General features: G+C 48.7%; 40 protein-coding genes, 2 tRNA genes and 1 pseudogene (1 of these 43 running past the window's edge). 22 read left to right on the forward strand and 21 right to left on the reverse strand.

Annotated elements, in window-relative coordinates; all coding sequences use genetic code 11:
* The first annotated feature begins 7 nt into the window (after positions 1-7).
* A tRNA-Lys gene (locus tag QL234_RS28930) sits at positions 8-83 on the forward strand.
* A gap of 310 nt (positions 84-393) precedes the next feature.
* Here QL234_RS28930 and QL234_RS28935 read toward each other — a convergent pair.
* Positions 394-657, reverse strand: coding sequence for a SymE family type I addiction module toxin (locus QL234_RS28935; RefSeq protein WP_281561215.1), 264 nt, complete (start codon positions 655-657; stop codon positions 394-396).
* Positions 658-1,077: 420 nt separating this feature from the next.
* Here QL234_RS28935 and nadA point away from each other — a divergent pair, with 420 nt between their 5' ends.
* From nadA to QL234_RS28950, 3 genes are all read left to right on the forward strand, one after another.
* Positions 1,078-2,136, forward strand: a complete 1,059-nt coding sequence (gene nadA, locus QL234_RS28940) for a quinolinate synthase NadA (RefSeq protein ID WP_281561216.1) — start codon at positions 1,078-1,080, stop codon at positions 2,134-2,136.
* Between the two features lie 143 nt (positions 2,137-2,279).
* A tRNA-Ser gene (locus QL234_RS28945) sits at positions 2,280-2,367 on the forward strand.
* Positions 2,368-2,474: 107 nt separating this feature from the next.
* Positions 2,475-2,852, forward strand: coding sequence for a DUF1294 domain-containing protein (locus QL234_RS28950; RefSeq protein ID WP_281561217.1), 378 nt, complete (start codon positions 2,475-2,477; stop codon positions 2,850-2,852).
* 168 nt (positions 2,853-3,020) lie between these two features.
* On the opposite strand, the gene QL234_RS28955 is transcribed toward QL234_RS28950, so the two are convergent.
* The 8 genes from QL234_RS28955 to QL234_RS28990 form a co-directional block, all read right to left on the reverse strand.
* A complete protein-coding gene (locus QL234_RS28955; protein ID WP_281561218.1) occupies positions 3,021-3,359 on the reverse strand; it encodes a hypothetical protein in 339 nt (112 codons plus the stop codon).
* A gap of 235 nt (positions 3,360-3,594) precedes the next feature.
* Positions 3,595-3,858, reverse strand: coding sequence for a RebB family R body protein (locus QL234_RS28960; protein ID WP_281561219.1), 264 nt, complete (start codon positions 3,856-3,858; stop codon positions 3,595-3,597).
* Between the two features lie 194 nt (positions 3,859-4,052).
* Positions 4,053-4,880, reverse strand: a complete 828-nt coding sequence (locus QL234_RS28965) for a thioredoxin domain-containing protein (RefSeq protein ID WP_281561220.1) — start codon at positions 4,878-4,880, stop codon at positions 4,053-4,055.
* Positions 4,881-4,882: 2 nt separating this feature from the next.
* Complete coding sequence (locus QL234_RS28970; protein ID WP_281561221.1) at positions 4,883-14,626, reverse strand: Ig-like domain-containing protein; 9,744 nt, start codon at positions 14,624-14,626, stop codon at positions 4,883-4,885.
* Positions 14,627-14,710: 84 nt separating this feature from the next.
* Positions 14,711-15,256: a hypothetical protein gene (locus tag QL234_RS28975; RefSeq protein WP_281561222.1), complete on the reverse strand. Its 546-nt coding sequence runs from the start codon at positions 15,254-15,256 to the stop codon at positions 14,711-14,713.
* A gap of 53 nt (positions 15,257-15,309) precedes the next feature.
* Positions 15,310-19,557, reverse strand: a complete 4,248-nt coding sequence (locus tag QL234_RS28980) for a hypothetical protein (protein WP_281561223.1) — start codon at positions 19,555-19,557, stop codon at positions 15,310-15,312.
* A 695-nt stretch (positions 19,558-20,252) separates the two neighbouring features.
* Positions 20,253-20,780 carry a PEP-CTERM sorting domain-containing protein gene (locus QL234_RS28985; RefSeq protein ID WP_281561224.1) on the reverse strand — a complete coding sequence of 176 codons (528 nt, stop codon included), beginning with the start codon at positions 20,778-20,780 and terminating at the stop codon, positions 20,253-20,255.
* A gap of 326 nt (positions 20,781-21,106) precedes the next feature.
* Entirely contained in the window at positions 21,107-22,378 is a 1,272-nt protein-coding gene (locus QL234_RS28990) for an acyltransferase family protein (protein WP_281561225.1), read from the reverse strand.
* 184 nt (positions 22,379-22,562) lie between these two features.
* Here QL234_RS28990 and QL234_RS28995 point away from each other — a divergent pair, with 184 nt between their 5' ends.
* Together QL234_RS28995 and QL234_RS29000 are read left to right on the forward strand one after the other, a co-directional pair.
* Positions 22,563-23,429, forward strand: a complete 867-nt coding sequence (locus tag QL234_RS28995) for a LytTR family DNA-binding domain-containing protein (protein ID WP_281561226.1) — start codon at positions 22,563-22,565, stop codon at positions 23,427-23,429.
* A gap of 269 nt (positions 23,430-23,698) precedes the next feature.
* Entirely contained in the window at positions 23,699-24,160 is a 462-nt protein-coding gene (locus QL234_RS29000; RefSeq protein WP_281561227.1) for a DUF1456 family protein, read from the forward strand.
* An 81-nt stretch (positions 24,161-24,241) separates the two neighbouring features.
* Here the strand turns inward: QL234_RS29000 and QL234_RS29005 are convergent, their stop codons facing one another.
* Both QL234_RS29005 and QL234_RS29010 read right to left on the reverse strand, forming a co-directional pair.
* Entirely contained in the window at positions 24,242-25,096 is an 855-nt protein-coding gene (locus QL234_RS29005) for a PA4780 family RIO1-like protein kinase (protein WP_281561228.1), read from the reverse strand.
* Positions 25,097-25,444: 348 nt separating this feature from the next.
* On the reverse strand, positions 25,445-26,032 hold the full coding sequence (locus QL234_RS29010; protein ID WP_281561229.1) for a CPBP family intramembrane glutamic endopeptidase: 588 nt from the start codon (positions 26,030-26,032) through the stop codon (positions 25,445-25,447).
* A 104-nt stretch (positions 26,033-26,136) separates the two neighbouring features.
* Here QL234_RS29010 and QL234_RS29015 point away from each other — a divergent pair, with 104 nt between their 5' ends.
* Entirely contained in the window at positions 26,137-26,391 is a 255-nt protein-coding gene (locus QL234_RS29015) for a hypothetical protein (protein WP_281561230.1), read from the forward strand.
* Between the two features lie 206 nt (positions 26,392-26,597).
* Positions 26,598-27,074, forward strand: coding sequence for an HPP family protein (locus tag QL234_RS29020; RefSeq protein WP_281561231.1), 477 nt, complete (start codon positions 26,598-26,600; stop codon positions 27,072-27,074).
* Between the two features lie 139 nt (positions 27,075-27,213).
* Here the strand turns inward: QL234_RS29020 and QL234_RS29025 are convergent, their stop codons facing one another.
* A complete protein-coding gene (locus tag QL234_RS29025) occupies positions 27,214-27,441 on the reverse strand; it encodes a helix-turn-helix transcriptional regulator (protein ID WP_281561232.1) in 228 nt (75 codons plus the stop codon).
* A 450-nt stretch (positions 27,442-27,891) separates the two neighbouring features.
* On the opposite strand from QL234_RS29025, the gene QL234_RS29030 reads away from it, so the two are divergent.
* Positions 27,892-29,463, forward strand: coding sequence for a PAS domain-containing methyl-accepting chemotaxis protein (locus QL234_RS29030; protein ID WP_281561233.1), 1,572 nt, complete (start codon positions 27,892-27,894; stop codon positions 29,461-29,463).
* Positions 29,464-29,692: 229 nt separating this feature from the next.
* On the opposite strand, the gene QL234_RS29035 is transcribed toward QL234_RS29030, so the two are convergent.
* On the reverse strand, positions 29,693-31,447 hold the full coding sequence (locus QL234_RS29035) for a S8 family serine peptidase (RefSeq protein WP_281561234.1): 1,755 nt from the start codon (positions 31,445-31,447) through the stop codon (positions 29,693-29,695).
* Positions 31,448-32,239: 792 nt separating this feature from the next.
* Between QL234_RS29035 and QL234_RS29040 the strand changes: the two genes are divergently transcribed.
* From QL234_RS29040 to QL234_RS29050, 3 genes are all read left to right on the forward strand, one after another.
* Complete coding sequence (locus tag QL234_RS29040; RefSeq protein WP_281561235.1) at positions 32,240-32,935, forward strand: HupE/UreJ family protein; 696 nt, start codon at positions 32,240-32,242, stop codon at positions 32,933-32,935.
* A gap of 127 nt (positions 32,936-33,062) precedes the next feature.
* Positions 33,063-33,587 carry a hypothetical protein gene (locus tag QL234_RS29045; protein ID WP_281561236.1) on the forward strand — a complete coding sequence of 175 codons (525 nt, stop codon included), beginning with the start codon at positions 33,063-33,065 and terminating at the stop codon, positions 33,585-33,587.
* A gap of 254 nt (positions 33,588-33,841) precedes the next feature.
* Positions 33,842-35,962: a dihydrofolate reductase gene (locus QL234_RS29050; RefSeq protein WP_281561237.1), complete on the forward strand. Its 2,121-nt coding sequence runs from the start codon at positions 33,842-33,844 to the stop codon at positions 35,960-35,962.
* Between the two features lie 184 nt (positions 35,963-36,146).
* Here the strand turns inward: QL234_RS29050 and nrdD are convergent, their stop codons facing one another.
* Complete coding sequence (gene nrdD / locus QL234_RS29055) at positions 36,147-37,928, reverse strand: anaerobic ribonucleoside-triphosphate reductase (RefSeq protein ID WP_281561238.1); 1,782 nt, start codon at positions 37,926-37,928, stop codon at positions 36,147-36,149.
* Positions 37,915-38,466: an anaerobic ribonucleoside-triphosphate reductase activating protein gene (gene nrdG / locus QL234_RS29060; RefSeq protein ID WP_281561239.1), complete on the reverse strand. Its 552-nt coding sequence runs from the start codon at positions 38,464-38,466 to the stop codon at positions 37,915-37,917. Before nrdG ends, nrdD begins: the two co-directional genes overlap by 14 nt.
* A 441-nt stretch (positions 38,467-38,907) precedes the next feature.
* Here nrdG and QL234_RS29065 point away from each other — a divergent pair, with 441 nt between their 5' ends.
* Positions 38,908-40,371, forward strand: coding sequence for a hypothetical protein (locus QL234_RS29065; protein ID WP_281561240.1), 1,464 nt, complete (start codon positions 38,908-38,910; stop codon positions 40,369-40,371).
* 62 nt (positions 40,372-40,433) lie between these two features.
* Here QL234_RS29065 and QL234_RS29070 read toward each other — a convergent pair whose 3' ends face one another.
* Positions 40,434-40,865 (reverse strand): hypothetical protein, encoded by a 432-nt coding sequence (locus tag QL234_RS29070; protein ID WP_281561241.1) that lies wholly within the window; start codon positions 40,863-40,865, stop codon positions 40,434-40,436.
* Between the two features lie 182 nt (positions 40,866-41,047).
* Here QL234_RS29070 and QL234_RS29075 point away from each other — a divergent pair, with 182 nt between their 5' ends.
* Positions 41,048-41,257 carry a dodecin gene (locus tag QL234_RS29075; protein ID WP_044835537.1) on the forward strand — a complete coding sequence of 70 codons (210 nt, stop codon included), beginning with the start codon at positions 41,048-41,050 and terminating at the stop codon, positions 41,255-41,257.
* A 93-nt stretch (positions 41,258-41,350) separates the two neighbouring features.
* On the opposite strand, the gene QL234_RS29080 is transcribed toward QL234_RS29075, so the two are convergent.
* The 3 genes from QL234_RS29080 to QL234_RS29090 all read right to left on the reverse strand — a co-directional run bounded on the left by QL234_RS29080 (position 41,351) and on the right by QL234_RS29090 (position 42,559).
* The gene (locus QL234_RS29080) at positions 41,351-41,572 is read right to left on the reverse strand and encodes a hypothetical protein (RefSeq protein WP_044835538.1); all 222 of its coding nucleotides are present in this window, start codon (positions 41,570-41,572) and stop codon (positions 41,351-41,353) included.
* Between the two features lie 174 nt (positions 41,573-41,746).
* Positions 41,747-42,238, reverse strand: coding sequence for a cyclic nucleotide-binding domain-containing protein (locus tag QL234_RS29085; RefSeq protein WP_281561242.1), 492 nt, complete (start codon positions 42,236-42,238; stop codon positions 41,747-41,749).
* Between the two features lie 84 nt (positions 42,239-42,322).
* Complete coding sequence (locus QL234_RS29090) at positions 42,323-42,559, reverse strand: hypothetical protein (RefSeq protein ID WP_281561243.1); 237 nt, start codon at positions 42,557-42,559, stop codon at positions 42,323-42,325.
* 99 nt (positions 42,560-42,658) lie between these two features.
* On the opposite strand from QL234_RS29090, the pseudogene QL234_RS29095 reads away from it, so the two are divergent.
* From QL234_RS29095 to QL234_RS29105, 3 genes and pseudogenes are all read left to right on the forward strand, one after another.
* Positions 42,659-43,078: pseudogene (locus QL234_RS29095) on the forward strand (NADAR family protein); the annotation flags it as partial.
* Positions 43,070-43,750 (forward strand): GTP cyclohydrolase II, encoded by a 681-nt coding sequence (ribA, locus tag QL234_RS29100; protein ID WP_281561277.1) that lies wholly within the window; start codon positions 43,070-43,072, stop codon positions 43,748-43,750. The pseudogene QL234_RS29095 and the gene ribA, both read left to right, overlap by 9 nt.
* 193 nt (positions 43,751-43,943) lie before the next feature.
* Positions 43,944-45,248: an inosine/guanosine kinase gene (locus QL234_RS29105; protein ID WP_281561244.1), complete on the forward strand. Its 1,305-nt coding sequence runs from the start codon at positions 43,944-43,946 to the stop codon at positions 45,246-45,248.
* A gap of 69 nt (positions 45,249-45,317) precedes the next feature.
* Here the strand turns inward: QL234_RS29105 and QL234_RS29110 are convergent, their stop codons facing one another.
* Both QL234_RS29110 and QL234_RS29115 read right to left on the reverse strand, forming a co-directional pair.
* A complete protein-coding gene (locus QL234_RS29110; RefSeq protein WP_281561245.1) occupies positions 45,318-45,758 on the reverse strand; it encodes a hypothetical protein in 441 nt (146 codons plus the stop codon).
* A 153-nt stretch (positions 45,759-45,911) separates the two neighbouring features.
* Positions 45,912-46,280: a ribosome recycling factor family protein gene (locus QL234_RS29115; RefSeq protein ID WP_281561246.1), complete on the reverse strand. Its 369-nt coding sequence runs from the start codon at positions 46,278-46,280 to the stop codon at positions 45,912-45,914.
* Between the two features lie 447 nt (positions 46,281-46,727).
* On the opposite strand from QL234_RS29115, the gene QL234_RS29120 reads away from it, so the two are divergent.
* The 5 genes from QL234_RS29120 to QL234_RS29140 form a co-directional block, all read left to right on the forward strand.
* Positions 46,728-47,222 (forward strand): hypothetical protein, encoded by a 495-nt coding sequence (locus QL234_RS29120; protein ID WP_281561247.1) that lies wholly within the window; start codon positions 46,728-46,730, stop codon positions 47,220-47,222.
* Positions 47,222-49,606 carry a S8 family peptidase gene (locus tag QL234_RS29125; RefSeq protein ID WP_281561248.1) on the forward strand — a complete coding sequence of 795 codons (2,385 nt, stop codon included), beginning with the start codon at positions 47,222-47,224 and terminating at the stop codon, positions 49,604-49,606. Before QL234_RS29120 ends, QL234_RS29125 begins: the two co-directional genes overlap by 1 nt.
* Positions 49,607-50,082: 476 nt before the next feature.
* Positions 50,083-52,581 (forward strand): S8 family peptidase, encoded by a 2,499-nt coding sequence (locus QL234_RS29130; RefSeq protein WP_281561249.1) that lies wholly within the window; start codon positions 50,083-50,085, stop codon positions 52,579-52,581.
* 537 nt (positions 52,582-53,118) lie between these two features.
* On the forward strand, positions 53,119-55,362 hold the full coding sequence (locus QL234_RS29135; protein ID WP_281561250.1) for a S8 family peptidase: 2,244 nt from the start codon (positions 53,119-53,121) through the stop codon (positions 55,360-55,362).
* Between the two features lie 5 nt (positions 55,363-55,367).
* Positions 55,368-57,671, forward strand: partial view of a S8 family serine peptidase gene (locus QL234_RS29140; protein ID WP_281561251.1) — the 5' portion only. The gene runs 114 nt beyond the window's last position; the window shows 2,304 of its 2,418 coding nt (coding positions 1-2,304); the start codon lies at positions 55,368-55,370; the stop codon falls past the right edge of the window.

Genomic DNA, 57,671 nt, shown 5'->3' on the forward strand with positions numbered 1-57,671 from the left:
TTTATGTGGGTCGTTAGCTCAGTTGGTAGAGCAGTTGGCTTTTAACCAATTTGTCGAAGGTTCAAATCCTTCACGACCCACCACGTCTTCTTATTCCCTTTTAAATATCTGAATTAAGCGATTTTCTAACCTTCTTAACATAGATTATCTCTGAAGATGCAAGCCTTTCATAAACCACCACTGCATTTACCTTTTGGGTTTTTCTCCTTTTCTGCAATAGCCAAAAATTTAGAGAGTACTTGAAGCCTTATGGCCTGTCTCCTAATCATGCTTAACTTTATTGGGGGGATGAAAAACAGGTAATCATTCCGGGCTTTAGATGCGGATAAAGCTGCAGCACCTGACTTGAGATGCAGCAGCTTTAATGCTTGCAGGTGTTTATAGGTCGCCAGCTTAATTGACTTGTTTAGGTTTGATGAGTATCTCCTCCGTGTTTATCACAATACTGACCTTACGGCCGATAGCAAAACCGGCCTGCCTGAGCCATTTCCCCCTGAGCACAATACAAGGCTCAAGGTTTACCGGGACATAGTTAATGCCGATGCCGCGGGTTTTGGCTGCCGACTCGCAGATAGTTTCCAGCACGGTAAACTGCCGATAAATGGGATAATTTACTTTTGCCGGGGCGGGGTCTGACGTATGATTATAATCAGCCATGACGTACTCCTTGGGAAGTTCGTTGTGGTTAGCGACCTCTGGGTGGTGTGAACACTCAGGGGTTGCGACTTTAGTTACGGCTTTAGTGCCGCAGGTGGTAACAAAGGGAACAGCTATTGTTGCCACCTTTAACTAAAGACTGCGTGGCTGGGTAAATCAACACCGGGCAGGGCTCTTTTTAAAGGGAATAATGCTGGAGATGTCCGTTAAAATTTACAGTGTTGGCTTGCAGCTGATTTGTGTAGAAGAGACAACCTTTCGCCACCTGGATGCTGGTGCTGTTTGATATATCAAACCCTAGAGTCTAATTACTTTTAGTTATTATGCTATCCCCTTAATTTTCCAGAACTTTACTTAGTACACTTTACCCTTGCTTTATCGTATAATTGCCCTGTTTTTAAAGCATTAACGAGATTTGTAATGACGCAAGCCAATTTAGCCGTGGAATTTGATTTTCAATATCCTGCCAAACCTAAGCCCTTAACTAGCGAAGAAAAAGCACAATATAAAGAAGAAATCAAACAACTGCTAAAAGAGAAAAATGCCGTATTAGTGGCACACTACTACACCGACCCTGAAATTCAGGCGTTAGCGGAAGAAACCGGTGGTTGTGTTGCCGACTCATTAGAAATGGCACGATTTGGTAATCAACATCCTGCCGATACCCTGATTGTTGCCGGTGTGAAATTTATGGGGGAAACCGCAAAAATCCTTACACCGGAAAAAACTGTTTTAATGCCTGAGCTGGAAGCGACCTGTTCATTAGACTTAGGTTGCCCGATTGAAGAGTTCTCTGCCTTTTGTGACCAGCACCCGGATCATACCGTAGTCGTGTATGCCAATACCTCGGCAGCGGTAAAAGCCCGTGCCGACTGGGTCGTAACCTCAAGTATCGCCCTTGAAATTGTCGATATGCTGGAAAGCGAAGGCAAACCGATCATCTGGGGCCCGGATCGTCACCTGGGTTCATACATAGAAAAACAAACAGGCGCCGAAATGCTGATGTGGCAGGGCGCTTGTATTGTGCATGACGAGTTTAAAGCCAAAGCGTTAAGAGACTTAAAAGTACAGTACCCGGACGCTGCCGTTCTGGTTCACCCGGAATCTCCGGCAAATGTTGTTGAAATTGCCGATGCCGTAGGCTCAACCAGTCAGCTGATCAAAGCCAGCCAGGAAATGGATAACGAAACCTTTATCGTCGCCACTGATAAGGGCATCTTCTATAAAATGGAACAGGCCAGCCCGCATAAAAAATTCATTGAAGCGCCAACCGGCGGCAACGGTGCCACCTGTCGCAGCTGTGCCTTATGCCCCTGGATGGCAATGAACGGCTTAGCTTCGATTAAAGCGGCATTAGAAAGCCCGGCAGGCCGTGAAATCAATGTTGACCCGGCGCTGGCAGAAAAAGCTTTGATCCCGCTGCACCGCATGCTTAATTTTGCCGCAGAGAATAAACTGAAAGTAAAAGGCAACGCGTAAATTTTCGCTAATAAGCCTAATTTATCAGCAAACAGTTAGTTTTTTTGATAAAAAGTTAAAAATAGCCTTGCACCCGCAAGGCTTTTTTCCTACCATAGCGCAGCTTTCAGCGAACGAGCAAATTCAGCTAAAAGTAACAATCTGGTGAGGTGTCCGAGTGGCCGAAGGAGCACGCCTGGAAAGTGTGTATACCGCAAGGTATCGAGGGTTCGAATCCCTCCCTCACCGCCATATTTAAAACGAAAAGCCCTGCAATCGCAGGGCTTTTTGCTATCTGCAGACTTATTTCTTAAGAGTCTGTTAGGGTTAACAGCTCACTTTCCAAAAGAGGTAATAATATGCGTTTGTTTTCTATCTATTTCGCATGTCTCTTTTTAATCTCGATTACTATTGCCTGCTACTTAGCCTACCTGCCTATAGCGCTAATAATAAGTTATTGGTTGCTAAGTCTCTGCACTTTTGCCATATACGCAATTGATAAATCAAAGGCCAGGAAAGGAGAATGGCGCGTTAAAGAAAAACACCTGCACTTGTTGGCTTTAATTGGTGGCTGGCCAGGCGCAATGATTGCTCAGCAGCTGTTACGACATAAATCCAAGAAATTATCTTTTCGCCTGGTGTTGGCACTAACTGTATTGGTAAATATCAGTGCTTTTATTTGGTTTAGTCCCCAGGTAAAAGAACTGTTAAACGAATTAGCTAAATTGTTTTATTAGCAGAGTTAATCTTGTCGCAATGTTTGACTTATAAGATTAGAAATGCAGATTTATTCACATTTAAGTGCCTAATTCTTATCTGATTGTTAAGGTCTAAAATAAAGAAAGTGTTAGCCGGGGCGTTTTTTTAATTAGCCTTTGGGTATGCCTGGGGGCTAATGTCCCATTTTATAAAAGGTGATCAAAACTACCTTTCTGAAAAGCGGACTCTACGTAATAGAGGATTTTTTCATATATCCCCATCTGTACGTCGTCAAATTTAAGCTCGTGTTCCTCATTAAATTTAGGATGCTCATCATCATAATACGGATACATCAGCCTGGCTTTTTTCTTTTCAATAACGGCTAAATCAATGAGAGCTTCAGCTTCCTCTTGACTGAGAAATATCGGTGGTTTTGCCTTTGTATCAGGAAAAGCATCTTTTAAAATTTGATAGCCTTCTTTATGGACTATTTGAGCGATGTCTTCGACAAGCTCAATTGGCATTAATACTTCACGTTTAATCATAAACTTACCTTCCTCGATAGCGCACCAGAGAATTTTTCTATTATCTTGCCTTGCCTGTCAATTTTGACATTATAAGGTTTCCTTATCGCTGCAGGTTTGTAAGTAATACGGTAAGGTTCAAGCACAGACATTCATTTCAGGGTGTAGAGAAACGGTTGAGCTTGGTATTCTTACCTGGCTTGAGTCTGTTTCTCTATTAGCTCCGTGTTGTGTGCTTGGGGCTGCTGATATCCGGTCATTGATTTCTTTGGGAATTAATCGCATCAACTATTTTATTGGTTGAAAAGAGTTTCGTAATGCCTAGGGTTGAAGCCGCCTGGTTGGTGACATTTGCTTGCTGTTGGGCATATACCGCGTTGGCGGCGGCCATGGCTACAGAGTTACCTATGGTTTGATATAAACTGCCCATGGCCATAGCCGGGGCTTCTGCCACTACTTTTGTATTAGTGGTCGTTACTGTATCAATAACGGCTCCATTAATTGTTTCTGGTTGCGACATTTGGCTTCTTCCCTGATGTAGTTAGCTTAATATGAGTATTGTTGGGTAAGTAAAGGCTGTAAAGCTAGCTTATTCAATTCCCCCCTTGCTAACAGGGGGAAACTGAAAGGTGAAAGGCATTAAGTTAATGAGAAAACTCTGCTTATTTTGACTGGTTTTGAGAGTATTCGTTAACTTGAGCCGTGAGTTTTCCGTTAAGGGGCTGCCATAATTGAATCAATAACCGTTGAAAAGGTTTGATAGCCCTGAGCGCCGACGATCAGGCGGCCATTGACCAGTTTGTCCCCTTCGATGCGGCCGATAAAAAAGCTCGGTGTGCCGCTGATGCCGAGGGAGGCTGCCAGTCCCTGATCTTCACTGACTTCTTCTATGTGGCGTTTATCGCTGCTGCACAGTTTAAATTGCTCCAGGTCGAGCTTTAATTCGCCTGCCAGTTCCTGATAGCGTTGGGGGCTTAACTCGCGGATATTGCTGAACAGGCTGTCACGCATTTGCCAGTAAGCGCCTTGTGCCAGGGCACAGTTGGCGGCCACAGCTGCGCCTTGTGCCTGGGGATGAAAGTCGAGCGGGAAGTCCCGGGCGATATAACGGACTTTGCCGGTTTTGATGTAATTTTTCTTGATGGCGGGGAAGGTTTGATCGGCAAAACGTTTGCAGTAGGGGCATTGAAAGTCGGAGAACTCGACAATGGCGATAGTGGCATCCTCACTGCCCAGTAAGGGGTCATTACCGTCTAAATCCAATGCCAGCTGGGCGGGCAGGGGCTTGGCCACCGGCTCCGGGGTATCCATGGCGATTTTATGAATATCGGTGACCGCCTGGCGAATGGCGGCCACTTCCCGCTTTAATTGCTTTAAATCGTCCCGCATCGCCAGGATAGCTGCATTGGCCTCCTGGCTTTGCTGTTGCTGTGCCTGCTTTTGTTGTTGCGCCAAACTCGTGTTGGTTTTGCTGCATGCCGTTAAGGTGACTACTAGTGTTAGCACTATTATTAGCAATAAAGGGAGTTTGGTGCTGTTCATATTTAAGGCTCCGTGGTGAAGTTACTGGGCACTGAGGTGCCGCTAAATGAATTATTAGCCAAATCCCGCAATCCCGAAAGTGTCCGCACCCGATAGCTGGTATTATTGACCAGATCTTCATCGGGGGTGAAGGTCACCGTCATCTGGTCGGCGCTAAGACTGTAGCTGCCGCTGACCGCGGTGCAGCAGGGGGAAGTGCGCTCGATAAAGAAATTGCCGGGTAAGGTCAGGGCGTTGATCGGCTCACTAAATACGGCTACCGAGGTGGTGCCGACCGGGACATTGCTGCTGGAATTAACCGGGGTAATGGATATCAGGGTTGGCCTGGTGGTATCTGTGTTTGTTCCTGTGGTAAAGCTTGAGCTGACCGGTGCGGCAAGCACATTGGTCGCCAGATCTTCCACGCCGCTGATATCTATCGTATGCAGCTCAGAGCCGGTTAAATCGCTCATAGGTGTCAGGGTTACCCTGCGGTTACCGTTGCTTAAGCTTCTAGTGACGGCGACCAGGCCACTGGTATCACTTAAGGTAATCCCCGCCAGACTTTCATTGCGGATGGCTTCATCAAATTCCACCATCACCTGGCTATTGACCGATACCCCGGAAAAACCGTCTGTCGGGCTGATGCCGGTCACCACCGGCGCTGTGTTGTCTTCTGCGTCGCTGGTGGTAAAGTTAGCCGGTACCGAGGTGCTGCCATAGGTATTATTGGCCAGATCACGTACCCCGGTGAGCAAGCGGATACGGTAGCTGTGGGAAGTATCTAAGTTGCTGTCAGGGGTAAAGGTGGCGCTGAGGCGGTTACTGGCCACCTGTACCGTGCCGGCAACGGCGGGACAGCAGGGATTGGTACTTTCTATAAAGAAGCTGCTGGTGGTTACGGATAAGGGATTGACCCGCTCGGTGAAGGTGACTTGTGCTACCAGGTTGGTGGGGACATTGGTGGCATTGTTAAACGGATCTACCGATGCCAATAACGGCCGGCTAAAGTCAACGCTATCTTGTGTGGTAAACAAGCTGACAACCGGTGCGGCGATAACATTATCGGCCAGGTCTTTTACGCCGTCTATGGTCAGGGTATGAAGCTCATTGGCATTTAACGGGTTGCGCGGGGTAATAATTAAGTTGCGGTTACCGTTGCTTAAGGCAAACAAGAGATCGATATCGCCTGTACTGTCGCTCAAGGTGATACCGGTCAGGCCATCGCTTTGCACCGGCTCGTCAAAATGCACTTCCATTACTGCATTAATCGGCACGTCGGTTAAGTTATTATCCGGGCTGATCGCCACCACAGTCGGCGCGGTTAAGTCTTCAACCGCGCTGGTGGTAAAGCTGGTGGTTGGCATAAAGAAGCTGTTACCGGCATAGTCTGTGGGTACAGCTCCTGAGCGGAATACGCTATGGCTGGTGTTTAAGTTCAAACCGCTGTCGGGTACAAACATCATGGTACGGGCATCACCACTGAGGCTTTGGCTAAAGGGCAGGTTGGTGAAGGTGGTATTTTCCCGGAGCACTGCGCCGATATGGGCAAAAATGGCCGGATCGAGCGGTTCGTTAACCTCCATTTCAATCACGGCATTGACCGGTACATCGACGGAGCCGCTGACCGGGGTATTGCGTACGAATACCGGTGATACGGTATCGGGCTGTACTCCCGTGGTAAAGGAGGTGGTTTGGCTGCTGACAATATTGCCTGCCAGATCTTCCACGCCGCTGACGGTTAAGTCATAAGCCGTGTTGGCACTTAGCGGATTGTGGGGCACGACAGAGACCAGGAACTGGCCGTCGCTAAAGCTTTGGCTGGAGATACTGCAGGAGATGGCGCCGCCGCTGCCGTCATTGATCTCTATGTTACTGTCGCCTAGGGCGGTCATATTAATTGCTTCATCAAACAAGACCCGGATAAGGGCATTGATGGGAATATCAACACTGCCATCAGGCGGTGAGACCGAAACTATACCCGGTGCGCTGTTATCTTCGCCGGTGCCGGTGGCGAAGAAGCGGGTAAAGTTACCAAAGGTTGGTTGCTGACCGTCGAGATCCCTCAACCCGTTAAATAAGCGGTAGAAGTAGTTGGTACTGTCACTGAGGTTGGCGTCCGGGGTGATGCGGATAATTCTGTCCCCGACCAGGGTGACGGTTGTGGCAACGAGATCGGCACTGCCGAAGTTTTCCCTGATTTCAACATTGGTATTATTGACTGTTGACGGGTCTAGCGCTTGGTTGAACTTAATATCAAACCGGCTGTTGACCAGGACATTATTGGTGCTTTGCTGGAACAGACTCTCATTAATGACCGCAGGGGCGATATTGGCATCAGCCAGTTCGGTGCGGAAAGAGCCCTGGTAATTGTTTAAGGCATTACCGCTGGTATCCTGGGCGCTTGGGTCAAGGAATATCTGGATCAGGGCGTTGTCGCTCCAGGGCGTATCCGGGGTAAAGGTAATGCTGCGGCCATCGCCGGTGATATCTGTGGTGCCGCTTACCAGGACGCCGTTTTGGGTGACATTTAAGGCATCGTTTATGGTCAGTTCATCCATGGGTTCGTTAATAAACAGGGTGAAATTGTTGTCAACCGGGACATTGCTGGCGCCATTATTGGGTCTTTGGCCAACCACTGAAGGCCTGCCGGTATCCAGTGCCGGTGCGGTGGTAAATTCCGAGCTGAAGTTGGCCAGGGCATTGCCCGACAGATCGCTGATACCGTCGGTGAGCATCAGGGTGATCAGGCTGTTGGCCGGTAAACTGTCATTGACGAACAGGGTGCGGTTATCGCTGGATAAACTGCGGGACGGGAATAAGCGGCTGCCGTTGGCGAAAAATTCCACGGTATTGCTGTTGACTGTATTCGGGCGCAGAGACTCGGAGAAAGTGATCACAACCGGGTTGTTGACTAAGCTGACGTCGGTGGCGCCGTCTGGCGGGGTGATCACTTGTACCGTTGGTGCCGTGGTATCCTGGAGCCCGGCGGGATCTATGGTGAAACTGGTCGGTACGCTGGTGCTGGCATAGGTATTGCCCGCCAGATCTTGCACGCTGTTAAACATTCTTAACCTGTAGGTTTGTCCGGCAACCAGCGGGTTTAACGGGGTAAAGCTGATGGTCTGGTCATTGTTGGACAGGCTCAGGCTGCCGGCGATACGGGCGGTACCTCCCGAGGTTTGCTCAACAAAAACACTGCCCGAGGTAACCGTGAGCGGGTTGACCCTTTCGCTTAACGTTGCGGAGATCACCGCATTACTGGCGACAGTAGCGGCACCATTAACCGGGGAAGTGGAAACCAGGGTCGGACGGGTCGTGTCGGCATTGCTGTTGGTGACTTCAAAATTGCTGCTAAAGGCGCCGCTGGTATTACCCGCCAGATCGGTTAAACCGCTGACATCAATCTGGTAGTTACCAATGGCCAGCAGTGCTGACGGGGTAAAGAAGATAGTGCGGCGGTCACTGCTTAAGCTGATAGTGCCGTCAAGTGGTACGCCGCCTGTGCTGACGACTATGGCATCGTCTGCTAAGTCCACCAGGGTTACGGCTTCATTGAGACGCACCGAGATCACGGCATTGGCGGGCACATTGCTGATGCCGTCGGTCAAGCTGTTACCGATAAAATCAGGTGCGCTGTTGTCTTCACCGTCACCGGTAATGAAATTTGCCGGTACCGAGGTACTGGAGTAGGTATTATCGGCAAAGTCACGTGCTCCGCTGAACATGCGGATGCGGTAATTGGTTCTCGGTTTAAGCGGCTCGTCCGGGGTAAAGGAGGCATGGAGCAAGTCGGCGGAGACGGCTACCGTGCCGGTGACTTTTGGACAACAGGGTGAAGTCTGCTCAATAAAGAAAGTGTCGCTGTTAACGGATAACGGATTGAGGCGCTCGTTAAAGGAGATATGGGCCACCATATTGGTGGGTACATTGGTGCTGCTGTTGACCGGATCGGCAACCACTAAGGCCGGCCTGAAGAAATCAACGCCGTCTTCCGTGGTGAAGCTGGAGGTGACCGGGCCGGTGAGCAGGTTGTTGCTCAGGTCTTCTATATTGGCGATGCTGACGGTATGTAAGCTGTTTTCGGTCAGCAGGTTCTGCGGCACTAAAGTGACGGTACGGTTGCCGTTGCTAAATTGTTTGCTGACGGTCAGTGTGCCGCCGCTGTCGCTGAGGGTGATGCCCTCCAGGCTGGAGGTGCGTATCGGTTCATCAAAGTCTATTTGTACCCGGGCGTTTCTGGCAATGTCAGCCAGGCCATCTGACGGACTGATACCGGCCATCTGGGGCGCGGTGGTATCGGGATCAAATGAAGTGGTAAAGCTAAAGGTCCAGTTAAAGAGCTGGTTGTTGGCATAATCTGTCATGGTATTGCCGGAGCGGAATACGCTGTGGCTGCGGTTGACCAGCAGCGGATTATCCGGGGCGACGGTAACTTTACGGGCATCGCTGCTTAAACTGCTGGTGACGGCCAAGTTCTGGAAGGTGGTGTTATCCCGTAATGTGGTACCGGCATGTTGGAACCTGGCCGGATCCAGGGCTTCGCTGACTTCAAAGTCGACCACGGAATTGACGGCAACATTGGTCGCGCCGTTAAAGGGGTTAGTGCGCACCAGGGCCGGTGATACCGTATCCGGCTGTATGCCTGTGGTAAAGGAGGTGGTTTGTACGCTGATGCTGTTACCCACCAGATCTGTAATGCCGTCCAGGGTTAACTGGTGAACCGTGTTTTCTTTGAGCGGCGCATGGGGCACGATCAAAATTTCCTGTTGGCCGTCAGTAAAGTTCTGGCTGGAGATGGTACAGGCGATGGCATTGCCTGAGCCGTCATTAAGCTGCACGTTAGTGTCATTAACTGAGCTTAAGTCGGTCAGCTCATCGACAAGCAGGCGGATCACGGCATTGGTGGGGATGTCTATCGCGGCATCCGGCGGTGATACTGCCAGTACATTCGGCGCGGTATTATCGCCGCCTGAGCCTGTTCTGAAGAAGCGGGTAAAGTTGCCGAAGTTGGGGGTCTGGCCGTCGAGGTCACGCAACCCCGGGAGTAAGCGGTAGAAATAGTTGGTACCTGTGGCAAGCGCTGCATTTGGGGTGATACGTATGGTATCGCCGCCAAGCAGGCTGACGGTCGCGCTGATCAGGCCTCCGCCGCTGAAGTTTTCCTGTATAAAGGCATTGGTGCTGTTAACGGTTGTCGGATCGAGAGCTTCGCTAAATTCAATATCAAAAAAGCTGTTGGTTAAGAGCTCATTGGTGTTTTGCTGGAACAGGGATTCGCGGATCACAAACGGGCTGTCGCTGCTGCCGTCTGCCTGGGTCCTGAATGATCCCTGGTAGTTAAAGATGCTATTGCCTGAGGTATCTTTGGCATTGGTGTCTAAAAAGACCTGGATCAGGGCATTTGGCTGCCAATCGGCATCCGGGGTAAATTCGATATTACGGCCATCACCGGTAATGGCTATGGTACCGGGTACGGCGTCGCCGTTTTGTGAAATATGCAGGGCGCCGGGCAGGGTGGTGATGTCCATAGGCTCGTTGGTAAAGAGCACCAGGCTTAAATCGGTGGCGACATTACTGGCGCCGTTACCAGGGCGCTGGCTAAACACCGAAGGCCTGCCGGTATCGGTCGGTGCGACCGTGGAGAATTCGCTGGTAAAGTTGTCCATGGCATTGCCGGCAAGATCGGTGACGTCATCGGTAATGATCACGGTTATGGTGCTGTTGCCGGGTAAGTTATCCCGCAGGGTCACGGTACGGTTGTCACTGGAGCGGGAAATAGACGGGAACAGCCGGATACTGTTGGCATAGAGCTCCATGGTTGAGCTGTTAACCGTACCCGGATTTAACGACTCGGTAAAGGTGACCACCACGGAAGTATTGATCACCCCGATATCGCTGGCGCCGTTATTGGGAGTGATCAGCTGTACCTGAGGTTTAGTGGTATCGGCTGGTTCGCCGCCCCCTATGGTAAAGTTACTTGGCACCGAGCTGCCGGAGAAGGCGTTGCCGGAAAGATCCTGGATGCTGTTAAAGGTGCGGATGCGGTAAGTGAATCCCGGCAGTAGCGGCGTCAATGGAGTAAAGGTGGCGGTCAAGCCGTCGGCTGAAAGGCTTAAATCTCCGGCAATACGTACCGTGCCGCCTGTGGTTTTTTCAACAAAGAAATTGCCGCTGTTGAGGGTCAGCGGATTGATACGCTCGGAGAAAGTAACCGACATGCTGGCATCGGCGGCCACTGAACTGCTGCCGTTAACAGGGGAAACCGAACTGGCGGTTGGCCGGGTGTTATCTACCGTATCCAGTGCGGTAAAGCTGCTGTTAAAGGCTATGCCGGTATTACCGGCGATATCCGTCAGGCCGGTTAAGTTTAACTCGTACAACCCGGCGGCCAGCGGTGCATCCGGGGTAAAGATAATGGTTCTGCGATCACTGCTCAGGCTGACGGTGCCCGGTATGTCGGAGCCGCCCAGGGACAAGGTCATGCTGTCTGTTGGCAGGTTCACCAGGTTAACGGGTTCGGATAACCTTATCTGGATCCTGGCATTGGCGGGCACGCCGGTTAAGCCGTCTTCAAGGCTGAGGTTGTCTACTATCGGGGCGTTATTGTCTTCCCCCGCGCCGGTACTAAAGTTTGTCGGTACCGAAGTGCCGGTATAAAGGTTATTGGCGAGATCCCGGGCGCCGGTATTTAACCTGACCCGGTATGAGGTCAGGGGCTCAAGCGGGTTATCCGGGGTCAGGGTAGCACTTAACCTGTCGTTTGCCACCACTATGGTACTGGTCACCGGGAAGCAGCAGGGATTGGTTTTTTCAATAAAGAAGCTGCTGCTATTTAAGGTTAAGTCGTTAAACCTTTCGTTAAAGGTGATCCTGGCGGCCATATTGGTGGGCACATCCGAGCGGTTATTGACCGGATCTGCCTGGGTAAAGCTTGGCCTGACGACATCGCCGACATCATCGGTATCAAAACTGAAACTGATGGGGTTGTCTATCGGGTTACCCACCAGATCGGTGAGACCTGTGCTGACATTGACGGTATGCGTGGTATTGGGGGCCAGGGCACTGGCCGAGGTAAAGCTGATGCGGCGGTTGGCATCTTCCAGGGCGATAGAGCCGTCTACTGTGCCTCCCGGCGTGGTCACTATGACCCCGCGTACGGCATCGACGATATTCATGGGTTCGTCGAACTGCAGTTGGATCAGGGCATTGACGGGAATGGTCGAATCAAAGTTTTTCGGACTGCTGGCGATAAAGTTGGGCCGCTCGCTGTCCTGGACAAAGGCGGTGGTAAAGGAGAAGTTATGCTGGAACTGCAAGGCATTGCCGGACACATCCTGGGTATTGGTGGTCACAAAAACGCTGTGGCTGCGGCCGATGGCAAAGGTGCTGTCGGGCACGAAGGACGCCACCCGACCGTCGGGATCCACCTGTATCATCCCGGGAACGTTGCTAAAGGTGATGTTATCCCGGACGATGATATTGGCCGGGATCAGGGTGGCCGGATCCATAGGTTCGCTAAATTCCATGGTAAAGGGGGCATTGACCGGCACATTCGAGCTGCTGCTGAGCGGGCTGGTGCGGATAACCGTCGGACGGATATCATCGACAAATTCTGCCGTGGTAAAGCTGCTGTTGAAGCTGCCCACCATCAGGTTTCCGGCAATATCCCGTATGCCTTGTACTTCAACGGCTAAAGTGGTCAGGCCCGGCAGCTGCTCATCCGGGGTAAAGGTGACCGACAATAAATCGTTGGATAAACTCAGCTCGCCTGTGATCGGAACACCATTGGTGAGGCTGATCACGCCGTCGGTAATGGACGTGTCCAGCAGTTGTTCATTAAAACGCACCACGATTACTGAGTTGGTGGGCACATCGGAGGCGGTATCTAACGGCGTGATCTGGGAGACCGCTGGCGGCACGGTATCATTGTTAAAGGGATCTGTACCCAGCTGTGATTCTTCCAGGTTGGTGAGGCCGTCATTATCCGGGTCGTCCAGGGCATCGTTGGGATCTGTGGGGTCTAGGCCAAACTGGGATTCATAACCGTCATCCATGCCGTCGCCGTCGGTATCGGCGCGCAGCGGATCGGTAATATGACCGTCTGCCCCCGGCAGCACTTCTTCACCGTCGAGCAAGCCGTCACCGTCGGTATCCGGATTAAGTGGGTCGGTGTTTTCCAGCACTTCTTCACTGTTGGGCAGGCCGTCGTTGTCACTGTCTTCACTGCCGTCAGGGATACCGTTAAAGTTAGTGTCGGCGCGCAGCGGATCCAACCCCAGGGCAAGTTCGACGCCGTCGGGCAAGAGGTCATTGTCGCTGTCGGGGTCGAGCATATTGATAATACCGTCGCCGTCGCTGTCCGAGGTCGGGTTGACTTCAGAGCCGTCGAGCAGGCCGTCACCGTCGGTATCCGATAATAGCGGGTTTGACCCTAAGGTACCTTCCTGGGCATCATCGAGGCCGTCGCCGTCGGTATCGTTAAGGAAGATACTGGTACCTAAGTTAAATTCCTCGGTATTGTTCAGGCCGTCGAGATCAAAGTCGAGCAGGGCGTCGCCGTCGTCATTTAAATCTAAGCCTATGCCGCCGGGGCGGGATAAGATCTGGAATTCCGACAGTCCCGGGGTATTGCTTTCATCGTCTGTGGCGGTAAAACGTATCCGGCGGATCATATCGACATCGAGCGGCACGGCCAAGTCACGGCTGGGCGCCGGCAGTAAAACTTCGCCTGAGTTAAAAACTTCATTATCGGCGACATCAAAGGCCTGGATGCGGCCGGCAAAAAAGTCGAAACCCACCGGGTTGGTGCGGTTGCCGAGCAGGCGTACCTGGGCGACATCGACATCGTCCGGCAGTAAAACCTCAATAAAGGGGGCGCTGCGTTTGTTGGCGGCATCGCCGACACTGGTAAACCAGGAAGTGAAAATATTGCCGTCTATGGCGCGATCCGGCACATTGCCACCGGAGAAGCTGCTGGCATCGACGGTGACGCCGGGCAAGCGGGATAAATTGGCGCCGCCGGGGTTGACTGCATTAAGGCTTTCAAAGTCATCCGGCAGGCCGTCATCATCCGCATCCAGGGTCAGGTTTACGGTGAGCTGGATAGTGGCGATAACCCCTTCGTGGGTGGCGGTGACCAGTAGCGTGCCACTGGAAACGGCGTTAATGAAGCCGTCGTCGCTGACGGTGGCAATGGCGGGGTTTGATACCAGATAAAAGGTGCCGGTATCTGCCAGGGTGATGTCAATCTCGGTACCGTCGGGTAAGGTGCCGGTGGTGACCAACTGGACGCCGTTGGCTTCCGGTGTGAGTTCCAGTGCCGGGGAGCTGATCTCGATAGAGACAGGTACGGGGTCATCGTCGGCAAAGGAGATTTCATCAAACAGGGTTTCACCGTTGGGGTTGCCCAGCACAAAGGGTGACTGGCCGTTATCGACGCTGCCGTCGGCGCGGTCGCAAACTACCCGTACCCGGAAAGCCCCCTGTGGCACGGGGACATTGGGAATAATAAAGGTACCGTCGGCATTGACCTGGGTCTGGCGGTTTAAAATGGTGGCGATACAGTCTTCATTGAGTATCGGCCCGGCATCCGGGATGTCGATGATTTCCGGCGGGCCCGGCAGTTCATCGTCATCTTTATTTTCGTTGGCATAGGGCAGTGATGTAAAGCTAAAACAAGTTAACAAAAACACCGCAGGGAGGTATTGCCGCAAGGTATCGAGAAATCCCTTGCTTGTAGTCTGAGAAAATCGTCCGGTCTTCATTTGTTTACGACCTCCACATCTAGTTTAACTTGCTAAAATCTTGTCTTGCTAGACAGTTAACTTGTTAAAATGCTGTTAAACGTTTTACTTCAATTCAGCTATGACTAACTGCTGGGCCTGTTCAGACCAGATTAGTCGATTTTTATTTCTTGAAAACCATAGGCTTAATCGACCATGGTCTTCGAGGATCCTTTTCGATAACTGGGTATTTTTTTGCAGTATCTTTTTCAGGCTTGCCATATATTGTTTATTGGCATCATTGTCCGGTAGAAAGCCCGGCTCTAAAAATGCCACGATTTTTGCCACCGCCATGGTATAACCCTTGTTCCGTTTTCCGGCATTGTCCGCCTCCGTTTTCGGCAGCTGAAAATAGATTTTTCGATCCCTTTCCTGAATTTCCCCGAGCAGTGTGCCGTTGGTGACGCTTTCGTTGGTAACTTTTTCCATCATCTTGTAATACCAATATTGCTCACCATCAAAATCATAACGGTTGGCTTTGGAAAACTTGTGTTGCTCGGCCGGTTCTTCTGCCTCTGCTTTATGCATATGTTTGCCCGTGGTTAATCCCGCACCGGCATTGGCAAACAAGGCCGGTAACAGCAGCAACATTACCCATCCTTTTAATTTCATTTTTTCATCCTTTTTCTGTTCTTATGATTCGTCACGTAACACTACCACATGTGTTATTTACAGGCCGATGCTTTACCGACTTTAGAGCCTGTGGTGGGGAAGCAGGATGCTTCACAGCCATAGGCCTTGTCGGTATTGGGATCGACACAGGTTTTACAATCGGCCCCGACGGTACAGGCAATTTCCCCGAGCACGGTGCCGTCGGCTTTACATTTGCGATGACGATGGCCGCCGGCGGCATGCACGAGTTCATGCAAGGTGCTGGAGGAGAGATCATCGCATTTAGAGGCATCAAGCGCCGCTTTACCTAAGGTTAGGGTATTGGATCCCGGTGCGGCGCCGCCGCAGTTGGGATTGGTGGCACTGCACTTGATTTTAAAGTTTTTGTCCTTGAGGAAATCGGTCATTTTCTTCTTCAGTGGATCTTTAACACAGCTGGAGAAGGCCTTGTCACCGGCGGTTTTTAAGGCATCCAGCAGTTTTTTGACATTAAAGCCGTCTTTGTCTTTACAGGTGCCGTTATCGCACACCCCTTTACAGGAATCGTCCACCGAGTAGGTGACGCCGTTGGACTTGGTTTCCTGAGAGCCGTCGGCACAGGCCTGGCCGTTTTTCGAGGTATCGGCGACACAGGCATTGTTTTCACATTTCTGGCAAGGGCCACATTTGGCGGCGCAGGTGGTCGGCGGTTGCGGCTGACCACAGCCGCCCCAGCCGGCGCGGGTAATGCCAAAACCTGGGTCTGAGATGATGACAGAAGCGTCTTCCGATACCGTGCCTTTACCGACATTGATAAACTCGTTCAGCGCATGGTCAAACTGGAAGATGTCGATCACCCGGCCCGGGGGCAGGCCATCGTTGGGAATGCTGATCCTGGCCGGCGGATCAAAGATGACCCCGGCGGGCTGCACCGTCCAGGCTGGCGGCATAAAGAAGGTGCCACTTGGCGGCGGCATAGGTACTTTATCCAGGTGCACCTGGCTGATGGTGACCTGTCCTGTGCTACTGCCGTTGGGGAAAGTGGCGGAGTTGGCAAAGACGGTCAGTTCCAGTCCGGCAACCCCTACCATTTGCAGGGTGACATCTTCATCGCCACCGACCAGTTTGGAGTCCTGGGTTTGGATCGGCGGCAGGATAATGGGCATGCCGAGATCGTTTTGCTGGCCAGCGACGGTTACCGTTTCAAAATGCAGCGCCGGGAACGTTTCCGGACGCGGACTGCCTGAGGGGTCTATTTCCAGATCGATTTTGCCCGTAGGCACATTTTCAAGCAGGAAGAAGCCTTCATCATTGGTGACCCCGGTTGCCGGGCTGTTGGGGATAAATACCACGGCGCCGGGGATGGCGGTCAAACCGCTGTCGAGTACCACGCCGGAGAAGGTGGTTTCTTCCGGGTTGCCCGGTGACAGGCCTGAGGAGGTAAAGGTCGCGGGCAAGCCGGTCAGGCCGGGGAACGTGGCATTGACGACATTGTTATTGATGCCGGGTTCCAGTCCTAAGGTTAACACTGCCCGGGCAACACCGTCATTGCCGGTTTGCTTGACGATAGTGTCGCTGCCGTCGAGATTACCGCCGCCCTTAGTGACCTGGAAGGTGATCTGTATACCCTGAATGGGGTTGCCGCCCCTGTCCACCACCAGGGCTTCAAGAGGATTGGGCAGCGGGCTGCTCACCAGGCCGCGCTGGTTGTCGCCGCTGGTCATTAAGATCTTATCCGCCGGGCGGGTCAGGGCGGTGGCGCAAAACTCCACTTCACCGACTACGCCGACGGCGGAAGCTATCACCCGGTTGTTACCTTCCCCTGCGGTATCGCCCAAGGTGAAGAACACCTGGGCCTTGCCGGAGCCGTCGGTGGGTACCTGAATGATACGTTGTAGCTCGGCGGAGGCATCCGGAGCAACGCCGCCGTTGTTGCGGCTGACTTCAAATTTCACCAAACGTCCGGTTACCGGATTGCCTAAACTGTCGAGTACCTGGGCGATAAGGGGCTGTGATAGCTGGGTAGTCACTTCGCTGGCCTGGCCGCTGCCGGAGAACTGGCTCATACGGGCGCCGGCAGGCTGGGTGAAGGTCACCTCGATTTGGTGGCTGCCCTGGTTGCCTACCTGGTCGGTGGCAACCGCTTCTATGGTATTAGGGCCGTTTACCAGGGGCACGGCGGTGGCTAAAAAGTTACCGGCTGAGACTGTGGCTTCAATGCCGTTGATAAACACGCTGGCATTGACGGCGCCGTTGACTATGTCATTGACCTGGCCGGTGACATCTATGGTGTCGTTGACCGAGACCAGGCCGTCGGAGGGGGAGGTGATCTGCACGATCGGGGCGATATTATCCCGGGTGATATCCACCGAGTCGGTGGCGGTGCGTCCCGAAGCTTTGGTGCCGACTGCCACCAACATGTTTTTGCCTTCACGCAGGGGCACCAGGGCGGAGAACTGGCCGTCGGTGATACTGGCGTCTACGCCATTGACGGTCACGGTTTGTGCATTGTCGCTGACATCGCCTTCGACATTGATTTGTGCAAGGTCAGTGATCAAACGGTCTAAGGGCTCGTTAATATCGATGGTGACCGGCTCGACATCCACCAGTACCGTTACCTGGTCACTGGTACTGTTGCCGGCCAGGTCGCTGATCTGCGCTGCTATGGTGACATCGCCGTCCGGCAACGGCGCAGTCAGGCTGCAAAAGGCATCTGTGGTATCGGCATTACAATCCGGGGAAATGGCTTCGCCGTTGACGCTGATGAGCAAAGAGCCTTCGTTGATACCGACATTGTCGTCGTAGATGATTTCCAGCTCCGGGGTGTTATCGATTAACAGCGCGCCGTCTGTCGGCGCCAAGATGCTGATGGTCGGCGGCGTGATATCTCCCAGGGATAAATCCAGGGTGACCTCTATGCTGTCGGAGTTGCTGTTGCCCGAGGTGTCGGTGGCGACTGCCGTTAACGTATTGCTGCCTTCATCCAGCGGTATGCTGGCGATAAAATTGCTGCCGTCAAAACTGGTGGGCAGACCATTGATGGTGACGGTTTCCAGGGCAACATCATCGTCGGCGGCAATGGAGACATCCACCGGGCTTTCTGCCAGCACCTCGCCGTCTGTCGGGGAGAGGATTTGCACCGAAGGCGCGGTTAAATCCAGTGCCACCAGCTCTATGTCTATGGTATCGGAATTAGAGTTGCCGGAAGTATCTGTGGCCACTGCCGTCAGGCTGTTGTTACCGGGTTCTATCGGCACGCTGGCAAAAAAGTTGCTGCCGTCAAAGCTGGCCGGTACGCCGTTAACGGTAACGGTATCAAGGGCGACATCATCGCTTGCTTCCACCAGAACGCTGACCGGACTTTCATTGACGATATCACCGTCCAGCGGCGAGAGAATGTTGACCGAGGGCGCGGTTAAATCCAGTGCCACCAGCTCAATATCTATGGTATCTGAGTTGCTGTTGCCCGAGGTATCGGTGGCCACGGCCGTCAGGCTGTTGGTGCCGGGAACGATGGCCACACTGGCGATAAAGTTACTGCCGTCAAAGCTTGCCGGTGTGCCGTTGACGGTGACGGTATCTAAGGCGACATCGTCACTGGCGGCCACCACCACGCTGACCGGACTCTCATTGACGGTATCGCCGTTTAACGGGGAGAGGATCTCCACCGAGGGCGCGGTTAAATCGAGCGCCACCAGCTCAATATCTATGGTGTCCGAGCTGGAGTTGCCTGAGGTGTCTGTGGCCACCGCCGTTAAGCTGTTGAGTCCGGAGCTCAGGGGAACATCGGCGCTAAAGTTGCTGCCGTCAAAGCTTGCCGGGATGCCGTTGACGGTAACGGTATCCAGGGCAACATTATCGCTTGCCGCCACCAGCACCTGCACCGGAGAGTTATTGACGATATCGCCGTCTTGCGGCGATAAAATGGCGACAGCCGGGGGCAGGATATCCACTTCCTCAAAGGCGATATCAAATTGCAGATCGTCCGGATTAAAGGGGGCGCTGCGGTTTTGGCGAAAGGAAAAAGTGTCTGTGGTGGTTAAACTGCCGGGGGATAACATCTCGTCCACCAATACCTGGTTATCGGTGATCACTGTATTGGGCGATGTACTGGAGACGGTAATGACGATATTGGTAAAGGCACCGCCGGTATTGGAGATATCTAAGGTGTTGATATATTCGATTTCCACCCGGGAAACACGGGAAGAGCTGACGACATTTCTGTCGTCGATAACAATATCGGCAAAGGCTGCGGGGAGCCAACAAGCGAATAGGTAAAAGCTTATAAGGCTAATGCGATGTAAAGCTTGCCTGATATTCATAACATTCCCCCTTGGCCGATGGACACAGATCCATGGATCTGTAACCGTTCGGTTGAAACTGACTGAGTGATCATTTTTCAAATCATTCTCAAAAATGAGCGTATGTCATCAAATGCTGGACTAAAGCTGGATCATGTGAAGAGTTGTTTGGAAACGATACAACACTGATATATTGCAGAGTCAGCAGCTTATTCCACCAACTTTCGCTGGCGGGTTCATTATTGCTGACAAGAAAGTCGTCAGTGAGTACATCAAGTAAATCAAATACAACAAAGCTGGTTTCAGGTGCCCAGAGGTAGCGTATCAACGGCTCCCGGTGTGCACCGGCTTCCCTGCATCTAATTTTGGTAAAAAAGAATAGTTAACAGATTTTGAAAATTCAAGACGGAAAAGGCGTCAATTTCTGTCAGAATTTTTTACTCCGGCAAAGCTTGTTGTAATGATTGAAAAATCATTTTTACAGCCGGGGGATAATTATTTTTTGGGGCGAACATTGCATTACTTTGGCAAGATTTTAAAGTTATTGTCTTAAGCTGTTGAATGATAATGATGAATTTAATGGTGGTATCGAACTGTTAACAACCGCTGCTAAGGAGGGGGATTGCTGGCGGCAAAAAGAAAAGCACTGAAAATATGGACCCTATATTAAGGGGCCATATTTTCAGGGGGAACACTATTATTCAGCTTTGTTGACTTTATTTTCGCCGTCTTACACCGAGCAGACCCAGGGCCAGTAAGCCTAAGGTGGCGGGAGCAGGCACGGGTAATTCGGTTATCGAAGTAAAGATCACTTCACCGCTGTCGAGCAGGTCAAAAGTAAAGGGATCTAAGATCTCAAAAGGCATGGCCGGCGGCAGGTCAAGCCCGAGATAATCAAACTCAATCATAAAGCCGGATAACATATTGCCGGGAATAACCCCGACCGCAAGTGCCAGTGCATCGTAGAAGCCGTCGTCGGGCAGGCCGATATCCGGTTGAATAACTAAAGGATCCCAGTCAGGCGGCGCGCCTGTGGCAGCAAGGTTTTCAAACAGGCTAAAATCAAAATAGATACTGAATTCTTCAATATCAAAGGGTAAGGTGTTATTGGTGATTTTATAACTTCCTTGCCAGGTATTGGCGTCCAGTTGCACTAAGTCTGAGGTGATCAGCGTAGCGTGTGTGGAAAAGGAGCTAGTTAAGAATAGCGCGGCAATCAGGGTGTAAAGCTTTATTTTATACATCGGGATGTTGTCCTCTTAGCCGGGATCTATTTAAACTTATTATCTTTAAATGGATCATCCCTTACCCAACGGACAGGTTTCATGTCTTGCGTAAAAATAAATCACAGAAAGTAGCAGTTAGGGATTTAAGTAAAGTTCACTTTTATTGATAATTCAAATTAATAAAAACGGGTTTTGACGTAGCTGTTTGCTTTGTTGCCAGGGGACTGGTTTTACGGGAAACTAAACCAGGATTTATGGCAAGCTCTTGATTTTACAAGGTGATTGACCGGGTTGTTCTCCTGTAAAATCAAGGGCGATGGTCTGCTGAGCTACAGCGGGAGTGCTTAGTTAAGCGCGTTTTTTTCTGTCGCTGCTGCCGGGGAACTCAAAGGGGGGCGACTGGTTTTGCTGTTCACCTTTAAGCCAAACATAAAGCGTGTCAGCGTAAAACGTTTAATGACTTCATAACCGATAAAGCAGCCGGCAAAGGTCATCAGGATCAGCAGCAGCGGCTCAAGCACAGGCCCTAAGGCAAATTTGGCCAGGTAGGCGGCAAAAATAATGATCAGGGTTTGATGCAAGATATACCAGGGTAAAACGGCTTGATTCATATAGGTTAACAGCGGATGCTTCCTGTTGAGGTAAGCACCGGCATAACCGATAACGGCCAGCAGCCAAAAGACCTTATTGGCGCACCAGATAAACTGGATGACCACCTGGGTTAACAGCGAACCATTGATATAGTCGATGTCAAAGCCCAGGGCGCGGTTATAGCGGACAATCACCAGCAGGTAGTTGCAAATAGCCAGTATCAACCAGGTTTTCCGATAGTGGATAATGCTTTGCCAGACAGACGGTGCTTTTGCCAGCATATAACCAAACAGGAAAACGGTAAAATAAAGGGCATGATTGTACCAGTCATTTACCAAGGCATTGGTGGACGGGTAAAGGGGCTCTATTACCAGACCATAGAAAATAAACAGGCTTACCGGTATCAAGACTAAAGCCGGCGGGGAAACCTTGTTGATGCGCGAGAAGTTTATCCGCCTTAATAGCGGTTTTAATACCAGGTAAATCAGGGTGTAATGCCATAAATAGCCAAGGTACCATAAGTGATTCCAGGTTAATAACCCCAGAGGACTATGCTGGTGATCGGCAAACATGGCGGTACCGGCATCAATATAAAAGCGAAAAAAGCGGAAATAATCACCGCTAAATCCTTCTTTTTGTATCAGTTCAAAATACAACTGGGGAGGCACAATCAAATACATGCCGATCACTAAGGGGATAAAGATACGGACAAAGCGGGTTTTTAATAAAGCCCGGTTAGTGATTTTTGGCTCAAGCAATGCCAGGGCGGTGCCGGAAATCAAAAAAAGCAGCGGCATACGCCATTGGTTTACCAGGAGCATGATGTTTTGCAAAAACTCACTTTGGTAAGTGCTTTTAATATGCCAGTCCCATCCGAATACATAAAACTGACCTATGTGGTAAAAAATTAATATGAGAAAGGCCAGGGATCTGAGCCAGTCGATGTCGTAACGTCTGTCGTTGATGGCGGTTTGGGTTTTCGGCAGATTTCCCGGATGTTGTGCGGGAGAGTTTTCGGTTATCATATTGGCCTCTGATGGTGTGTCCTTGAGTCTTTTTCATGTTCGCTTTAACATGATTTTATAAGGCCAGCGTAGCGATTTTGCTGAAGACAAAAAAGTCAAAAAGGCTTAAATAACAAGGGATAGGGATAAGCGGTGGTATCCGGGGATAAAAATGTTTACTGGTGAGCCTTCAATAAAGAACGAAATGATGACTTTATTAACCGAGATTGAAAAACGACCGCAATTTTATGAATTGTGCTTCCTGATAGGCTATCTGTTTATCAACAATACCATCAATGCCACTTCTATTCTTATGGAGGCCGGGCGGGAAATGCAGGGCATAGACTTCCCTCTCTGGCAACCTTTTGTACTTGAATATACCAGTGCCGTCAGTTTTATTTTACTCTTGCCCTTATTAATGCTTTTTTTAAAAAAAGTGCCGCTGACCTGGTTAAAGTTGAAAAACAATATTGGCTGGCATGTATTGGCTTCGGTGGCCTTTTCCCTGATGCATGTCGGCCTGATGGTTTTTTTGCGCAAGCTGATCTTTCTCAGTCAGGACATGCAATATCAATTTGGCGAGTTGCCGATAGAGCTGATATACGAATACCGTAAAGATGCCTGGAGCTATGTCTTTTTTGTGATGGTGATCTATTGTTTTCGCTTTGTTATCAGCCGCCTTATCGGCGAAGCCCGCCTGGTGCCCGATGGAGAAGAGGTGAGTGAAGAAAATAGCAAAGCGCAGGAATGTGATCGCCTGCTGGTGAAAAAACTGGGTAAAGAATTTATTATCAAGGTAGAAGATATCGAGTGGCTGGAGTCATGCGGCAACTATGTTAATTTGCATATCAAGGACAGGGTTTATCCGTTGCGTTCCACTTTAAGCGGCCTGATTGAGCAGATATCGGAGAAAGGTTTTTGCCGTATTCACCGCTCATATGGCGTCAATCTCGATGCCGTCGACTCTATCAGCCCCCAACCGAGCGGTGATTGCGAAGTTATGCTGAAAAACGGTAAGCAGTTAAACTTATCCCGCCGTTACCGGGATGAATTTAAAGTCAGGTTAAGTTAGTGAGGCTGAGCAATTGTCATACGCCTAAATGCGTCTGAATTTATATTTGCATGACTTACCTTTGGCCGGTGAACGAGAAGATGTTGCCTTTGGACCGGTAAAAAGGAAAGGTAATGACGTCTTAATCTTTGCAAATTCCTTAAAGTGGGCAGAGCGATTGATTCTCCCTTGTTGAGGCTTTATTGATAAGCCTAAAGTCTGCTAAAATTGCCGCCATTATCAGGCAGTCGTCAAAATGACCAGGCTGCAATTTTATTCAGGAAACATCTGTGACCAATAACGACGTACTTCGCCGCATCCGCTATATCTTCAATTATAACGATGACAAAATGGTGGCTATCATGGCTTTGGCCGATCATCAGATAGCCAGGAAGCAGATAACTTGCTGGCTGAAAAAAGATGACGATCCTGATTACAAAGCCTGCGGCGATACCGAGCTGGCGATTTTCCTTCATGGCCTGATCAATGAAAAGCGGGGTAAAAAAGACGGTCCGCAACATCCGCCGGAAAAACGCTTAACCAATAACTTGATCTTGATGAAGCTCAAAATTGCCTTGAATATGAAAGCCGAAGATATCATCGATACCTTGAAGCTGGCGGACCTTAGGGTCAGCAAACCGGAGTTAAGTGCTTTTTTCCGCAAGCCGGAGCATAAACATTATCGCCAGTGTAAAGATCAAATCCTGCGCAACTTCCTCCAGGGTGTACAAATCAAATACCGTGGCGAATAATTCCCTGGCCAATCATGCGAATATTCTCCCGGCAAATTGCATCTGCGTATCAGTTGCTCTTCCTGGTCTGCAGCAGGGGGGTTAGTCCAGCGTTTGTGTGGCCAGGCGCTCTTGGCGGGCCTCTTGCTCGGCAAAGGCGGCCTTGATTTCCTCTAACACCGTATCCACATCGGCGGCGCGTTTGTCTTCCTGATAATTGCCGCTGAGTTCGGTATAGGGGGTCAGCAGCCCTTGCTGGTACAGCCGCCAGATTTCCTTGCCATAACGGGTTTTTCGCAGCTGGGGGGCAAACTGGGCATAGTAGCTGGTCATATTATCGACATCGCGAAAAAGCATGCTTTTGGCATTGTTGTTGGCGGCGGCATCGACGGCCTGGGGAAAGTCGATGATCACCGGGCCGTATTCGTCCACCAGCACATTAAACTCCGATAAGTCGCCGTGGATTAAACCGGCACATAACATACGCATAATATAGGTCATGACAATGGCGTGATCTTCTATCGCCTGCTGCGCCGACATTACTACGTCGTTTAACCTGGGGGCGACATCGCCTTCTTCATCGGTGATCAGCTCCATCAAGAGCACGCCATCGAAACAGCCATAAGCCTCAGGCACCCGCACACCGGCATCAGCGATCCGGTATAGGGCATCTACTTCGGCATTTTGCCAGGCCTGCTCCTGTTGTTCCCGGCCAAATTTTGAGCCTTTTTCCATGGCTCTTGCACGGCGGCTGTTACGTACTTTGCGTCCTTCCCGGTATTGTACGGCTTTTTTAAAGCTGCGTTTAACGGCATCTTTATAGACTTTGGCGCAGCGAATTTCATCGCCGCAACGCACTGTATAAACAGTGGCTTCTTTACCACTCATTAACTGGCCGAGGACTTCATCGATCAGGCCGTCTTCGACCAGGGGTTGTATTCTTTTTGGTATTTTCATTGGCTTCTTATACCTTAGAAAAGCGCAGGATGGAATAAGCAGGCTAAAAATTGTGTAACTGAATTTATTTTCTTCGCCGGTTTTTTAACCGGATAAATCAGCTGATAGCTCGGAAGTTGGCCGGAATTTTATTTTAATGCCAGGTGCTTAGTGCAGATGTGTTACCCGGGAGCATGATCGCCGGAGCCAAGGATAAAAAACTTACTGATTTAACTGTTGTCTTTTAGGTTTGTTAGTTTTGATGTCGGGTTTATAGAGCGCTTATTGCATTTAGCGCTTTATATTCGTCACCAGGAAAGCCATCAGATGGTTTTCCTGGCGCGTTATTTTTCGCTAATTTCAGGCGACTTACGGGCTGTGGTCTGAGCTTATCGTTTTTGACTGAAAAACAGGATAAGCCAAGATGCCGGCGTAGATATCAAGGATGACATGGAGCAAAATACACATAATAATGCTGTCGGTAACTAGATATAACAGGGCAAAGATCACTCCCATGATAAAGGTGCGTATGGCTGGTATAATTCCCTGGTAAATATGTGGTAACGCAAACAGTATTGCCGAGAGGGTGACCGCGGCATATTCAGGTAACCATCCTGAGAGTAAATTAAGCAAATAGCCTCGAAAGAGTAACTCTTCGCAAATACCGGCAGAGACTGAAACAGCACATATAAAATAGCGGGCTTCCCTGGGAGTGGTTGGCATAAACCATTGAGACTGAGCTAGCTGAGCGTTTAAGTTTTTTTGCAGCTGACGATCATCCCGGATGCGCTTCTTTACTTGTCCTAAAGAAAAAAGCAGGTAAGCCACGGTGAATAATAACAGCAACAGGCAGCTTGCCGTAACCCAATTCCAGTACCAGCTTACGCCCAAATCGGTGACACTGATTTGCCCTAAATAATCTAATGCCAGGGTAAAAAGTGTTGGCAGCCATAACAAGAGCAGTGTCCATCGATATAGCGTAATTTTTTTAGCCGGATTTTCTGTTACTGTTTTTTTATCTTTTTAAAACCGGTAATCCGGCTAAAGATCAACCGGAATATATGACGCTTCGTTCGCCGGTCAAAACTGTGACCGGGTTTGTTGAATTAGCCGCCCAGGGGCTTGGCTTGATTAACCTTGCCGCCGATGATCCATTATTACAACAGCACCTTAAGGCCAAAACCCTGTTGCCTGTGCTGGAAAATTACTGGTGGCCGGGTGCAGAAGTGTTCCTTTATTATCAGCAGGTCAAATTCGAGCAAGCTAAAGTACGTGCTTTTATTGATTTTTTTATGTCAAAAAAAGCTTGCTGGTAAAAGCATATTCCCGGTTGTTTATGGATCTTCGTTTCTTTTTCCTTTGTTGATTCAGGGGAAGCCCGCCGGTTTCTTTACGAGTTATTGCAAAGGTAGACAGATGTGTCTATCATTCATTTCGGAATGTAGACTAACTTGTCTCCTTTGGCCGCTTGTACGGTGAAAGTCAGCCGTGCTGGAGAAAGCCTGACAAAGAATGGTTAAAAATGAACAAGAGTGAAGTGATGGAAACGAAATATTTTTCCCTGTTGGCGGGACTGGGGGCGACCCTTACCCTGGCAATATTATCTTACCTGGAGGTATTCACCCAAAGCGGGTTATGGTTGATGGCACCCTTTGGTGCTACAACAGTGTTGGTTTTTGGCGTGCCGGCAAGTCCGCTGGCACAGCCAAAAAATGTTATCTTAGGGCATTTGTTGTCGGCAAGCGTCGGCCTGGTTTTTGTCACTTATGTCGGGGTTTATCCCTGGTCGCTGGCATTGGCGACCGGGCTGGCAATCACCTTGATGCTGGCCACGAAAACGACCCATCCGCCGGCAGGCGCCAATCCTATGCTGATTATGATGACAGGGCAAAGCTGGTCCTTTTTGCTGTCTCCTGTGCTGAGCGGGGTTTTGATCATTGTTGCTATGGGTTATCTGGTGAATAAAAGCCTGCAGCGGTATTTGCCTGTTAAGCCGTAACCGGCTGTTTCATGGCTTTTGCTTGATGGGGATGGCCCGGGATTAAGCAAGGGAAGTTCAGGGGATATAGCATCAAAGCCTGCTTTTTATCGGCTTTGATGCCCGCTATGCTTTATTGCAGTAAGTGCCCGCCTCTTAATCAGCCCGCTTGGCTGCATATTTCATCTATCGATACCTGATAATACGAGGCCAGTGCGGCGGCAGTGCGATATAGTACCTGTTTACCGGTCTCCGCGCGTTTAATAGAGGCAATTGATAACTGGATGCGGTGATCTTTACATTCCTGGGCTAACTTTTCCTGGCTGAGCCCTTTAATTTTTCTTAATTTTTTTAAGTTTTTGCTATTGAGTAACATACGGCCGTCCATGCAGGGGGTTCCTTATAAGTTTGTGGTCATTCACTTGACCTGTTGGTAAGTAAACTCTTTAGGGTCATTTTCAGCTGCTGCTCATTGATACAAATTGAAATGTTATGCAGCACATGTATTTACAGCATAGTATAGCTTGGAAAATATAAGCAGTTGCTGTTGGAATATTTACGCCCGTTTTTGTCGAAAAGCAAAGGCATCGGTGACGGGGGAAGTGCGGGGTACAGGGTCTGCCACTACGAAGAATTTCTTATTGAAAAAGGTAAATTTTATTAAAAATCAGATTGATGCAGATCAACTTAACTTGCCCGGCTATCTAGGATAATAGCGATATTATAGTGCTATGATAGTCTGGTAATTGCCCGGGAAAGGCTTTTTCTCACTTTTCCCCGAGCAATGGCTATGTCTATGATGGAAGTTTACTATCCCCCCATTAGTAAAAGGCATTTTATGACAGTTAACAAGCAGGTTACGCAAACCGAAAAGACATTTTCTTCTTCCTCCATTTTGCTCTCCACCACAGATCTGAAAGGTAAAATCACCTATGCCAATCATGATTTTTGTGAGATTGCCGGTTATGAGCTCGATGAACTTATTGGCCACGGACACAATATTGTCCGTCACCCGGATATGCCAAAAGCCGCTTTTGCCGATTTATGGGACACCTTGAAGCAAGGGCGCTCCTGGATGGGCCCGGTAAAAAACCGCTGTAAAAACGGTGATTATTATTGGGTGAATGCCTATGTCACCCCGATTAAGGACGACCAGGGCAAAGTGGTTGAGTACCAGTCGGTCAGAACCGTGCCCGAAGAGAAGGTGGTGCGCCGGGCGAAAAAACTTTACCGCCAGCTTAATGAAGGGAAAACCCCGGTGCGGTTGAGGTTTTCCCGGCTTGACTATACCACCTATATGCAGTCTCTGCTGATGATGCTGACGCTGTTTTTAGGCATGGCCATGGCCTATAGGCAGGATTCGCTGCTGATGACTTTACCGGGTTTTATTATCAGTCTGGCGTGCAGTATTCTATTTGCCTTGTGGCGAAAACGGTATCAGCAGGTGGTGCACCAGGCGGAGCAGGTGTTTGATAATAACTTGATGAGTATCCTCTACTCCGGCTGCCCCGATAAACTCGGCCGGGTGGAGCTGGCGTTAAAGATGCGTAAATCCGAGTTAAATGCCGTGATTGGCCGGGTCCGTGACTTGTCGGAAAATGTCAATGGTATCGCCGAAGATACTGCGGCCAACGGCAATGATGTTTCGAAAATGTTGTCAGAGCAGAGCAGCGAAATAGACCTGGTGGCTACCGCCATGAACCAGATGGTGGGCACCATTAATGAATTATCCTCAAGTGTGCTCAGTGCCGCCGACGCATCTACCCAGGGGCAGAGCATCAGTAACAGCGGTATGGCGGTGGTGACCAATACCGTAGATTCTATCCACACCTTGTCGGGACAGCTGCAGGAAGTGGATGAGGTGATCACGCATCTGGTGCAGGGCAGCCAGTCCATCGAAACCATTTCCGATGAAATCAGCTCTATTGCCGATCAAACCAATTTACTGGCGCTCAATGCTGCCATTGAAGCGGCGCGGGCGGGAGAGCAGGGACGGGGTTTTGCCGTGGTTGCCGAGGAAGTCAGGGCACTGGCGCAACGTACCCAGCAGTCTACCGAAGAAATCAAAACCATGCTGGCGCAGCTTAATAAAGAGTCGGGAGAGGCGATTGCCGCGATGTCGAAAAGCCGGGATCTGGCCCGGGATTGTGTGCGTTTTGCCAATGATACCGGTAATACTTTGGGGGATGTTAACGGCGAAGTGGATAAAATTTCCGTGCTTAACCAGCAAATTGCCACCGCGGTGGAAGAGCAGTCGGTAGTGGCAGAGCAGGTCAGCCAGAATACCCACAGGATCAATGATATCGCCAATATCGGGGTCGGCCACGGTGAAGACTCCAAGCAGCTCAGCCATGATTTGCTCGATGAATTAAAAACCCTGCACAGTTTGATTGTACAGTTTAAAAGTTAACTCCGGGCGGCTGGTGCGGGGGAAAGATAGTTTTCTCTGCTTCTGCATTTGGCAGCCTGCTTTGTTTGATCACCAGCAAGGGGTTGTCTTGCTTTGATGTGTCGGCAGTAAATACTCAATTGCAGAGCAAACGGGATGCTTAGCAGGACTGTAAGCTGAGATGTTGTTAAACGGCCAGCCTGTTATCAGACTGGCCGGCAACTGAGCTGGGGGCGTGCTCAGTTTGAAATCATTCCTGATCTACCCAGGCATTAACATCAATATTGTCAGACAAGCCTTCGTTCCACACTGAGCCTTCGTTCCAGATCACCCCTTCATTCCACACTGAACCTTCGTTCCAGATCCCCCCTTCATTCCATACTGAGCCTTCGTTCCACAGCGAGCCTTCATTCCACACCGAGCCTTCGTTCCAGAGCGAACCTTCATTCCATACCGTGCCTTCGTTCCAGAACGAGCCTTCATTCCACATTGAGCCTTCGTTCCAGATATTGCCGTCAGCATCAAGCAGGTAGAAATTGTCATGTTCATCGACCCGGGCAGGTCCTTGAAAATGCTGGTTACCGTCAAGGTCTGCCGCGATATCCAGGCCATTGTTGGCACAACCGGATGCCGTGCTTTGCACCGCCCCCCAGGCATTGACTTTACCGGCTCCCTGGGTAAAAGGGCTGTAGGCGGCTTTGCCGTCGGCGGCGATTGCCATCTGCGCCGAAGTCATTAAACGACATTTAACATCATCCGGTGACAGGCCGGGATCATTTTGCAACATCAAGGCAACTGTGCCGGCAACCACGGCCGATGCCTGTGAAGTGCCGGATATTTCAAAATAACTTTGCCCCAGTATTGCTTCCGGATGTTGCTGGGCCAGGGTCGGTAAATAGGTATCATGTATTTTCCCCATCATATGGCCGCCCCAGGCGATTAAATCCGGCTTGATAAAGCCGGCATGGGTCGGACCGGCAGCGGAAAAGGTGGTGATGCGGTCATCGCTTTGGTCGTCTGGGGTATAATGATCGGTAAGCGCCCCGACGGTGATCACATAAGGCACATTGCCGGGTACGCTGACAGTCATGGGATCCGGACCCAGGTTACCGGCGGATGTTACTACGACTATGCCCGCCTGCCATGCCCGCATGACCGCCTGATTAAGGGGATCATTCCAATAATAAGAGCGGGGTAAGGCGCCAAAGGAGAGATTTAACACTTTGATATTATAGGTGTCTTTATTGGCGACTAGCCAATCCAGGCCGTTGATAACTTTCAAATAGGTGCCCTGGCCATTTTCATCAAAGGCCCTGACCGATACCAGGTTGGCATCGGGGGCCATACCGTTATATTCGCCGTTTTCATCAAGTACGCTGCTCAGGGCTATGCCGGCAACATGGCTGCCGTGGCCGTGATCATCTGAGTTTTTATGGACAAAATACATATTGCCGGTTTCGGCGTTATATTGGGCCAGGATACGCTCTTGCCCCTGGCTGTCCAGCCTTAAAAAACGGCCCTTTTTTGTTTTCACCGAAATACCGCTGTCAATAAAGGCAATGGTTACCCCTTGTCCTGTGATGCCCAGCTGGTGGAGCTGGTCTGCGCCGGTCTGGCGGGCGATATGGGTAGAGGTGGAAAAACTGCTGGTGGTCAGGGTTGCATCGGCAAAAGCCGTCAACTGGGTTGTGGCGGTAATTTGTGTTAACTGGCTTGGGGTTAATTGTGCGCCGATGGCATTAATAATGGCCAATTGATGTGATATTTTGCCTCCGACCCGTTCTACCTGAGCTGTCATGGCTGCCAGGCTATCTCCCTGGAGTATATAGCTATTGCTTCTTTCCTTGTGTTCACTTGCCGGTAAGTTTTTATTGGCAGAGAGATGATCTACTTGCGCGGGACTTGAATGATACCCTATGATTGCCGTCATGGTTAATACCAGAGCCAAAGCTGTGGTGCTGATCATTGTCCTTAACGTTATTCGTTTCATTTTACAAAATTTCATTGAACATCTCCGCGAATATATTTTAAGTAAACCTGGCGCTAATAGAGCATTTCCTGTGCCAATCGATAAAAAATCTTCTAACGTTTGATTTTTATGAAATTATTCTTTAGTTAATCTGCTTCGCTTTATACTTTGAAAAATTTGACGAAAGAACTCACGAAGCTTTTCGCCAGTTGTTTCATCGTCGGATTTATCGGTGAATTCACCCGGTATGGCGAGCGTCATTTTTTACTTCGCTCGGGCAGGTATTCATGGTTTTTTAAACATCTATTTGATTTTACAGGTAGGTTTTTGGCCTAAGTGCCAGGAAATGGCTCGTCAAAATTTTCGTTGGTCACTGTTAGTGCTGGTGTAGGGTGATGGCTTTTTGCTGATATCTCCTTTACTATAACGGCTTTTATATTGCTCGTCCGGTTGAGGCTAAAATACTTGGTTAATGGCAAAACCTTAAAGCGCTTAGCGCAGTCGAGATCAGTACTGGCTTGTTTGCTGGTGCTTTTTCTTTGTCGTGAACTTTTTTCCATCTGAAGTCAGCGGGAACCCGGATATTTGCTATCAAGCTTGTCGTTATTCGCCTCCCCATCCGCCTCCTACCCAAGGCGGGCAAGTATTTATTTAATCGTCCCAAGGGACTCGTGCGATGATTTTGATGCCGATTTCGCTGTTTGTCCGCCAGTTATCTGATGGTTTTTTGATAGCGGTGCGGTATGCGCGCTTTGTTTAAAGCAAAGTACAGCTAAAAGCGAAGCTGTGTAGCAAAACATCGCATTATTTTAATATGGAGTATTTTACATGAGCCAATTTATGGCGAGAGGCTTTAAGGTTTTATTGGTGTTTACCGCCTTATGTGCCTCGTTTTCATTGTTTGCCCACGGCGTTGATGAAGACACCAAGCAATTTTTAACCCAGAATCAGGGGGTATCCATTATCCCTTTTATTTATATCGGGGCGAAACATATGGTGACAGGTTACGATCACCTGCTGTTTTTATTCGGTGTAATTTTTTTCCTGTTCAAAAGTAAAGATATTTTACTTTATGTCAGCCTCTTTACCTTAGGCCACAGTATTACCTTATTGTACGGTGTGCTCGGCAATATCGCGGTAAACCCCTATTTAATCGATGCCATTATCGGTTTGTCCGTGGTTTATAAAGGGTTTGATAATATCGGGGGCTTTAAGGCCCTGCTGGGTTTCCAGCCCAACCCCAGGGCGGCGGTGATGATTTTTGGCCTGTTCCACGGTTTTGGGTTAGCGACTAAAATTCAGGAATTTAACCTGCCGGAGCAGGGATTAGTCGCCAATATGCTGGCCTTTAATTTAGGAGTTGAGCTCGGGCAGTTTATGGCATTGGCACTGGTGCTGATCGGGATAAGTTTCTGGCGCAGGCACAGCAGTTATTTTCGTTTTTCACTGGCAAGCAATACGCTGCTGATGAGTTGTGGTTTGATGCTGACAGGGTTTCAGTTAACGGGCTTTTTTGTTAACTAGTGTTAGCCGAACGAGCGCTATTTAGTTATTACCGGTTAAGCTCATCTTGATGATGAGATAAATTTTATTCATTACTTCAGCTCTTTATTTATTGGTGAAGTAAAACAAGTATTTTTAAGGATATGTTATGAACTCAGTCACCACACCGGTGCACTCCACCACCAGTCTGGTCAAAGCCAGTGTTTTGGCGGCGGTACTTGCCGCACTTGTTTTAGTTATCTGTATCTTGCCGTCGGAATACAATATCGACCCGACCGGCATGGGCGAAGCGTTAGGCCTGACGCAGTTAGCCGGGACACAACCGTTGCAGGAGCAAAGTGCTGCCGTTGATGAGAGTAAACGCACAGATACTGTTAAAATAGAGATCCCCGCCGGCAAAGGTCTGGAATATAAACTGCTGATGGAAAAGTATGCCCATCTGGAATATGAATGGCATACCGGCGGTGAGGCGCTTTATTTTGACTTTCACGGTGAGCCCGAAGGGGATACCACAGGTTATTTTGAAAGTTTTGCCATCACCACTTCACATCAGATGAAAGGCTCTTTAACCACGCCGTTTGCAGGCTCCCATGGCTGGTACTGGAAAAACACCGGTGATGCCCCTGTGGTCGTGACCTTATCCATCAAAGGGGATTATACCATTAAGGGCTAGTGATTTTCCCCAAGTTGGGGCTGCTGCTCAGCCCCCTTGATGCCTTTTATCCGGGGGAATTTTGACCTGAGGCAAGTTTGGGCCTGTTTTCCTGCAGCTTTATCTCAATTCCCTACCTTAATTAAAAGAACAAACATACCCTTAGGCCCGGCAAGCTGGTATGATTTTGCCGGAAAACTGATCCACAGATAAAAATAGTCCGTTTATTGCTACTTTATTGCCATTAAGCAGGACAAAATCAGGAATTATAAATAATGAAATTAACAAAAATTGCAGCGGCACTAAGCTTTGCCCTTGCTCTTTCTGGCTGCTCTGAGCCACAAGAATCACAAACGTCTGCTGCGGTGCAAACACAAGCATCTGCCGGCCATGACCACGATAGCAAAGCGGCACATGATAGCGCGCAAAGTGCTAAAGACTTTCAGTGGCAGGCGGACCGCTTTGCCGATATCCGGGTTTTAAGGTATCAGGTACCCGGCTTTGAAGAGCTGCCGTTAAAAACCAAAGAATTATTATTTTATCTTTATAAAGCGGCGTTATCCGGCCGTGATATGACCTGGGATCAAAACAACAAGTACAACCTGACCGTACGTCATACTTTGGAAGCTATTATGGCGGATTACCCCGGTGATCGCAGCAGTGAAGAGTTTGCTAAATTTACCGAGTATACCAAGCGGGTGTGGTTCTCTAACGGTATCCACCACCATTATATGTCGGGTAAGATTTTACCTGAGTTTAGCAGCGACACTTTTGCCGGGTATGTCAAAGCCGTGGCCGGCAAAGGTAAATTACCCCTGACGGACAAGCAAAGCGCCGATGACTTACTGGCGATGTTAACGCCTGTGATGTTTGACCCTAAAGTTGCCGCTAAAATGGTGGACCAAAGCGCGGGCATCGATAACGTTGTTGCTTCTTCAGTCAACTTTTATGAAGGGGTTACCGAGCAGGAAGTGACCGACTTTTATAAAGCGAAAGTTAATGTAGATGATAAGCGCCCGGTATCCTGGGGCTTGAACTCCAAGCTGGTGAAAAAAGACGGCAAGCTGACCGAGCAGGTGTGGAAAGTCGGCGGCATGTATGACAAGGCCATCAGCGAAATCGTGCACTGGCTGGATAAGGCGGCTGCTGTTGCAGAAAATGAGCAGCAGCGTAAAGCCTTAACCTTGCTGGCGAAATACTACCGCAGCGGTGACTTAAAAGACTTTGATGATTACTCCATCGAGTGGGTAAAAGATATTAACTCCGATGTTGATGTGGTTAACGGCTTTATCGAAGTGTATGACGACCCGCTGGCCTATCGCGGTGCATTCGAGTCTGTGGTTTCGGTGAAAGATCATCACGCCACGAAAGTGATTGCTGCTATTGCTAAGCAGGCGCAATGGTTTGAAGATAACTCGCCCTTAATTGACGCCCATAAAAAGAAAAGCGTTAAAGGCATTACCGGTAAGGCGATTACGGTTGTGGTTGAATCAGGGGATGCTTCGCCGTCGACACCTATTGGTATCAACCTGCCTAACGCCAACTGGATCCGCGCCGAGCACGGCTCTAAATCTGTCAGCTTAACCAATATAGTAAACGCCTACGACAATGTCCGTGGCGGCTCTTTGGCCGAATTTGCCTGGGATGAAGCCGAGCTTAACCGCGGTAAAGAATTCGGGCCGTTAGGCTCTCATTTACATACCGACTTACATGAAGTGGTAGGCCATGCTTCCGGGCAAATCAATCCGGGTGTCGGCACGCCTAAGGAAACCCTGAAGCAATATTCGTCTGCACTGGAAGAAGGCCGCGCCGACTTGGTGGCCCTGTATTACCTGATGGACGAGAAACTGGTAGAGATGGGCGTCATGCCTAGCCTGGAAGTGGGTAAAGCCAGTTATGATCAATATATCCGTAACGGTATGATGTTGCAGCTGCGCCGCTTGAAATTGGGTGAAGAAATTGAAGAAGCCCATATGCGCAACCGTCAGCTGGTAGCCAGCTGGGTGTTTGAAAAAGGCGCTGCCGATAATGTCATTGAAAAACGCGTACGTGACGGCAAAACCTACTTTGTGATCAATGATTATATCAAGCTGCGCGGTTTGTTCGGTGATTTACTGCGTGAATTACAGCGTATCAAGTCAGAAGGTGATTTTGCTGCCGGTCAGGCGTTGATTGAAAACTACGCGGTTAAGGTTGACGAGAAGCTGCACAAAGAAGTGCTTAGCCGTTATGAAAAACTTAACCTTGCCCCTTACTCCGGTTTTATTAACCCGAAACTGGAAGCGGTATACAAGGACGGCAAGATGGTTGATGTCACTATCTCTTACCCGGATAATTTCCAGCAGCAAATGATGGAATACGGACAGGATTACAGCCTGCTGCCGGTAATGAATTAATCATTCACTTCTGGTGAGATAAAAAAACCGCGGTGATAGCAATATCACCGCGGTTTTTTATGTTCAGGACGAACGGCCAACTTACTTGTTCCAGACGTCAGTTAGACCCTACAGTCCCTGTAGGCAATGCTGCGGCAGCACGGATATCAAAGAGCAGCGATGTTCAGGATCAGTGATATCAGTATTATGCCTGTTTCCTGTGGTAGTGACGCAGGCCGTGTTCTTTTTGCCGCCCCTGGCTAAAGGCCGTTACCCGCTTTAAATAACCTATCACCCGGGTGCCGTGGTCGATATCTTCACTGCCGCAATGCCGGCAATGGTGGCGGGTTTGCTTATCAATTTTTTCACATTCATTACAGATGGTGATTTTGACATTGACGCAGAAATAGTTGCAGCCGGTGCTGGCGGCGACATCGAATAGTTTGACATAGGCATCAGCCGATAAGCTTTCATCGAGATTCAGATGTAATGCCGAGCCGCCATCGAGGTATTGGGTAATTTCCCTGCCGTGTAAAATAAACTTATCCAGGTGGTTGGTGCTTTCATCCTCCACCAGGTAAAAGTAGGAGTTATAACAGTCCCGGTTAACCCGGTAGCCGTCTTTACTGTCCCACTTGGCATTTTTTACCCCGAGATTTTCCGCCGGGACAAACTCGGTATTAAACATATAACCATATTCTTGTTTGGCCGCCTGGTTGGCCTGGTAGATTACTTTTAAATGATCGCTGACAAAGTGCTTATAATCTGAGTTGTTGCCAACCTTAAGTCCTGAGAATTCGGCGGCTTCTGCCATACCGTTAATGCCTATGGTAAGAAATTGCTTATCCAGGGAAATAAAGCCGGCGTTATAGACAGACAGTGCCCCTTTGGCAAAATAATCTTCCATCAGCTTACGGTACGCCACCTGATATTGCTGGATTTTTGTGATTTCACTCGCCAACTCCCTGCCGTCTTGTACCAGGCGGTTCATATTGATGGTGATGACATTAATCGAACCGGTGGCGACGCCGCCTGCCCCTAAGGTATAAGAGAAGGTATTGTCGCTGATCTCATTGCGTAACCGGCAGCAGGAGGCCAGGGAATCGGCGCTGTCTGACAGATAAATAAAGAAGGAGTTGCCGCGGGCTTTTTCTTCGGCAAGCTGACCGGCAAAGTGCTGGTCTTTACATTGACCGTCTTGGGTGAGAATGGCGGCAGTGATCACCGGAAAGGTTAGTACCGCTTTTTCCCGCTCATGGTTTATCCAGTTCAGGAAAAACATCTGCAGTTTATCGACACTTTGCCAGCTGGGCTTGGAAAAATCAGGGAAGACAAAGTCTTCAAACATGGAAGCAAAGTAATATTGATCAAAAACGGAAATATTCCAAAACACGCTCTGATAACCGCGAGCCGCTGCCGGCTGATTGATGGCATACACCACATGTTGCAGGTGATTTTCAATGGCTTTCTTGTGGGTGGTTAAATAGTCGTCGCCATATTCTTTACGGGCAAAATAATCGAAATAGGTAAGAAACTCTACCGTGGCCACCGCCCCGGCAAACTGGGCAGAAATGGCAAAAATCAAATTGACGAACGAGCCGCAAAAAGATTCCAGGTGTTTTGGCGCTTTTGATTCGCCACCGAGTTTGGTCAGGCCGTCAAGCAGGAAAGGGTACATGCTGATCGAGGTGCAATAGGGTTTTAAGCTGGTTTCATCATGCACATAAATTTCATGTGTCTCGATTTGTCTTTGGTATTCATCCGCCAGGGCAGGGGAGAATAATTCGCTGATTTTATCTTTCACCAGGGTGCGGTTGATTTGGATAAAACAGTCTTTGAGCAGCTCGGCTTCGAGGGTGGCGATGTTTTTCTCGGTGACATTGGCATTGGCATCGAGCTTGGAGCCGTCGGCGGCATTTTGCGCAAAAAAGTAGTCGCTGATGAACGCTTTTTTAGTATTAAGTTGTTGTTCACTAAGCTGCAGCATGAAGGTTTCCTTTTGTTTCTTGTAAAGTGTTTGTTTGTAAAGGTTTTTTATTTATCGGCGTTAAATTGGCATTGTGCTTATCTGCCGGCTTAACAAATAAATGATTGAGTTTTTTGCCTGTGGTGAGGTCAAAGAAGACCTGGTTGGTGCCCGGATTGTCCAGTCCGCCCCTTTGGGGATCCCATTTACCGGTTTTCAGGTAGGTCAGGTGCTCGCTGATGCCGATATCTATATGCTCCTGTCCGGAGTACAGGCAGGTTTTTAGTCCCAGTTGCCGGGCAATTTTGAGCTTTTCTATCAGCTCGGGCGCCTGCCATTCACCGCCGAAAAAAACAATGCAACTGAGCAGGCCGGCATATTGTGCCAGGTAATGGCGAAAACTTTGGTTGCTTAAGTATTGTCCATTGTTCTCATTCCATAATTCTGTGCTGTGACAGCCGCGGCAACCGAGTTTACAGCCGGTGATGCTAAAGCACAGGCTGATCTCCCCCGGAACTTCCTGAAAGACTATGGTGGGCGCAAGACAGTTAAAGGTCATAAATGTCCATATGTAGTTGTTGTTGGTTTTTATAGGCACAATATAGTGTGTTTTTGTTGTCTTTTACCTTGATTGAGATCAAGTTTTCGCTAGAAAGGAAAACTATATATAGTGCCTTGGCTTTTATATCCATCTATATATTGTGGTCTTTAGGTTTAGCCGCTCAGGAGAGGCGCTTCTGTGGAGAGCAAGACAGGGCCGGTAAAATGTAAAGGCCTGTCAATTTATGTAAACCCTTTAAGACCCTGATGTAAAGAAAGGTAATCTAATGTAAAGGTGGCGAACTTTGCTTTAATTTCGTGTTCTATTTGCATTACCCTATGCGCTCAATCAAGCCCTGGACACCTTAAGATATCAATGTGATGTTGAGGACTTTTTGTACCTGAAATTTGTCCCGGATTTGCTTGGGTTTAGTTACTTTTATTTATTAAGGATACTTTAATGAGACAAGAAGATCGGCGTGAAAGATTAACGGCTAAACCGCTGTTGCCCGCCTCCCTTTGCGCTATAACACTGGCTTTGTTAACCGGCTGCGGCTCCGGAGGTTCGAGCTCTGCTGATGATTCAGGCACGATTCAGTTATATAACGTCTCATCCAATGCCCCGGCAATTTTGATGACCATAGATGATGTCAGCCGCTCTTCTGCCAGTTTCGGGGAAACCACCTCCAATTATACCTATGAGACAGATGACGAATATGAGCTGGAGTTATCCTGGCAGGAAGATGACGACAATGAGCAGGTGATTTATGAAGACCTGTTGGAAATTGTCAAAGACGAGCGCAAGTTGCTGGTGGTGGCCGGGGATATTCAACAGCCGGATATTATTTTTTACCAGTTTGAAGAAGAAGATTTAGTTGATCTTAAAGATGCCGATGATGATGAGGACGACCAGTTTGTATTGAAGTTTCTCAATATGCAGGCGGGTTTTTCCGGCGTTGATGTTTACCTTTCGGAAAATAATGAAACCTTTGAAGAGGCGGTATTGTTAGGGCAGCTCAGTTACAGCGAGATGTCGCAGGCGTTTAACTATGATACCGGGGATTATAAAATTTATCTTACCGAAGCGGGCAATACCGAGGTGTTGTTTGAAACAGACACCCTGGAATTTCCCTATTCCAGCCAGTATATTATGGCGCTGAGGGAGAATACCGGCCCGGGTGAGTCTCCTTTTGCCATGGATAAGATTTCCAAGTCTTCGTCAACGGTAGAATATACCAATGTTGAGTCCAGCGCCGAATTCAGGGTCTATAACGGTCTGATAGGGCACGGTACTGTCGATTTATATTTAGATGAAATCGATGACAGTGCAGAAATGTCCGCCATTGCCGAGGGAGCGTTCAGTGAAAGTGTGCTGCTTGAAAATGGCGATTATGCCATGCACCTGACGGCGGAAAATACCACTGAGGTGGTGACGGAAAATCACCTGCTGACGTTGAATTCCAATAATGACAAAACCGTGTTTTTCTACGAAACCGAAGTGGATGAAGATGAAAATGATGAAGATTGCCATATCCATGATGACTGCACCGAGGTAGAGTATGAAACCAATACTTTAACCGTGGATAACAGTTACGGTCATAGCTTGTATGATCACCAGGTCCAGATGATCCACCTTACCGATGAATATTCTGCCGTCGATGTCTATTTTGTCCGTCATGATGAAACCATAGACACCGCCCAGTACAGCTTGTACAGCAAAGTGTTTGACTCTACCTCGGTGACCTTGCCCAATGACAGTTACGATATTTATGTCACCACCACACAAAATGAAGGTGAACTGATCCTGGCCAGTCTTTCCGTTACTTTAGACGAGGACAGCGGTGACTTGTTTCTGGTGCTGCAAGATGACGGCACCCCGGACAGTGAGCAATTTACCCTGACATTAACGTCGCAGGCAGATTAAGCTTTTTTCGGGATATAACACAGACAGAAAGTCTTGTGCCGGTACTATAAAAAGTGTCGATATCAGGAGGTCTTACTTTGGCGGGTAAGGCCTCTTTTTTTTGCCTGTCCCTTACTGAGCCAGCCTTTAATAATGATGGCGGTTAACTGCGGATGTTCATTTGCCCGCAGCCTGACCCGTTTCAGCAACTTTTCTTTGTGGACATGGTTAAGTAAGGTCAAGGTTTTTTGATAGGACTTGGTTTGCCTAAGGGGATTTTTTTTGTTGCTCTTTTTACTTTTTGAGTTGCTTTTGGCTGTTGTCGCCTTGTTCTTTTTTGGGGACTTGCTTAAGGGCTTTTTTGCCTGGTCACTTGTTGTGGCTGGGGTTGTTTGAGCCGGTGGCTGTGCTTTTTTCACCCGGGCAGAAGCGCGGGGGACTTTACCGGATTTAGCCGGTGCTGTTTGCCGTTGCCGGTTAAATAACCAGTCCAGGATTTGGGTCAGTATCTTCATGCTATTATTGCTTGGTTTTATTGACCGGCTTTATGCCGGCCAGCTTTGGCTAGCGTTTTTTGCCGCTACTCTCTGTCCGGATATTTTGGCTAAATGAACAAAAACTCCCGGTCATTATATCAGGTAAAATATTGTTTTATAGCCTATATTCAATAACAGCTAACTTATATAAGGAACCTGTTATGTCAGATCATACCTATAAAAAAGTAGAAATTGTCGGCTCGTCCAAAATCAGCAGTGATGACGCTATTCGCAATGCCATCGCCCAGTGCAGTAAAACCATGCGTAACCTTGACTGGTATGAAGTTACGGAATCCCGGGGACATTTAGTCAATGGCGAAATCGCACATTTTCAGGTAACGCTTAAGGTCGGTTTCAGGATAGAAGATTAACGAAAATATTTCCCGGTAAAGCACTTATATAACGCCCTTAGTAAAGGTTATCTGCTGCCAGATAACCTTTTTATCTAAGGGGTTTAATGGCGGTTATCGTTTAAGTTCATGGTCCCGGTAGTGTAAATCTTGCCAGCACTGGGGCAAGGCTTCACCGGAAGGGAAGATCAGATCTGCCTTATTAAAGCTTTCAGGATCCTGCTCTTCTTCACCATGTTGATAGCGGCCGATGATATTGGCTTTTGCTGGATTGACCAGGCCAAACATTTCGACGATGGCGACCAGATCGCCACTCTTTCTGTGTCTTAAAAACATCAGAAACTCCGATATTTTCATGCCAGCTGCTGTTTATAAGCCGGTAGCGGCCTTCCCGGTAATTTTAGTATGGTAGCTGCCGGCCCCTAGTGCAAGGACTGAAAGGGTTATAGGAGCATCAAGCGTGGGCCTCTGCCTTGCAGGCAAAAATTTCATCTCCCTGGTGTGTAACCTTTAGCCAAGCAGGGGGGGGGCCGGGATTGGCTGTTGCTGGTGCCGGGCATTGATATCATTGAGCTTTACTATGCGTTTCGCCATGCCGCTGATAATCGCGTCTTTGACTTTTTCGCGAATTTTTGCCGATAATTGTGAGAGTTTTTCCCGGTCCAGGCAAAGTAAAATGACATCGCTTTCGGCCAAAGCTGAGGTGCTTCTGGGTTTATTGGCAATAAAGCTGCCTTCACCGATAAATTCGCCCGGTTTGACCCGCCCAAGGGGGGTTTTATCTTTGGCGCGTTTGATACTGACTTCTCCGGATAAAATCAGGAAGAAATTATTGTCGTATTCTCCTTCCCTTTGCAGGTGTTGTCCTTTTTTGCAGATATAGCAACGGGCTTTTTCATCCAGCAAAGATTTTCTCTCGTCCAGGGAGAACTGTTCAAAAAAATCCAATCGGTTGGCTATTTCCATTAAACGCAGCAACGGGATCTTATCAAGTGGCAGCATATGCTTGTGACTTCTTGCTTTAAGGTGATCGGGAAGAGGGCAGAATAATGGCTATTGCGGCGAATGTCTATCCGTTGGCCCAAATTAGCTAACAGCAGTGATGTCTGACAGTAATATCATCATAAGATTAAGTTTTTCAGGTGTTTTTTCTCTGCAAATGGCATAGGTAAACGGGCTATTTATGTGTTTATGTTCTTTTGGGGTTTTATGGTAACGGGCATTGGCCTCATGGAATTTGGCCGCCGAAAGATAAAAAGGGTGGATAAGGCAAGGAGAGTTGCCGGGGAAAACCGGGGGAGTAGCGTAAACTTGTATTTTCATGCGCTGTAACCCCTGGTCAGGCATTTACTTGCTTACTGGATGTTTTTTACTATGGTTATATCAGTAAACGAGATTCATTGGTTTGAAAAGGATGCGGTAATGGACAACGAACTTTGGTTTTACGAGCCGGAAGACAGAGACGGCTATCTTTCTAATTTTGCCAGTTATCCTTTATATATTGACGGGAGCAAATGGCAAACCAGTGAACACTACTATCAAGCCCATAAGTTCACTGAACAAGCGATTATTACCGAGATACAACAAGCCCCGACCCCGGATGATGCCTTTCGTTTAAGCCGGGAGCATCAAAGTCAAATGCGCCAGGACTGGGATAGCATTAAATGGCAAACCATGTTTACTGTGGTCAGCGAGAAGTTCCGGCAACACCCCTTGCTTGCCCATAAATTAATTGCTACCGGCAATTGTATTATCAAAGAGCACTCCCATAAGGATGCCTATTGGGGGGATGGCGGAGACGGTAAAGGTGAAAATCACCTGGGAAAAATATTAATGGAGGTGAGAAGTTTATTAAAAAAACAGCTCCCTTATAAGTTCTTGCATTATGTCGAAACGGCCAAGCTGCCAACCCCCTGGGGAACTTTTGCCATGCACGGTTTTGTTGAGCCTGAGTCAGGTAAAGAGCATCTGGCGCTGAGCTACGGGCAGTGGCGTAAAGATGAACCGGTACTGATGCGTATCCACTCGGAATGTCTTACCGGTGATGCCTTGTTTAGTATGCGCTGTGACTGTGGTTTTCAGCTGCAAAAAGCCCTGCAAAATATTGTTAAAAATGGCAGCGGCGTTTTGCTTTATTTGCGCCAGGAAGGGCGCGGTATTGGCCTGCTCAATAAAATACGCGCCTATCAGCTTCAGGATCAGGGGGCCGATACCGTAGAAGCCAATGAACAATTGGGCTTTGCTGCGGATCTGCGTAAATATCATTTTTGTGAAAGCATGCTGAGTTTTCTCGGCATCAACGAAGTTAAATTGATGACCAACAATCCCAGGAAAGTGAAAGCGTTGAAAAAAATTGGCATTAACATCGTCGAGCGGGTGAAATTGCAGGAAGGGCATAATCGCCATAATCATTTTTATCTTTCGACCAAGGCCGATAAATTAGGCCATATGTTTGAAGTGCCCAGCAGTAGCTCATTCGCTATCCATGAGATTAAAAAAGGGCACGGGTTATAACCATAACGTTTATCTGCTGCAAGGTTTTCTTCCTCAATATTCGCCGGCAAATGCCGGCGTTTGCTTGCTTTTGCGATTGCCTGTAGAGACGGCTGTTCAAGTTATTACGCACAAACTTTATTTAAGCGCTGGTCTAGGCGGAGATATTTAAGTTATAATTTCATCTTTGTTTCTCTGAAGATTTTATCAGCTCATGAAGTTTCCTGGTCGTCGCCAACATAAGCATTATTTTCCCGTTGAAGATAAAGATCCCCTTACTAATCAAATCAACCGCAATTCCCGGCTTGAGCGCAGCTATATTGTCGGTATCGATCAAACCCTGGTAGATATCGAAGCCAAAGTGGACAATGCCTTTCTTGAAGAATTTAATTTGAAAAGAGGTATGTCCCAGGTGATTGATGATGAGGTGACCCACGCCCTTTATCAGCGCTTAAAATCGGAAGACTTGGTGGATTATGAATATGCCGGTGGCACCATTGCCAATACCATGCATAACTATTCCGTGCTGGCGGACGATCGTTCGGTGCTGCTGGGGGTGATGTCAGAAGACATTAAAATCGGTGGTTATGCCTACCGCTTTATCAGCAACACTTCCAGCCGGGTAGATTTGAATTATCTGCAACCCATCAATGGCCCTATCGGTCGTTGTTTCACGCTGATCGACGATACCGGTGAGCGGACTTTTGCCCTCAATTACGGCTTGATCAACCGTTTGAAGCCGGAATCCATTGATGAGCAGTTAATTGCCGAATCTTCGGCGTTAGTGATCAGCTCGTATTTAATGCGCACCGAAGGTGAAGATACCATGACTGAAGCGGCGATCAAGGCCGTGGAATGCGCCAATGAGCACGGTGTGCCTGTGGTATTGACCTTAGGAACGAAATTTCTGATCGAAGAAGATCCCAAGTGGTGGCAGGATTTTGTCAAAAAACATGTCGATATTCTGGCGATGAATGAAGAAGAAGGGCTGGCGATTTCCGGTTTTGACGATCCTTTGCTTGCTGCCGATGCTGCCCTGGACTGGGTAGACTTAGTCATTTGTACCGCCGGTGCCCAGGGACTCTTTATGGCGGGTTATGTTGATGAAGAGTTTAAGCGCGCCACCGAGCACCAGTTACTGCCGGGTAAAATTCCTGATTTTAACCGCTATGAGTTTTCCCGGGCGATGCGCTATAAAGATTGTAAGAACCCTATCCGGGCCTACACCCATACCGCGCCTTATATGGGCGGACCGGAAAGCATTAAAAATACCAATGGCGCCGGAGACGGCGCCTTATCTGCGTTATTACATGATTTATGCGCGAATGTATATCATAAGCTTAATGTTGATAATTCCAGTAAGCACAGGCAAAAAGCCCTGACGTATTCCTCGTTATCGCAGATCAGTAAATACGCCAACCGGGTCAGCTATGAAGTGCTGGTACAGCACTCACCGAGACTTTCCCGTGGTTTACCGGAAAGAGAAGATAGCCTGGAACAGGCGTACTGGGCGTTATAGCCGCCGGCTGTTATCGTAAGGATTAACCAGGCTGAAAATATATTTCAGCCTGGTTTTTTTGTAGCTGAATTAGGCGGAAGGACGCGAAAAGAGTTGCTTTATCCGGCTAAATAAGCCGTTTTGCCCGGAAGTTTGTGCCATGGCATAACTTTCCGGTAATGGTTTTATACGCAAAGAGATGGTGCCGCCATGTCCCCAGGGCCACCAGACGGCGACGCCGCCCGGTTGATCGGCTTGTGCCGGTTGGGTGAATAACTTCTGCTCTTTATATAAAACCGCCAGATCTCCCAACTGCTGTTTTAAGGCTTTAGGGGCTTTCTTGATATTTTTCCTATCCCACTCATGGGGATAATTTTCCCTGAGTACCTCCAGGGTGGTTGCTATTTTATCTTTAGAAAACTCAGACAATAAGACTTCCCTTTGATCTTCCCATTGCCATTGATGTTGCTCACCTAATTGCCGGGTTAGGGCTTGGCTCAAGGTTTCCACCTGCTCCTGGGTATATGACATTTTGCTGGCCTTAATAGAAGTGATAATTAGCTATTATATAAGTAAATAACTGATCTTGTTATGTTATTGTTGATATTATTCTCAAGTAAGCGTTAATGACGGCAAACGGCGGCGTGAATTGTGTCAATAAGCCTGATATTGCCTTAAGCGGAGTTAATCAAGACCTTCGAGTTCATCGATGACGGTTCTTGCCTGTGCCAGGGTGCAATCTGTCCGGGTTAATAATTCATTTACCGTGATCCCGGGTTTGCGCCGGGCGATAGCCAATAGTTCATCATGAGTGATATCTTCACTGTGGCTTTTTAATAACTTGGCCAGCCATAACCAGGTCTGTTCATCCTCCTGGTGAATAATGTCAATAATCTCGAGTAATTGCTGGCGGTTTGCCTTTAATTGCCAGTTTCTTGAACGGCCGATGCGCTGCAGATCACTGCCGGTGCTTCTTATATGCGCCTTTAAGGCGTAGGCCTTCATGGTTCTCCTTAAAAATGAGGGTAAGGTAACGGGTTTGAGATCTGGCAAAACTTACTCGGCAAAGCTGGACGATAAAAGCTGATCTTATAAGAAACAAGCCCAGATGAAAATGATCAATTTTCTCTGACTGAGGTAAAGATAACTCCCCAGCCGTCAGATTTTTTTGTATTTATTCAGAGGGAGCAAGGGGGGCACTGTCTCGTTGGCGGTGCGGGGGCTGGCTGTTCGGGATTAACCCTGAGGTTCGCCGGATATTTCAATCATTATTTTCTCCGCGGTGAATTTTTTCGCAGCTTCTTTCTTTCTTGTCTCCATTTTTTTCTTTTGCCGTATTTTTCGCGGGCAGGAAATCTTTTATTTTTTGCTGCTCTCCGATAAAACCTATCTATTAAATCAATAGATACAAGTGGTTATAACTTGGAAAAAGTAAATCTCTTCTTTTGGCATAAAGCATGTATTAGTCATGACGGTGTAACTCGATATAAGGTGGTAACGATGCAGTTTTCTGTTAACAACAAACAATCGACATCGAATACTTGTATGCTCAAAAGTTTGATAGAGGTCTTTTTTTTCAGTGCCGGGTTTTTGGCCCTTTGCTATTTTATGATCAAGCATGTGCAATATGATCAGGATGAAGCTGATAAGTTCGCGCATCATCCTGCAGTGTCTTCGGAAATGAAAAACGTGCAGAACGAACAAAGGCCAGCATGGCAGCTGGGATTTGGTCAGAAACTGACGGATATTGTCTTTCCGGTACCAGCCAAGCGCAGCGCAGAAACTGGTGTTTCCGCTCAGTTGGGCCTTTTACCTTTAAGTCTTTTGGCGGGAAAGGAACATTTTCGTGAATACCTTGGCAGTCAGGCATGCCTGGGCAAGACGGACACGCAGAGCTGTTTTATACAGAGCAGCTTTTCCCCATTGATCGCGGGATATTTATGGGAAAACAAGCATTTGGAAGCAAGTTTTGGGCTGATCCGGGAGTCACTATAATGAAACCAAATGTATCCAGAGCTTTTGAACATTTCTTTATAGTGAGAGTTCTCTTGGCGTTTCTGCTGATCGGCGCTTTTATCTTACTCGCATTGCAACAAAAAACAGAGCATATGTTAACCGAAGCCGAAGCGCCTTTGGGGGGAGCTGTATCACAACCGGCCCCGGCACAGGGTGTTCAGGAGAAGGCCTGGGAAGGGCGCAGCTACCTGGTGCAGGGGAATTTAAATGAGCTTAAGACCCTGCTGTTAAAAGAAAATATTGAAATAAAACGGGAGCTGGCGATTATCAGTGCGTTAAGCGTGGTATTAAATAAGCAGCAAAAAAACTGGCTGCAGCGTCAGCCCCAGGTGAAACGCATTTATATCGATCAGAGAATGGTTTTAGCGACGGGAGGCAGTAATCTTGAGGAGGTGGCGCCGCAAACCTGTCAGGAATTCTCCATGTTAGACAGCTTCAGCTCAGGTGCCTTTAGCAATAATGACGGCACACATCCTTTTGATGGCGACTGGCAGGAGCAGGATCTCAATAGCGGTATGATCAGCGGCGCCTTGAGTGGCAATATCAAGATCAACAACCAGGCATTGGAAATCCGTGGTCCTTTCAATCTGGCCGATCCCCAGATCCAACGGGACTTTAGTGTTGCCAATGAAACCTATTTAGAGTTGGGGTTTGATCTCCAGGCCAGTGCTACCGCCACGGTGAATGATGTGATGCAGCTTTTTCTTATTACCGAAACCGGCACCGTTAAGGTTTTGCAAAGCTTTACCGGGGATACCCTGGCTGAAAAACGAAGAATATCTGTTGACTTAACCGGCGATCATCAAAACTATAAAACCTTAGGTTTTCGATTTCCCGGAGGCTTTACCAGCAGAGAGTCGGCTTTTTTTATCGATAATGTCCAGCTGGTGGTTGATACCGAACATCCCGGAAATTATGCCAGACAACATGCCGGTTTGACTGCGTCCGAAGAGCTTGACGGCGCGGGGGTGGGGATTGCCTTTATCGATACCGGCTTATATCTGGGCTATCTGGATGCCATGACGGGCACTGGCGGCATAGGGGCTGTTGGAGAGGTGAATACTAATGCCGGTGTGATCGAAACCGATGTAAAGCAAATTATTCGCCATAGCGTGATTACCGATGCCAATGCTGATCCTTATAACGATCAGCATGGCCATGGCTCCCATGTTATTGGCATCGCCACAGGTGATTTTTCCGGCCCCAATAAGTGTGTCGGTAACTTGCAATTCGGGGTGGCGCCTGCTGCGGATGTGATCAGTGTTAAGGCATTTGATGCTAACGGCATAGCCAGTTACGGTGATGTGATTGCCGCCCTTGACTGGATATTAACCAACCGGGAGCAATACAATATCAGGGTGTTAAACTTATCTTTTGGCGGTAAGGTACAGTCCAATTATTGGGATGATCCGGTCAACCAGGCGGTAATGAAACTTTGGCAGGCGGGAGTGACTGTGGTCGCCTCTGCGGGAAATACTGGTCCGGCTCCCATGACCATTACTGTCCCTGCCAACCTTCCCTATATCATCAGTGTCGGGGCGATCACCAATAATTATACCAAGTCATTGACCAGGGATGACAGAATTACCCGGTTTTCTTCTTCCGGGCCCACATATGAAGGTTTTATCAAGCCTGAAATTGTCGCTCCCGGCGGGCATATGCTGTCCAATGCCGTACCCGACAGTTATCTTAGCCAGTTATATCCGAAATTTCTCGACCGGGATAATGAGCATTTTATGGTGATGTCGGGAACCAGCCAGGCGGCCGCGGTTGTTAGCGGGGCGGCAGCCTTGTTATTACAGCAAGACCCGAGCCTGCAACCGGATGATATAAAATGTCGCCTGATGCACAGCGCAAAGCTGGCGACGCTGGATGACAATAACCTGGCCTACAGCCCTATGCGTCAGGGAGCCGGTAGCTTAAACCTGGCTGCAGCCCTGACCGATACCAGCTATGCCTGTGCTAATCAGGGCTTGGATATTGAAGCGGACCTTGCCGGATCCGTCCATTATACCGGGCCGGTACGTGCGAATGAGCACGGGGAGTTTTATATCATAAAGGGTGATGGCAGTATTTGGCACCAGGGGTCGATTTGGAATGAGGGCTCTATCTGGAATGAGGGCTCTATCTGGAATGAGGGGTCTATCTGGAATGAGGGTTCTATCTGGAATGAAGGTTCTATCTGGAATGAGGGTTCTATCTGGAATGAGGGTTCTATCTGGAATGAAGGCTCTATCTGGAATGAGGGCTCTATCTGGAATGAGGGCTTTATCTGGAATGAGGGTTTTATCTGGAATGAAGGTTCACTGTGGAATGAAACTGTGCTCCCTATGAGCCTGCAACAGATACCTGAGCAGGAATAAGCGGTTGTCAGGATAAAAGATGGTATTAAAGAGCCCACAGGGCTCTTTAATACCCGGGTTAAGGCTGTTTAAGCAAGCGGGAGTTATTATGCTAAAACATAACAGACTGCGTCTATGCCAGTTTTTAGACGAAGAAGATGATGCAATAATGTCCGGGATAAGCCGGCTCATTTATTCATTCGTTATCTTCGCCATCTTTTTTATGATTGGTGCGACCATTTTTTTCCATAAAAAGTTTCACTACCTGACATAACTTTCAATTTATTCATCAATAATTTCAACCACTTTTTTCATTTTATCGGTGGCCCGCCGGTAAAGTCAGCATAGCGTACAGTTACCTTGCTCGGGTAAGTTCTTGTATTGTGTGATATATCAATCACTTAGTTTTGCTTATTGCCAATAGCATTGTTTTTATTCTTTATTGGCATAAAGCGTGTATTAGCCATGGAGACGTAAACTCAACAAAGGTGGTTAGTATGTTTTTTTCACTTGATAAAAATACGTTGTTACTGATTAAAAATAATAAATTACTCTTTGCTATTGGTCTTATTTGTTTGCTCGGTTGCGCCTTGTTGCTTTTTGATACCAGTTCGGGGATGCATGGTAAAGCAAATAAGCTGGAATCCTATCAGGTGAAAGTGCCGATATTTGAAGATACCGGCGGAGGTACTGACAGGAGCTCCTACCTTATTCAGGGCCACAGCCTGGACGAAATAATGGCAATTGCTGCTAGGTTCCAACTTGATGTGACCCACAAACTAGGTTCGATCAATGCCCTGGCGGTGACCATGGATTTAGCTACTTATAAACAGTTGCAACAGCTGCCGGGTATTATCCGTATGCAGAAAAATACTAAAAATCTGAGTGTTACGGCTAAAGGTGACAGGAAAGGCGACGGCAAAGGTGACAGAAAAGGCGACGGCAAAGATGACAGGAAAGGCGACGGCAAAGGTGACAGGAAAGGCGACGGCAAAGATGACAGGAAAGGCGGCGGCAAAGATGACAGGAAAGGCGGCGGCAAAGATGACAGGAAAGGCGGCGGCAAAGGTGACAGGAAAGGTGGCGGCAAAGATGACAGGAAAGGCGACGGCAAAGATGACAGGAAAGGTGGCGGCAAAGATGACAGGAAAGGCGGCGGCAAAGGTGATGATGACGGAAACGTACATGCGATGTTTTTGGGGTCTTCAGAGGCTGAAAATATCGGTGGTGAGCCCTTTTTACTTTTTAGCGGTAACAGCAGCAGCTGGAAAGTGATTAACCGTGCCGGCGTCAGTTTTGCTTTAAGCTCGATAGAACTGGCCTGGCCGCTGGAAAACGGCTCTTTGATGCAGTTTAGTACCAGTAATGGCCTGCAGCTGGATACCTCTGCTTTAACTTTTGGCAGTGACAGCAGCCATATGTACCTGACTTTAACCCCGTCGATGCTGGGCAGTGATGCCTCCCTGGCTGCAAATCATAGTTTTACCTACGATTTGTCATTTCAACATGTACCTTCGAGTGCTTCCGCACAATATCAGTTTAAATTAACTTTTGCCGGAGACAGCTCGGTGAAAGAGTATATTGACGGTCAGGGGAGTTTGCTGCCAAACGATAACAGTGTTTACCGCGATACTTTTTATACCGGTATGGTCAATGCCGATATTTTACAGCAGCAAGGGATCACTGGGCTCGGGGTGACCGTGGCGGTGCTTGACACCGGCTTACGTGCAGATCCTGAATGGTCAATACAATATCTGGCACAAGGGGGCAATCGCATCAAAGCTTTTTATAATGCCATAGACGATACCCTGGTTGATACTGCTGCCTTTGATCTCAGTGATGCCGAGCAGGGCAATCTTTTGCAGGACGGGCATGGACACGGTACCCATGTCAGCTCTATTATCGCCCGGGCATTACCTGAGCTGGATATCAACACCGGTGAATTCACCGGTACTTATAACGGTATCGCACCTAATGTCAACCTGGTATCGGTGAAAGCACTTGACAGCAGTGGTCAGGGCACGTACGCCGATGTGATCCGCGGTATCGATTTTGTTATCGCCAATAAAGATCTGTACAACATCCGGGTGTTGAATATGTCGCTCAGTGCCGGGGTACAATCCCATTACTGGGATGATTTCCTTAATCAGGCGGTAATGCGCGCCTGGCAGGCGGGAATAGTCGTGGTTGCATCTGCCGGTAACAGCGGACCAGATGCCATGACCATAGGCGTACCGGGCAATGTACCTTATGTGGTGACTGTAGGGGCAGTGTCAGACAACTATTCTGTTACCGATAACAGTGATGATTTTCTTGCCACTTTTTCTGCCGCAGGACCGACTTATGAAGGCTTTGTTAAACCTGAGCTGGTTGCCCCCGGTGGCCATATACTCGGCTATATGCACCCGAGCGCCTACATACCGGGTAATTATCCCAGTTTTGCTGACGGCCAGGGCTGGTTTATGATGTCGGGCACTTCACAGGCGGCGGCGGTTGTGTCCGGTATTGCTGCCCTGGTGTTGGAGCAAGACCCGAGTTTAACTCCGGATGAGGTGAAATGTCGCTTGATCAGTGCCGGTAATCCGGCATTAAACGGCCAGGGGGATCTGGCGGTAAGCATTTTCCAGCAGGGCAGCGGATTAATTGATGCTTATGAGGCGGTTTATTCTTCGGCAACTGCTTGTGCCAATCAGGGACTGGATATTGATGCCGACCTTGCCGGTACCAGTCATTTTGGCGGCCGGGCCAACCAGGATGCCGATGGTAATTATTATATTGATGGTGTCGAAGGCAGTGGTTACTTATGGGCGGATGGCTATCTGTGGGCAGATGGTTATTTGTGGGTTGACGGGTATCTGTGGGTTGACGGTTACTTGTGGGCAGACGGTTATTTATGGGCTGACGGTTATTTATGGGCTGATGGCTATCTGTGGGTAGATGGTAATATTCAGGCCAGTGGCAGTATACAACCGAATGTTTGGGTAGGCCAAGAGTAAGCTTTCGTTTTTAATGGTTCGTGCAACTAAGGTGTCCCGGATTTAAAGGAGTAAATGAAAGCAGTAAAGTGCGGTAAATGTTAACGGAATTAATTTTCGGACTTATTTGGTTTTCTGATTTAGTTTTAAGCATGTGCCGTACTTTTCCCTCCCTTTGAGCTTTCTCCTGAAATAAGAAAGCTGACCCGCAATTTCCTTGCATGCCTTATTAAGTTTGTGCTCTGCTAATGAGTGACTGTTATTACATTCTATTAAGCGCAATTTTTTAAATGTCTAGAGTAAATTTTTGATTTTCATCCGCATTTATCTTGTTCGCCACATCTTTCACTGCACTCATCTGTTTCGTAATTCTTTTCGTAGTTTTTTTCGTTATTTTTTTCATTATTTTTTAAGCACCGGAGATACATTTCCTTGCGGCATTGCTTGATGGTATAAGTTCTTTAAAAACAGGTTGCTATGTGTTTTTTATGTTTCTGTAAGTAATTGGCGTAAAACCTGTATTACCTCCTTTAGATGTAAATAATTGAGGTCATCATTATGGAATTATTTGATAGCAGCAAACGGTTGATTTTTAATAGATCTGTTTTTAAGGCGGGCATGGGCGTTTTTTTGTTCACTATGTTGTTGTATATGCTGGCAATATATAATCAAAAGTCTCAGGAGGAAGGTGCTTTTTTACCGTCAGCAGCAACTGCTGAGCAGGCATCCTTTATCATTCAGGGGAGCAGTATGGCCGAACTGCTGACGATAGCTGAGAAATTGCAATTAGCTGTCAGCCATGAGCTGGTAATGATCAATAGTCTGGCTGCAGATCTCACTTATAGTCAGTTTATACAATTGAAACAGCTGCCGCAGGTCACCGCCTTAATCCGTAATGGCCAGGTGCGGGCGAGCGGAAAGGTCAAGGGAGGCGGCGAATATGCAGATGATAGTATTTCAGCTATGCAGGGATTTAGCGGGTTATCAGTGACAGCCACTGAGATAAGCGGCAATATCTCAGCTTATCTGAAAACAGAGCCTTTCCTGACGTTCATTCATAAAAAAATGGATTTAGGCGTACGTAATACCGGTAATGACAAATTAGAGATTGACCGTATTGAAATGCGCTGGCCGAAGAAAAATGGCCGCATGCTTAAATTTTCTGTATTAAACAGTCCTTTGACTAATGGCGTGGTCGAGCCGGGTGAACTCAGCGCCGATGGCTTATATTACACCAATGTGATCCCGGGGACGGCTTTAAAGAAACAAAAAGCGCTGCGAGCCGGCGTGGATAAATATTTTCAATGGACGTTTGAGCACAGGCCTGCGAATAACATGACCAAATATCAGGTTCGCTTTCACCTGAGTGATGGCAGCTATGGCCAATATACGTTTGGCGAAGGCATGATGTTACAGGGACGTGATCGGGATACTTTCTTTCCTACTGTAGTGGCTGCCGATAAGGTGCACCGTGAGGGGCTTACCGGTGCCGGTGTAACCATTGCGGTGATCGACAGCGGTTTATCCCGGGATAACAATTTGCAGTTTGATATCGGCGGTAATAACCGCCTGGCAGCGGTTTATGATGCGGTTGGTGATAAATTAACCGACACTGCTTTGTTGGATACGAACACGTTTAGCGCCCTTGTCCGTTCCGGTATTGTCGACGATGACGGCTTTGGTCACGGCGCCCATATCGCTTCGGTGATGGCCCATTCAAAGGAAGGCCTGGACATTGCCACAGGGGAGAGCAGTGGTTCATTTAATGGTATCGCCCCCAATGCCCGGCTGTTAGTGATCAAAGCCCTTGACGATAACGGTAACGGCAGTTATGCCGATGTGATCCGCGGTATCGAATTCATTATTAACAACAAAGATAAATATAATATCCGGGTACTCAACCTTTCTCTCAGTGCCCCGGTTAAATCCCATTACTGGCAAGATCCTTTAAACCAGGCGGTAATGCGCGCCTGGGCTGAAGGCATAGTGGTAGTGGCGTCTGCCGGTAATAATGGCCCGGATCCCATGTCGATCGGCGTGCCGGGCAATGTCCCTTATGTGATCACGGTCGGGGCGATGACAGATAGTTTCACGCCGACAGATACCAGCGATGACAAGCTGGCAAGTTTTTCATCATCAGGCCCTACCTATGAAGGTTTTGTCAAACCGGAAGTGATGGCCCCCGGAGGGCATATTCTCGGTAGCATGAATAAAAACTCCTATCTGGCAACCGCTCACCCTGAATATCATGATCTCAACCGGTGGTTCATGATGTCGGGCACTTCCCAGTCGGCGGCGGTTGTCTCGGGCAGTGTTGCCCTGATGTTGGAGCGCAATCCGGAGCTCACCCCGGATGATGTGAAATGCCGCTTGATGATGAGCGCTAATCCGGCACTTGATGAGCAAGGCCAGCTGGCAATCAGTATTTTTCAGCAAGGCAGCGGCTTAATTGATGTCTCTAAGGCGATAGATAACCTGGCCTTTGGCTGTGCCAACCAGGGGCTGGATATCAATGCGGATATTGCCGGAGAGCAGCATTTTGGCGGCAGGAGCCGTCAGGATGAAAATGGCGACTTTTATATTAGCGGCCTTGAGGGCACGGGCTATGTCTGGGCAGACGGTTATGTCTGGGCGGACGGTTATGTCTGGGCGGACGGTTATGTCTGGGCGGACGGTTATGTCTGGGCGGACGGTTATGTCTGGGCAGACGGTTATGTCTGGGCGGACGGTTATGTCTGGGCGGACGGTTATGTCTGGGCAGATAGTCAAATCTCTTCCAATATCTGGGTGTCACAGGAGTAACTTTTATGAAATTCATTTTACCTGAGTTTTTCTGCCGAAAACGCCGCTTTTCCCGGGGCAGTTGTTTATTTGCAAGCTTGTTAGCTGGTTTTGCTCTATTTTGCCTGTTGCAACCTGGGCAGGGAAAAGGGCTGATTCAAGAGCTCAATACTCAAGTGTCTAAGTTTGCTTCTTTGACGGTTACTGGAGCTGATAGTGCAGTAAAGAAAACACAGCGCTATCTGGTGCAGGGAAAAAGTGTCGATCGCATTACCCGTTTGCTCAGGGAAAGCGAGTTACCTGTGCTCAAAACCCTGGGCATTATTAATGCGGTTGGCACTGAGCTGACCGCGGCGCAAAAAAACAAGCTGGCGCAACTCAGTCCAGGATTGGTTTTTTATCAGGATCGGCTACTGGCTTTGGCGGGTAAAGGTAATGGTGGAGCATCAGTTTCCGGGGGCAGTTGCGAACTCGATTTTGATGTGTTCGACAGCTTTAGCAGTATCAGTTATGGTAATCATGATGGTGTTGATCGCTGGCAAAGCAAATGGTGGGAATGGGAGCCGGATAATAGCTATGGTGCCGACAATGGCCATATCCGTATTGATAACGGTGCTCTGGCATTTATCCCTAACCAGGGGGGCGGTTGGATCAGCCGTCAGGTAGCCTTGCCGAGAAACACCGAGTCTTTGATGTTAACCTTTGATTTTGTACTGGCGGGGCTGGCGGAGGATGAAGAGTTAACCGTACTGTTTAGCGCTGATAGTGTTAATTTTGATGAGCTTGATACCCTGACCCCGAAAAAGAGCGGCTTATCGGGGAAACGTACTTACCATGTCAGCCGCTATGCGGGTATTGGCGGCCAGTTACGTTTTGAGCTGGCATCTGAGCCGCAAAGCGCTGACCAGGGCTATTTTGCCATAGATAACGTGCACTTTTATAAAGATCCCGGCCATATGCCGGCTTATCTGACCATGCAAACCGGTGCCAATAAGTTGCATCAGCAGGGAATTACCGGGCAGGGCATTAATATTGCCATACTTGATACCGGTAGTTTTAGCAATGAAAGCATAGGCGGCCAAGGTGATAACAGGATCATCGATAGCTTAAATCTTTTAGGTGATGACAGAGAAGATGTGCAGGATCTACATGGGCATGGCAGTCATGTTGCCAGTGTTATCGCCAGCAGTTATGCCAGCTCTGAGTTTGATTTAACAAGCTGCACCGGCCAGGTCAATGCCCAGGGTATGGCGCCGGGAGCTGGCCTGGTTTTGGTGCGCGCCTTTGATGATTTAGGACAGGGCAGTTATATGGATGTTATTGCCGGTATTGATTATGTGGTCAATAATGCCGAGCAGCTTAATATCCGGGTATTGAATCTGTCATTTGGCGCACAGCCCCGCTCCCATTACTGGGATGACCCCTTGAACCAGGCTGTGATGAAGGCCTGGCAGGCGGGGATTGTGGTGGTGACCTCTGCCGGCAATACCGGTCCGGTACCGGGTTCTATCACGGTACCGGGAAATGTGCCCTATGTGATCACAGTAGGTGCTACCACCAATGCCTATACGCCTTATGATAACAGCGATGATCACCTGACATCCTTTTCGGCGTCGGGGCCGACGCTGGAAGCCTTTGTTAAGCCGGATCTCCTGGCGCCGGGGGGCCATTTGCTGGGGATGATGCACAGCAAATCAACCTTTGCCAGTGAGCACCCGGGTTTTAGTGACGGTAAAAAATTTTTTGTGATGTCGGGTACTTCACAGGCGGCTGCCGTTGTCAGTGGTGCTGCCGCGTTATTATTGCAAGCCGAGCCTGAACTTACCCCGGATGATGTTAAGTGCCGGTTGATGCATAGCGCCAAGCTGGCGGTGGCAGAGAATGGCTTATTGCGTTATTCGCCGTTTCAGCAGGGGGCGGGATTGGTGGATATTTACGCCGCCAGCCAGAGTGATATCTCCGGCTGTGCCAACCAGGGATTAGCTATTAATGCCGATCTTGACGGCAGGGAGCATTTTCAGGGGCCGGCGCTGATTGATGAAAACGGTCGCTTTGCCCTGCCTGCTCCGGATGGCAGCGTATGGAACGAAGGTTCGATGTGGAACGAAGGTTCGATGTGGAACGAAGGTTCGATGTGGAACGAAGGTTCGATGTGGAACGAAGGTTCGATGTGGAACGAAGGTTCGATATGGAACGATGGTTCGATGTGGAACGAAGGTTCGATGTGGAACGAAGGTTCGATATGGAACGATGGTTCGATATGGAACGAAGGTAGTATTTGGTATGAGGGATCTGTTTGGAATGAGGGCAGTATCTGGTATGAAAGTTCA

Source organism: Thalassomonas sp. RHCl1, assembly GCF_947387555.1.
In the GTDB taxonomy this organism is placed as follows: domain Bacteria; phylum Pseudomonadota; class Gammaproteobacteria; order Enterobacterales; family Alteromonadaceae; genus Thalassomonas.

Bases quoted from the DNA above. Each gene is read 5' to 3' on its own strand.
- QL234_RS28935 (WP_281561215.1), bottom strand. From the start codon at position 657: ATGGCTGATTATAATCATACGTCAGACCCCGCCCCGGCAAAAGTAAAT.
- nadA (WP_281561216.1), top strand. From the start codon at position 1,078: ATGACGCAAGCCAATTTAGCCGTGGAATTTGATTTTCAATATCCTGCC.
- QL234_RS28950 (WP_281561217.1), top strand. From the start codon at position 2,475: ATGCGTTTGTTTTCTATCTATTTCGCATGTCTCTTTTTAATCTCGATT.
- QL234_RS28955 (WP_281561218.1), bottom strand. From the start codon at position 3,359: ATGATTAAACGTGAAGTATTAATGCCAATTGAGCTTGTCGAAGACATC.
- QL234_RS28960 (WP_281561219.1), bottom strand. From the start codon at position 3,858: ATGTCGCAACCAGAAACAATTAATGGAGCCGTTATTGATACAGTAACG.
- QL234_RS28965 (WP_281561220.1), bottom strand. From the start codon at position 4,880: ATGAACAGCACCAAACTCCCTTTATTGCTAATAATAGTGCTAACACTA.
- QL234_RS28970 (WP_281561221.1), bottom strand. From the start codon at position 14,626: ATGAAGACCGGACGATTTTCTCAGACTACAAGCAAGGGATTTCTCGAT.
- QL234_RS28975 (WP_281561222.1), bottom strand. From the start codon at position 15,256: ATGAAATTAAAAGGATGGGTAATGTTGCTGCTGTTACCGGCCTTGTTT.
- QL234_RS28980 (WP_281561223.1), bottom strand. From the start codon at position 19,557: ATGAATATCAGGCAAGCTTTACATCGCATTAGCCTTATAAGCTTTTAC.
- QL234_RS28985 (WP_281561224.1), bottom strand. From the start codon at position 20,780: ATGTATAAAATAAAGCTTTACACCCTGATTGCCGCGCTATTCTTAACT.
- QL234_RS28990 (WP_281561225.1), bottom strand. From the start codon at position 22,378: ATGATAACCGAAAACTCTCCCGCACAACATCCGGGAAATCTGCCGAAA.
- QL234_RS28995 (WP_281561226.1), top strand. From the start codon at position 22,563: ATGATGACTTTATTAACCGAGATTGAAAAACGACCGCAATTTTATGAA.
- QL234_RS29005 (WP_281561228.1), bottom strand. From the start codon at position 25,096: ATGAAAATACCAAAAAGAATACAACCCCTGGTCGAAGACGGCCTGATC.
- QL234_RS29015 (WP_281561230.1), top strand. From the start codon at position 26,137: ATGACGCTTCGTTCGCCGGTCAAAACTGTGACCGGGTTTGTTGAATTA.
- QL234_RS29020 (WP_281561231.1), top strand. From the start codon at position 26,598: ATGAACAAGAGTGAAGTGATGGAAACGAAATATTTTTCCCTGTTGGCG.
- QL234_RS29025 (WP_281561232.1), bottom strand. From the start codon at position 27,441: ATGGACGGCCGTATGTTACTCAATAGCAAAAACTTAAAAAAATTAAGA.
- QL234_RS29030 (WP_281561233.1), top strand. From the start codon at position 27,892: ATGACAGTTAACAAGCAGGTTACGCAAACCGAAAAGACATTTTCTTCT.
- QL234_RS29035 (WP_281561234.1), bottom strand. From the start codon at position 31,447: ATGAAATTTTGTAAAATGAAACGAATAACGTTAAGGACAATGATCAGC.
- QL234_RS29040 (WP_281561235.1), top strand. From the start codon at position 32,240: ATGAGCCAATTTATGGCGAGAGGCTTTAAGGTTTTATTGGTGTTTACC.
- QL234_RS29045 (WP_281561236.1), top strand. From the start codon at position 33,063: ATGAACTCAGTCACCACACCGGTGCACTCCACCACCAGTCTGGTCAAA.
- QL234_RS29050 (WP_281561237.1), top strand. From the start codon at position 33,842: ATGAAATTAACAAAAATTGCAGCGGCACTAAGCTTTGCCCTTGCTCTT.
- nrdD (WP_281561238.1), bottom strand. From the start codon at position 37,928: ATGCTGCAGCTTAGTGAACAACAACTTAATACTAAAAAAGCGTTCATC.
- nrdG (WP_281561239.1), bottom strand. From the start codon at position 38,466: ATGACCTTTAACTGTCTTGCGCCCACCATAGTCTTTCAGGAAGTTCCG.
- QL234_RS29065 (WP_281561240.1), top strand. From the start codon at position 38,908: ATGAGACAAGAAGATCGGCGTGAAAGATTAACGGCTAAACCGCTGTTG.
- QL234_RS29070 (WP_281561241.1), bottom strand. From the start codon at position 40,865: ATGAAGATACTGACCCAAATCCTGGACTGGTTATTTAACCGGCAACGG.
- QL234_RS29075 (WP_044835537.1), top strand. From the start codon at position 41,048: ATGTCAGATCATACCTATAAAAAAGTAGAAATTGTCGGCTCGTCCAAA.
- QL234_RS29080 (WP_044835538.1), bottom strand. From the start codon at position 41,572: ATGTTTTTAAGACACAGAAAGAGTGGCGATCTGGTCGCCATCGTCGAA.
- QL234_RS29085 (WP_281561242.1), bottom strand. From the start codon at position 42,238: ATGCTGCCACTTGATAAGATCCCGTTGCTGCGTTTAATGGAAATAGCC.
- QL234_RS29090 (WP_281561243.1), bottom strand. From the start codon at position 42,559: ATGAAAATACAAGTTTACGCTACTCCCCCGGTTTTCCCCGGCAACTCT.
- ribA (WP_281561277.1), top strand. From the start codon at position 43,070: ATGGAGGTGAGAAGTTTATTAAAAAAACAGCTCCCTTATAAGTTCTTG.
- QL234_RS29105 (WP_281561244.1), top strand. From the start codon at position 43,944: ATGAAGTTTCCTGGTCGTCGCCAACATAAGCATTATTTTCCCGTTGAA.
- QL234_RS29110 (WP_281561245.1), bottom strand. From the start codon at position 45,758: ATGTCATATACCCAGGAGCAGGTGGAAACCTTGAGCCAAGCCCTAACC.
- QL234_RS29120 (WP_281561247.1), top strand. From the start codon at position 46,728: ATGCAGTTTTCTGTTAACAACAAACAATCGACATCGAATACTTGTATG.
- QL234_RS29125 (WP_281561248.1), top strand. From the start codon at position 47,222: ATGAAACCAAATGTATCCAGAGCTTTTGAACATTTCTTTATAGTGAGA.
- QL234_RS29130 (WP_281561249.1), top strand. From the start codon at position 50,083: ATGTTTTTTTCACTTGATAAAAATACGTTGTTACTGATTAAAAATAAT.
- QL234_RS29135 (WP_281561250.1), top strand. From the start codon at position 53,119: ATGGAATTATTTGATAGCAGCAAACGGTTGATTTTTAATAGATCTGTT.